The 56,281-nt window shown below is 60.2% G+C and carries 53 protein-coding genes and 1 pseudogene (2 of these 54 running past the window's edge); 20 read left to right on the forward strand and 34 right to left on the reverse strand.

The window, feature by feature from the left end:
- The 8 genes from ACOYXH_RS07890 to ACOYXH_RS07925 all read right to left on the reverse strand — a co-directional run.
- Positions 1-1,407, reverse strand: partial view of a type VI secretion system Vgr family protein gene (locus tag ACOYXH_RS07890; protein ID WP_460410482.1) — the 5' portion only. It extends 636 nt beyond the left edge of the window; 1,407 of the gene's 2,043 nt are visible here — the first part of the coding sequence; it begins with the start codon at positions 1,405-1,407; its stop codon lies off the left edge, out of view.
- A 130-nt stretch (positions 1,408-1,537) separates the two neighbouring features.
- A complete protein-coding gene (locus tag ACOYXH_RS07895) occupies positions 1,538-2,053 on the reverse strand; it encodes an Hcp family type VI secretion system effector (RefSeq protein WP_007919523.1) in 516 nt (171 codons plus the stop codon).
- Between the two features lie 431 nt (positions 2,054-2,484).
- Positions 2,485-3,864: a 2-oxoadipate dioxygenase/decarboxylase HglS gene (gene hglS / locus ACOYXH_RS07900; RefSeq protein ID WP_460064027.1), complete on the reverse strand. Its 1,380-nt coding sequence runs from the start codon at positions 3,862-3,864 to the stop codon at positions 2,485-2,487.
- An 88-nt stretch (positions 3,865-3,952) separates the two neighbouring features.
- Positions 3,953-5,173 (reverse strand): glycolate oxidase subunit GlcF, encoded by a 1,221-nt coding sequence (gene glcF / locus ACOYXH_RS07905; protein ID WP_258709591.1) that lies wholly within the window; start codon positions 5,171-5,173, stop codon positions 3,953-3,955.
- A gap of 2 nt (positions 5,174-5,175) precedes the next feature.
- The gene (gene glcE, locus ACOYXH_RS07910; RefSeq protein WP_460410483.1) at positions 5,176-6,225 is read right to left on the reverse strand and encodes a glycolate oxidase subunit GlcE; all 1,050 of its coding nucleotides are present in this window, start codon (positions 6,223-6,225) and stop codon (positions 5,176-5,178) included.
- Positions 6,225-7,724: a glycolate oxidase subunit GlcD gene (gene glcD, locus ACOYXH_RS07915; protein ID WP_460410484.1), complete on the reverse strand. Its 1,500-nt coding sequence runs from the start codon at positions 7,722-7,724 to the stop codon at positions 6,225-6,227. The genes glcE and glcD overlap by 1 nt, the downstream gene beginning before the upstream one ends.
- 136 nt (positions 7,725-7,860) lie before the next feature.
- Positions 7,861-8,787 carry an alpha/beta fold hydrolase gene (locus ACOYXH_RS07920; protein ID WP_095047522.1) on the reverse strand — a complete coding sequence of 309 codons (927 nt, stop codon included), beginning with the start codon at positions 8,785-8,787 and terminating at the stop codon, positions 7,861-7,863.
- A gap of 21 nt (positions 8,788-8,808) precedes the next feature.
- Positions 8,809-10,263, reverse strand: coding sequence for a flavin-containing monooxygenase (locus ACOYXH_RS07925; protein ID WP_258709594.1), 1,455 nt, complete (start codon positions 10,261-10,263; stop codon positions 8,809-8,811).
- A gap of 177 nt (positions 10,264-10,440) precedes the next feature.
- On the opposite strand from ACOYXH_RS07925, the gene ACOYXH_RS07930 reads away from it, so the two are divergent.
- The 3 genes from ACOYXH_RS07930 (at position 10,441) to ACOYXH_RS07940 (ending at position 13,499) form a co-directional block, all read left to right on the forward strand.
- The gene (locus ACOYXH_RS07930; protein ID WP_095047520.1) at positions 10,441-11,514 is read left to right on the forward strand and encodes a diguanylate cyclase; all 1,074 of its coding nucleotides are present in this window, start codon (positions 10,441-10,443) and stop codon (positions 11,512-11,514) included.
- A 212-nt stretch (positions 11,515-11,726) separates the two neighbouring features.
- On the forward strand, positions 11,727-12,965 hold the full coding sequence (locus tag ACOYXH_RS07935; protein WP_095124732.1) for a M20/M25/M40 family metallo-hydrolase: 1,239 nt from the start codon (positions 11,727-11,729) through the stop codon (positions 12,963-12,965).
- A 345-nt stretch (positions 12,966-13,310) separates the two neighbouring features.
- Positions 13,311-13,499, forward strand: coding sequence for a hypothetical protein (locus ACOYXH_RS07940; RefSeq protein ID WP_256587185.1), 189 nt, complete (start codon positions 13,311-13,313; stop codon positions 13,497-13,499).
- A gap of 132 nt (positions 13,500-13,631) precedes the next feature.
- Here ACOYXH_RS07940 and ACOYXH_RS07945 read toward each other — a convergent pair whose 3' ends face one another.
- From ACOYXH_RS07945 to ACOYXH_RS07980, 8 genes are all read right to left on the reverse strand, one after another.
- The gene (locus ACOYXH_RS07945) at positions 13,632-14,501 is read right to left on the reverse strand and encodes an isocitrate lyase/PEP mutase family protein (RefSeq protein WP_460064032.1); all 870 of its coding nucleotides are present in this window, start codon (positions 14,499-14,501) and stop codon (positions 13,632-13,634) included.
- 167 nt (positions 14,502-14,668) lie between these two features.
- The gene (gene astA / locus ACOYXH_RS07950) at positions 14,669-15,703 is read right to left on the reverse strand and encodes an arginine N-succinyltransferase (protein WP_095047516.1); all 1,035 of its coding nucleotides are present in this window, start codon (positions 15,701-15,703) and stop codon (positions 14,669-14,671) included.
- Between the two features lie 61 nt (positions 15,704-15,764).
- On the reverse strand, positions 15,765-16,781 hold the full coding sequence (locus ACOYXH_RS07955; protein WP_460410485.1) for an arginine N-succinyltransferase: 1,017 nt from the start codon (positions 16,779-16,781) through the stop codon (positions 15,765-15,767).
- A gap of 118 nt (positions 16,782-16,899) precedes the next feature.
- Positions 16,900-18,249, reverse strand: coding sequence for an APC family permease (locus tag ACOYXH_RS07960; protein ID WP_460410486.1), 1,350 nt, complete (start codon positions 18,247-18,249; stop codon positions 16,900-16,902).
- Positions 18,250-18,330: 81 nt separating this feature from the next.
- A complete protein-coding gene (locus ACOYXH_RS07965; protein WP_320414208.1) occupies positions 18,331-19,083 on the reverse strand; it encodes an N-formylglutamate amidohydrolase in 753 nt (250 codons plus the stop codon).
- Entirely contained in the window at positions 19,067-20,398 is a 1,332-nt protein-coding gene (locus tag ACOYXH_RS07970; protein WP_093439031.1) for a type I glutamate--ammonia ligase, read from the reverse strand. Before ACOYXH_RS07970 ends, ACOYXH_RS07965 begins: the two co-directional genes overlap by 17 nt.
- Positions 20,395-21,039, reverse strand: coding sequence for a cysteine hydrolase family protein (locus ACOYXH_RS07975; RefSeq protein WP_095047512.1), 645 nt, complete (start codon positions 21,037-21,039; stop codon positions 20,395-20,397). The genes ACOYXH_RS07970 and ACOYXH_RS07975 overlap by 4 nt, the downstream gene beginning before the upstream one ends.
- Before the next feature lie 2 nt (positions 21,040-21,041).
- Complete coding sequence (locus tag ACOYXH_RS07980) at positions 21,042-21,896, reverse strand: MurR/RpiR family transcriptional regulator (protein WP_093439023.1); 855 nt, start codon at positions 21,894-21,896, stop codon at positions 21,042-21,044.
- A 331-nt stretch (positions 21,897-22,227) separates the two neighbouring features.
- On the opposite strand from ACOYXH_RS07980, the gene ACOYXH_RS07985 reads away from it, so the two are divergent.
- Positions 22,228-22,782: a histidine phosphatase family protein gene (locus ACOYXH_RS07985; RefSeq protein WP_460410487.1), complete on the forward strand. Its 555-nt coding sequence runs from the start codon at positions 22,228-22,230 to the stop codon at positions 22,780-22,782.
- Positions 22,782-23,537: a precorrin-6A synthase (deacetylating) gene (gene cobF, locus ACOYXH_RS07990; protein WP_095124727.1), complete on the forward strand. Its 756-nt coding sequence runs from the start codon at positions 22,782-22,784 to the stop codon at positions 23,535-23,537. The genes ACOYXH_RS07985 and cobF overlap by 1 nt, the downstream gene beginning before the upstream one ends.
- A gap of 232 nt (positions 23,538-23,769) precedes the next feature.
- Here the strand turns inward: cobF and ACOYXH_RS07995 are convergent, their stop codons facing one another.
- Genes ACOYXH_RS07995 through ACOYXH_RS08005 form a run of 3 tightly spaced genes read right to left on the reverse strand, consistent with a single transcriptional unit; the run spans position 23,770 to position 26,351 of the window.
- A complete protein-coding gene (locus ACOYXH_RS07995; RefSeq protein ID WP_095047509.1) occupies positions 23,770-24,951 on the reverse strand; it encodes an acetyl-CoA C-acetyltransferase in 1,182 nt (393 codons plus the stop codon).
- Between the two features lie 11 nt (positions 24,952-24,962).
- The gene (locus tag ACOYXH_RS08000; RefSeq protein WP_093439005.1) at positions 24,963-25,628 is read right to left on the reverse strand and encodes a CoA transferase subunit B; all 666 of its coding nucleotides are present in this window, start codon (positions 25,626-25,628) and stop codon (positions 24,963-24,965) included.
- A gap of 24 nt (positions 25,629-25,652) precedes the next feature.
- The gene (locus ACOYXH_RS08005; RefSeq protein ID WP_016983257.1) at positions 25,653-26,351 is read right to left on the reverse strand and encodes a CoA transferase subunit A; all 699 of its coding nucleotides are present in this window, start codon (positions 26,349-26,351) and stop codon (positions 25,653-25,655) included.
- Between the two features lie 292 nt (positions 26,352-26,643).
- Between ACOYXH_RS08005 and ACOYXH_RS08010 the strand changes: the two genes are divergently transcribed.
- Complete coding sequence (locus ACOYXH_RS08010; RefSeq protein WP_095124726.1) at positions 26,644-27,531, forward strand: LysR family transcriptional regulator; 888 nt, start codon at positions 26,644-26,646, stop codon at positions 27,529-27,531.
- Between the two features lie 201 nt (positions 27,532-27,732).
- Here the strand turns inward: ACOYXH_RS08010 and ACOYXH_RS08015 are convergent, their stop codons facing one another.
- Complete coding sequence (locus ACOYXH_RS08015; RefSeq protein ID WP_095124725.1) at positions 27,733-28,575, reverse strand: NAD-dependent protein deacetylase; 843 nt, start codon at positions 28,573-28,575, stop codon at positions 27,733-27,735.
- 91 nt (positions 28,576-28,666) lie between these two features.
- Positions 28,667-29,713 carry a class I SAM-dependent methyltransferase gene (locus ACOYXH_RS08020; protein WP_460410863.1) on the reverse strand — a complete coding sequence of 349 codons (1,047 nt, stop codon included), beginning with the start codon at positions 29,711-29,713 and terminating at the stop codon, positions 28,667-28,669.
- A gap of 413 nt (positions 29,714-30,126) precedes the next feature.
- On the opposite strand from ACOYXH_RS08020, the gene ACOYXH_RS08025 reads away from it, so the two are divergent.
- Positions 30,127-30,966, forward strand: coding sequence for an HvfB family MNIO-type RiPP peptide maturase (locus tag ACOYXH_RS08025; RefSeq protein WP_095047506.1), 840 nt, complete (start codon positions 30,127-30,129; stop codon positions 30,964-30,966).
- On the forward strand, positions 30,959-31,711 hold the full coding sequence (locus ACOYXH_RS08030) for an HvfC family RiPP maturation protein (protein ID WP_220558567.1): 753 nt from the start codon (positions 30,959-30,961) through the stop codon (positions 31,709-31,711). Before ACOYXH_RS08025 ends, ACOYXH_RS08030 begins: the two co-directional genes overlap by 8 nt.
- A 1-nt stretch (position 31,712) precedes the next feature.
- Here ACOYXH_RS08030 and ACOYXH_RS08035 read toward each other — a convergent pair whose 3' ends face one another.
- From ACOYXH_RS08035 to ACOYXH_RS08050, 4 genes are all read right to left on the reverse strand, one after another.
- Positions 31,713-32,741 (reverse strand): NAD(P)/FAD-dependent oxidoreductase, encoded by a 1,029-nt coding sequence (locus ACOYXH_RS08035; RefSeq protein ID WP_095047504.1) that lies wholly within the window; start codon positions 32,739-32,741, stop codon positions 31,713-31,715.
- Positions 32,728-34,908, reverse strand: coding sequence for a hypothetical protein (locus ACOYXH_RS08040; RefSeq protein ID WP_460410488.1), 2,181 nt, complete (start codon positions 34,906-34,908; stop codon positions 32,728-32,730). Before ACOYXH_RS08040 ends, ACOYXH_RS08035 begins: the two co-directional genes overlap by 14 nt.
- 241 nt (positions 34,909-35,149) lie before the next feature.
- Positions 35,150-36,457 carry a sensor histidine kinase gene (locus tag ACOYXH_RS08045; RefSeq protein ID WP_460410489.1) on the reverse strand — a complete coding sequence of 436 codons (1,308 nt, stop codon included), beginning with the start codon at positions 36,455-36,457 and terminating at the stop codon, positions 35,150-35,152.
- A complete protein-coding gene (locus tag ACOYXH_RS08050; protein WP_007919579.1) occupies positions 36,454-37,194 on the reverse strand; it encodes a response regulator in 741 nt (246 codons plus the stop codon). Before ACOYXH_RS08050 ends, ACOYXH_RS08045 begins: the two co-directional genes overlap by 4 nt.
- A 297-nt stretch (positions 37,195-37,491) precedes the next feature.
- On the opposite strand from ACOYXH_RS08050, the gene ACOYXH_RS08055 reads away from it, so the two are divergent.
- Genes ACOYXH_RS08055 through ACOYXH_RS08065 form a run of 3 tightly spaced genes read left to right on the forward strand, consistent with a single transcriptional unit; the run spans position 37,492 to position 39,305 of the window.
- A complete protein-coding gene (locus ACOYXH_RS08055; protein WP_236431798.1) occupies positions 37,492-37,755 on the forward strand; it encodes a DUF2790 domain-containing protein in 264 nt (87 codons plus the stop codon).
- Between the two features lie 46 nt (positions 37,756-37,801).
- Entirely contained in the window at positions 37,802-38,056 is a 255-nt protein-coding gene (locus ACOYXH_RS08060) for a hypothetical protein (protein WP_095047500.1), read from the forward strand.
- 37 nt (positions 38,057-38,093) lie between these two features.
- Positions 38,094-39,305, forward strand: coding sequence for a cytochrome c biogenesis protein DipZ (locus ACOYXH_RS08065; protein ID WP_460410490.1), 1,212 nt, complete (start codon positions 38,094-38,096; stop codon positions 39,303-39,305).
- Positions 39,306-39,322: 17 nt separating this feature from the next.
- Here the strand turns inward: ACOYXH_RS08065 and ACOYXH_RS08070 are convergent, their stop codons facing one another.
- Positions 39,323-39,784, reverse strand: a complete 462-nt coding sequence (locus ACOYXH_RS08070) for a GNAT family N-acetyltransferase (protein ID WP_460410491.1) — start codon at positions 39,782-39,784, stop codon at positions 39,323-39,325.
- 225 nt (positions 39,785-40,009) lie between these two features.
- On the opposite strand from ACOYXH_RS08070, the gene ACOYXH_RS08075 reads away from it, so the two are divergent.
- Together ACOYXH_RS08075 and ACOYXH_RS08080 are read left to right on the forward strand one after the other, a co-directional pair.
- On the forward strand, positions 40,010-40,282 hold the full coding sequence (locus tag ACOYXH_RS08075) for a DUF4242 domain-containing protein (RefSeq protein WP_095047497.1): 273 nt from the start codon (positions 40,010-40,012) through the stop codon (positions 40,280-40,282).
- A gap of 33 nt (positions 40,283-40,315) precedes the next feature.
- Positions 40,316-41,128 (forward strand): class I SAM-dependent methyltransferase, encoded by an 813-nt coding sequence (locus ACOYXH_RS08080; RefSeq protein ID WP_095047496.1) that lies wholly within the window; start codon positions 40,316-40,318, stop codon positions 41,126-41,128.
- A gap of 148 nt (positions 41,129-41,276) precedes the next feature.
- Here ACOYXH_RS08080 and pcsA read toward each other — a convergent pair whose 3' ends face one another.
- Positions 41,277-41,999 (reverse strand): phosphatidylcholine synthase, encoded by a 723-nt coding sequence (pcsA, locus tag ACOYXH_RS08085; RefSeq protein ID WP_007919592.1) that lies wholly within the window; start codon positions 41,997-41,999, stop codon positions 41,277-41,279.
- 259 nt (positions 42,000-42,258) lie between these two features.
- On the opposite strand from pcsA, the gene ACOYXH_RS08090 reads away from it, so the two are divergent.
- The 4 genes from ACOYXH_RS08090 (at position 42,259) to ligD (ending at position 48,142) form a co-directional block, all read left to right on the forward strand.
- The gene (locus ACOYXH_RS08090; RefSeq protein ID WP_095047495.1) at positions 42,259-43,029 is read left to right on the forward strand and encodes a tellurite resistance TerB family protein; all 771 of its coding nucleotides are present in this window, start codon (positions 42,259-42,261) and stop codon (positions 43,027-43,029) included.
- Positions 43,030-43,191: 162 nt separating this feature from the next.
- A complete protein-coding gene (locus ACOYXH_RS08095) occupies positions 43,192-44,568 on the forward strand; it encodes an iron-containing redox enzyme family protein (RefSeq protein WP_095047494.1) in 1,377 nt (458 codons plus the stop codon).
- A gap of 11 nt (positions 44,569-44,579) precedes the next feature.
- Positions 44,580-45,533 carry a methyltransferase gene (locus ACOYXH_RS08100; protein ID WP_095047493.1) on the forward strand — a complete coding sequence of 318 codons (954 nt, stop codon included), beginning with the start codon at positions 44,580-44,582 and terminating at the stop codon, positions 45,531-45,533.
- 17 nt (positions 45,534-45,550) lie between these two features.
- A complete protein-coding gene (gene ligD, locus ACOYXH_RS08105) occupies positions 45,551-48,142 on the forward strand; it encodes a DNA ligase D (protein ID WP_460410492.1) in 2,592 nt (863 codons plus the stop codon).
- Here the strand turns inward: ligD and ACOYXH_RS08110 are convergent, their stop codons facing one another.
- From ACOYXH_RS08110 to sodC, 3 genes are all read right to left on the reverse strand, one after another.
- The gene (locus ACOYXH_RS08110) at positions 48,143-48,544 is read right to left on the reverse strand and encodes a hypothetical protein (RefSeq protein WP_175559657.1); all 402 of its coding nucleotides are present in this window, start codon (positions 48,542-48,544) and stop codon (positions 48,143-48,145) included.
- A gap of 80 nt (positions 48,545-48,624) precedes the next feature.
- A complete protein-coding gene (locus ACOYXH_RS08115) occupies positions 48,625-48,939 on the reverse strand; it encodes a DUF2388 domain-containing protein (RefSeq protein ID WP_095047491.1) in 315 nt (104 codons plus the stop codon).
- A gap of 160 nt (positions 48,940-49,099) precedes the next feature.
- Positions 49,100-49,621: a superoxide dismutase [Cu-Zn] SodC gene (gene sodC, locus ACOYXH_RS08120; RefSeq protein WP_258709611.1), complete on the reverse strand. Its 522-nt coding sequence runs from the start codon at positions 49,619-49,621 to the stop codon at positions 49,100-49,102.
- 226 nt (positions 49,622-49,847) lie between these two features.
- On the opposite strand from sodC, the pseudogene ACOYXH_RS08125 reads away from it, so the two are divergent.
- Together ACOYXH_RS08125 and ACOYXH_RS08130 are read left to right on the forward strand one after the other, a co-directional pair.
- Positions 49,848-50,621 (forward strand): annotated as a pseudogene (locus ACOYXH_RS08125) (MCP four helix bundle domain-containing protein); the annotation flags it as partial.
- A 132-nt stretch (positions 50,622-50,753) separates the two neighbouring features.
- Positions 50,754-51,479: a methyl-accepting chemotaxis protein gene (locus ACOYXH_RS08130; protein ID WP_371850956.1), complete on the forward strand. Its 726-nt coding sequence runs from the start codon at positions 50,754-50,756 to the stop codon at positions 51,477-51,479.
- 60 nt (positions 51,480-51,539) lie between these two features.
- On the opposite strand, the gene ACOYXH_RS08135 is transcribed toward ACOYXH_RS08130, so the two are convergent.
- From ACOYXH_RS08135 to ACOYXH_RS08145, 3 genes are all read right to left on the reverse strand, one after another.
- On the reverse strand, positions 51,540-52,037 hold the full coding sequence (locus tag ACOYXH_RS08135) for a hypothetical protein (RefSeq protein ID WP_095047488.1): 498 nt from the start codon (positions 52,035-52,037) through the stop codon (positions 51,540-51,542).
- A complete protein-coding gene (locus ACOYXH_RS08140) occupies positions 52,034-53,269 on the reverse strand; it encodes an AAA family ATPase (RefSeq protein ID WP_095047487.1) in 1,236 nt (411 codons plus the stop codon). The genes ACOYXH_RS08135 and ACOYXH_RS08140 overlap by 4 nt, the downstream gene beginning before the upstream one ends.
- A 159-nt stretch (positions 53,270-53,428) precedes the next feature.
- The gene (locus ACOYXH_RS08145; protein ID WP_038369331.1) at positions 53,429-53,860 is read right to left on the reverse strand and encodes a nuclear transport factor 2 family protein; all 432 of its coding nucleotides are present in this window, start codon (positions 53,858-53,860) and stop codon (positions 53,429-53,431) included.
- Between the two features lie 522 nt (positions 53,861-54,382).
- Here ACOYXH_RS08145 and mqo point away from each other — a divergent pair.
- Positions 54,383-56,029, forward strand: coding sequence for a malate dehydrogenase (quinone) (mqo, locus tag ACOYXH_RS08150; protein ID WP_095047486.1), 1,647 nt, complete (start codon positions 54,383-54,385; stop codon positions 56,027-56,029).
- Positions 56,030-56,187: 158 nt separating this feature from the next.
- Here mqo and ACOYXH_RS08155 read toward each other — a convergent pair whose 3' ends face one another.
- A protein-coding gene (locus tag ACOYXH_RS08155; protein WP_095047485.1) for a nuclear transport factor 2 family protein crosses the window boundary here: on the reverse strand, positions 56,188-56,281 show its 3' portion. The gene runs 338 nt beyond the window's last position; the window shows 94 of its 432 coding nt (coding positions 339-432); the start codon falls outside the window, past its right edge; the stop codon is at positions 56,188-56,190.

Genomic DNA, 56,281 nt, shown 5'->3' on the forward strand with positions numbered 1-56,281 from the left:
CTTGTTTGCCGGCAGTGGATAGGGGACGGTGTTTTCCTTGTGGTACAGGCAGCCGCTGATCAGCGGTTGATCGGGGTCGCCTTCAAGGAAGGTGACGAGCACTTCCATGCCGATGCGTGGGATGGCGATGCCGCCGTATTGCGCGCCAGCCCAGGCACTGGAGACGCGCAACCAGCAGCTGGTTTTGTCGTCGGCTTCGCCTTCGCGGTCCCAGTGGAACTGGACTTTGACGCGGCCGTATTCGTCGCAGTGGATCTCTTCACCTTTCGGGCCGGTGACCACAGCGCTCTGGCTGCCGAGGATGCGCGGTTTCGGGTGGCGCAGGGGCGGGCGGTTCGGCACGTCCCACGGGGTGGCCTGGAAGCGGTTGCGGTAGCCCTGGTGGAAATCGTCTTTCAGTGCGGTGGTGTCGCTGGTTACCGACTCTTCGAGGACTTGCGGTTGCTTGCCTTCGTGGTGGACTTCGGTGAGCAGCCAGAGGTCATTCCATTTGGCTTTCGGGTGCGCGGTGAGGGCGAGGAAGTGGCCGCTGACCAGCAATGGCTGATCGCTCTTGCCTTCAGCCAGTTTGAAATCGCTGCGATGGCGTTCGAGGGCGCGTTTGGCCAGGTGTTTGCCGCGCTCGCGGTCGATGAAACGACCTGGGTAATCGTAGTCTTCGAGGTCGGGCAGGGCGTCGCCACGGTTTTCGCTTTCGAGGGTAATACGCGGTTTTTCGAAATCGTAATCGCGGCGGGTGGTGCGGCTGGTGCGGGTTTCCAGGCGCAGGTCGAAGCGCTTGATCACCGGGTCACTGGCGACCATGCCGGAGTCTTGCTGATAGGCCACAGGCTTGAGTTTCGGGAACACCGTCTGGTCATCGCCGAACACCAGTTTGTGCGCCGTCGCCGTGTGCTCGAAGTGGTAGTGGATACCTTCTTCCTCGCACAGGCGCTGGATGAAATGCAGGTCCGATTCATCGTATTGCACGCAGTAGATGCGCTCGGGATAAATCGAACCGGTCTTGAATTCGTAGGCGTTGCTTTGAATACCGTGCTCTTCGAGGACCATGCCGATGATTTTCGGCACCGTGAGGTTCTGGAAGATGCGCTGGTTGACGCGATGCGCCAGGTAGGACAATTGCGGGCGCAGGGTCACCGAGTAACGGGTCAGGCGTTTGCCCGAATCACCTTGCGCGGCGCGGTAGATCTGGCCGTGGATGCCGCTGCCGTCGGGCGACAGTTGCAGGAAGGCCGGTTTGTGCAGCAGGGTTTCGAGGTCCATCGACGGCTGCTCACTGACCAGCTCCACCTCGAACACAAAAGGCTGGCTGATGGCTTCGCGGCCTTGCAGGGTGAATACCTGAAAGTCAGCAGAAAGACCTTCGATGGTCAGGGCAAAGTGGGTTTCATTGGCCGGCGCGAACATCCCTTGTTCCTCGTGCTGTACAGCGGCGTACGTCGACGACCGCAAAGCGGCTCAACTTACGCGAAATTCTGGAGGGCGAAAACAACATCGACCAGCAGAGCTGGCCGATGCTTGTAACGATCAGCCGTAATTAAACGACTGGAGCACGCCAGTCATCGGAACCCGAAGTACCGGATACTTCGTGGGTCCAGGTGATTTTGCGGTAGGTGAACTGCACTTCTTCCAGGTGGGTGAAGTGCGAATTGCCTGGATCCTGGCAGTTGTGCATTTTGTTGTTGATGGCGACGATGATCGCGTCTTCCAGTTTGGTGGTGTAGTAGTGCTCTTGGGTGCCTTGAGCAGAAGTACGGAACCACTGGATAACGATTTCGCTCATGCGCTCGCCGGAGGTCAGAGCGGCTTGCAACAGAGGCGAAGCCTTGTCGTAGACCTTGGTGATCACAACTGGCTTGTGAACGCGCTGACCGGTTGGCTGACCGGATTGTGGGTCACGCGGGATGATCACGTCGTGGCTGAAAGCCTGAACCATAACCTGGTCTTCGTGGCCTTCCTGGTAGGTGTTGCCTACGGAGTCAGCGGTGAAAGCGCCTGCAGTGATCAGGCCTTGTTTTTCGCCGGTAACCGACATGTACGCTGGTGTTGCCATGGGGTGCTCTCCTTGCGGAATAATTTAAGGTGCCCGGGAGGCGAAATCGCCCGGTGGGTGCCTGACTGTTATCAAGGAGCGTGCCAACAATTGTGGCGACCATGCGGGCCGGGGTGTTTGTCTGATTTTTCAGGCGCTTGTGCGAAATAAAGCGCTCGCTCAAGGCAAAAGTGCGCAAGAAGTTGCGCAGTACTGCGCAACTTCTTGCGCACTTGGCTGCAGGCCTTGTGCGACGTGGCTCTCAGCGGTTTTATCAGGATTTTTTGCAAAACAAGTGCGCAACTTCTTGCGCACAATGGCCAGGTGCCTTCATTTGGCTGGAGTGGCTGCTTCAAGACTTTCAGATCAAAAGATCGCAGCCTGCGGCAGCTCCTACCTTTGGCATGCATTTCCCCTGTAGGAGCTGCCGAAGGCTGCGATCTTTTGATTTTTCAACGCGCAAATCGGGACAGACACTCATCAATCGAACGCTGCTGCGTCGCCGCATACAACCCCAACTCATCAATGGTCGCGCGCTCCAGCGCCAGCTCAAAAGCCTGCCGATTGGAATGCTCGCCATAATGCGCCTGTGCCGCGTCGCCAAGGTTCGACTGAAAAATCCCCGCCGCACTCACCGGCAGGAAGTCTTCGTACACCAACGGTTCCGCTTTCACATAACCACCGCGCAACAAGTCCTCCAGAGACGACTGCCCAAGCCCTCCAGCAGCCTGCCCTTTTTCCGTGGCGAAATAACGAAAGTACGCCAACCCTTGTTCTCGCATACCCTCGACACTGTCAGGAAATTCGCCAAAGTGCTGAGCCATCAGCGCGTTGTAGCGTGCGGCATTGCCTTCGTTGGGGAAGTCACCGAGTTCATCGCGCGCGGCATTCAGCAAGCGGTCATACAGCTCCCGACCTTTGGGTGTGAGCGCCGCGCCGCGCTGTTCGATTTCGCCGAAACGCGCGCTGTGACTGCCACGGGTTTGGTTCTGATCGGTGAAGGCGATCGGCTCGTCCAGTGCCTTGAAACTGGTTTGGCGCAGCAGGATCGGGCACTGCCGGCGCGGTGGGCCTTCGATCACGGCTTTCGGGGTGATGCCATGGGCTGGCATCTGTTCTTGGACGCGGTCGATGTCCAGCGTGCGCGGCGTCAGGTGATTGATGTGCGGGCCTTTGAATGCGACCACATCGGCGATCAAGCGATGTTGGGCGCTCAAAGATTGATATTGCGCAGCGGTAACCGTGGCGCTGTGATGCCAGCGAAAGGTTTCCAATGCCTGTAGGACGAATGCCTCGGCCTCGCTTTCATTCAGTCCGCCCGCGTTTTCAGCTTGCGCGATCAGGCGCAACGCCTCCGAGGTAAAGATCGAACGCTTGGCCAGCACTGATTCGGCAAAGGCACGCAGTTGCGCATCCTCAATCAACTCGAGGCGCAACAGCGACGTAAACACGCGAAACGGGCTGACTTGCAGCGCCTCTTCATGCACCGCGCGAAACGCCGTGGAATGCACCGGCACGCCCGCTGGGGTCAGGTCGTAATAACCCACCGGCTGCATGCCCATCACCGCAAACAGGCGGGCGAGGGTGGCCAGTTCCGTCGCGGTGCCGACGCGAATGGCGCCATGGCGCTCCATGTCCAGCCGTTGGATTTCGCCGGTGCTGTCGAGCTGGCAGGCGATGTCCGGCTGACGTGCAAGCACCTCGCGGTTGGTTTGCTCGACCAATTGCATCAGCGCGCCGTACAGCGGCACTTCTTCGCGGTACATGTCGGACATCGCTTTGGAGAAGCGTTGACGGATCAGGTCGGGGCTGACGAACGGCTGCACGGTCATGAAAAAAATTCCTGCCACGGTCACGAAATGGATGAGGGAAAAGATCGCAGCCTTCTCGCACGCGGGCAAACGAAGAATCCTACGAACTTCATTCTGCCAACGACTGATCCACCAGTTCGATCCAGTGCATCACCCGCGTGCGTCCGGCGCTGGCCAGATGGCTCTGACAGCCGACGTTGGAGGTGACGATCAGCTCGGGGCGACCGCTTTCCAGCGCGTTAAGGCGGTTATCGCGCAGTTGCCGGGCCAGCACCGGTTGCGTTAACGAATACGTACCCGCCGAGCCGCAGCACAAATGGCCGTCAGGCACGGCGGTGAGATTGAAACCGAGGCGGGTCAGCACAGCTTCAACCGCGCCGCCCAGTTTCAACGCGTGCTGCAAGGTGCACGGGCAATGCACGGCAATCCGCCGTTCAGTGGCGGCGCAGATCTGCTCCAGCGGTTCTTGCGCGAGTATCTGCACCAGATCCAGCGTGTGCTCGCTGATTTCCCTGGCCTTGGCCGCATACACCGGATCGTCTTCCAGCAAATGCCCGTAATCCTTGATGAATGCGCCGCAACCGCTGGCGGTCTGCACAAGTGCTTCGGCACCGTTTTGCAGGTGTGGCCACCAGGCATCGATATTCTGCCGGGCGCGATCGAGGCCTTTGGCTTGCGCGTCGAGGTGATAGTCCAGCGCGCCGCAACACCCGGCCTCGGCCACCGGGGTGACACTGATGCCCAAACGATCCAGCACCCGCGCCGTGGCGTCATTGGTATTTGGCGACAACCCCGGTTGTACGCAGCCTTCAAGCAACAACACCCGCCGGGCATGCCGAGGGGCAGGGCGCGAGCCGTTAACCGGCAAGTGCTGCGGCAATTTGCTTTCAAGCAAGCGCGGCAACAGCGGCCGAAACGTCGTGCCCACCCGCAACAAGCCTTTGAACAATCCCGGATTAGGCGCCAATGCGCGCAAGCCCTCACGTAACAGGCGCTGCGCCGCCGGACGCGGCACCGCGTGATCGACCACCGCGCGGCCAATGTCGAGCAGGTTGTGATAGTCGACGCCGGACGGGCAGGTGGTTTCGCAGTTGCGGCACGACAGGCAGCGGTCCAGGTGCAGTTGCGTCTGCGCCGTCGCAGGTGCGCCTTCGAGCACTTGTTTGATCAGGTAGATGCGCCCGCGCGGGCCATCGAGTTCATCACCGAGCAACTGATAGGTCGGACAGGTCGCGTTGCAAAAGCCACAATGCACGCAGGTGCGGAGGATTTTTTCCGCTTCGGCGGCACGGGGCAGTTGCAGTGACTGTTCGCTGAGGGTGGTTTGCATGGCTAGAACTCCGCGTACATGCGCCCGGGGTTGAACAGCCCTTGCGGGTCGAGTTGCGCCTTGAGTTGTCGGTGATAGCGCAGCAGTGTCCAGGCCAGCGGCTGGAACGGCGAAGAGTTGGCACCGTGGGTAAAGCAGGTGGCATGGCCGCCGAGTTCCTGAGCAAGAATATGCATGTGCTCGACGTCGGATTTCAGCCAGCGTTGTGCACCGGCCCAGTCGATCAGTTGCTCGCCGGGCAGATCCAGTGGCCCGAGATTGTTCGGCAACGACAAGCGCCACAGCGGCAAACCTTCGTTGAAAAACGCAAGACGCTGCTCATTCAGATCCCGCCAGAACCCTGAATCCAACGGCTCACCACCGAGGCGTTGATGCGCCGCCGTCACCGAGCCTTCGCCGCCCTCAAGACGCAGATACAGGCTCTGGCCATCGTGGCACGCGGCACTGATCGGCAACGGTTGTTGACCCCATTCGGCGAGTTTCGTCAGCGCCAGCGCGCATTCCATATCGAGACGAATGCTCAGGCACTGGCGCGGTTTCGGCAGGACTTTCAGCGACACTTCGGTGAGCACGCCGAGGCAGCCGTAACTGCCGGCCATCAGCCGCGACAGGTCGTAACCGGCGACGTTTTTCATCACTTCGCCGCCAAAACGCAGGTGCTGCCCAAGGCCAGTGATCACCCGCGTGCCAAGGACGAAGTCGCGCACGGAGCCAGACCACGGTCGTCGTGGCCCGGACAACCCGGTGGCGATCATGCCGCCGACAGTCGCGCCTTCACTGAATGCCGGCGGTTCGCACGGCAGCATTTGTCCAGCAGCGTCCAGCGCCGCGAAGAGCTCGGACAACGGTGTGCCGGCGCGCGCCGTGACCACCAGTTCGGTCGGCTCGTAACGGACGATGCCGCAATGGGCGCGGGTGTCGAGCACTTCACCGGCGACCTCGCGGCCGAGGAACGCTTTGCTGTTGCCACCCTGAATTTTCAGCGGCGTGGCATTGGCCCGGGCCTCGTTGACCTGATCGAGCAGGGCGCTGGCGGCATCGACATCGGCCATCAGAAACGCTCCAGTTCGGGAAAGGGCAATTGCCCGGCGTGAATATGCATGGCGCCGAATTCGGCGCAGCGGTGCAGGGTCGGAATGTTCTTGCCGGGATTCAGCAGGCCTTGTGGGTCGAACGCGGCTTTTACTGCATGAAACAGGCTCAGTTCGTCACTGTTGAACTGCGCGCACATCTGGTTGATTTTCTCGCGGCCGACGCCGTGTTCGCCGGTGATGCTGCCGCCGACCTGCACGCACAGTTCGAGGATCTTGCCGCCCAAGGCTTCGGCGCGGTGCAGCTCGCCGGGTTGATTGGCGTCGAACAGAATCAGCGGGTGCATGTTGCCGTCGCCGGCATGGAATACGTTGGCCACGCGCAATCCGTATTCTTCGCTGAGGCGGGCGATGCCTTGCAAAACCCCGGGCAATTCGCGGCGCGGGATGGTGCCGTCCATGCAGTAATAGTCCGGCGACAAACGGCCGATGGCCGGGAAAGCATTTTTGCGCCCGGCCCAGAAGCGCACGCGCTCGGCTTCGTCGCGGGCCTGACGCACTTCGGTGGCGCCGGCCTCGGTCATGACCTCGCGCACCCGTTGGCAGTCGTCGTGGACATCGGCCTCGACGCCATCGAGTTCGCACAACAGAATCGCCTCGGCATCGACCGGGTAACCGGCGTGGATGAAATCTTCAGCGGCGCGAATGGCGAGGTTGTCCATCATCTCCAGGCCGCCGGGAATGATCCCCGCCGCGATGATTTCGGCGACCGCGCGGCCGGCCTTTTCCACGGAATCGAAACTGGCCAGCAGGACTTTGGCGACTTGCGGTTTGGGCAGCAGTTTGACCGTGACTTCGGTGATGATCCCCAGCAGGCCTTCGGAACCGGTGAACAACGCGAGCAGATCGAAACCCGCTGAATCGAGCGCGTCCGAACCGAGGGTCAGGCGTTCGCCTTCGATGGTCAGCACTTCGATTTTCAGCAGGTTGTGCACGGTCAAACCGTACTTGAGACAATGCACGCCGCCGGCATTTTCGGCGACGTTGCCGCCGATCGAACAGGCGATCTGCGAGGATGGATCTGGCGCGTAATACAGGCCGAAAGGCGCCGCTGCCTGGGAGATCGCCAGATTGCGCACCCCCGGTTGAACCCGCGCGGTGCGCGCGGCCGGGTCGATGTGCAGGATATTATTGAAGCGCGCCATCACCAGCAGCAGGCCCTGTTCCAGCGGCAAGGCGCCGCCGGACAACCCGGTGCCGGCACCACGGGCAACCACCGGGACGTTTTTCTCATGGCAGAGTTTGAGCAGGGTTTGCACTTGCTCAATTCGTCGGGGCAGGGCGACCAGCATCGGCGTGGTGCGGTAGGCGGAGAGACCGTCGCATTCGTAGGGTTTGAGTTCTTCCTCGCGCCACAAAATGTCGAGATCTGGCAGCGTTTGCTGCAATGACTTGAGGAATTCGGCCTTGTTCACCTGCGGCAACGGGCCGTCGAGGCGTTCGTCATAAAGAATGTTCATCTCAAGCCCTTACACTTGATCGTTCCCACGCTCTGCGTGGGAATGCAGCCCGTGACGCTCCGCGTCACTGGACGCGGAGCGTCCCTTGATGCATTACCACGCAGAGCGTGGGAACGATCAGGGGAAGAGTGCATTGTCATCTTTGGCTTCCCAGAAACTCGCGATACAGGCGCGCAGTATTCCCCGGCTGTTCAACCATCGGCATGTGCCCGACGTGATCCCAGACATCCACACGCAAATTGGCGATGCCCTTGCTCCACACCGGCACGCTGCTGACGTCGATCAGCCGATCCTTGCGCCCCCAGAGCAACAGCGCCGGGCACTTGATGTCGGCCAGTTTCGGCTCCATCGGCGGGCTGGCGCGAAAATCGCGGAAGATCTCTTCCAGTTCATCGCGTTGTTGTTCGTAGCGCTGGGCGATGGCGTCCAGCACCAATTTGGGTACCCATGGCGGCGTGGCCATGGTCATCGCGTAGAACTGCTGGAACTCTTCCCGCGAATTGATCAGAAACGGGTTATGCCCGCGCGCCAGATGCCGCTCCATGTCGCTGGCCTCAGGCGCGGTGACGCCCGCCGGGTCGATCAATGCCACCGAGGCGATCCGGTCGGGATACGTCGCCGCCAGCCACGCGGCGATGTAGCCGCCCATCGAGTTGCCGATTACGTGGACTTTCTCCACGCCGCAAACGTCGAGCAACTGGATCATGCGCTTGGCCTGCAACGGAATGTCGTAGCCGCCGCCCGCCTTGAAGCCGGTTTCACCATGGCCGGCGAGGTCCGGGATGATCACCCGATACTGGCGCACGAAGTGCCGGGAAAAGCGCAGCCACAGGTTCTTGTCGGCGCTGTAGCCATGCAGCATCAGAATCGCGCTGGCCGCTTCATACGGCCCGCCCTGCCAAGTCGAGACGGTCATCTCGGCAATCGGCACTTCGATCTTGTGCAATTTGTACAACTTGGCCTCGATGGCCATGTTCAGGTCGTACAGCCAATGACCAACCGCCGGATAACTCAACCAGCTCCAGGCCACGAAAACCGCGAGGGCGACAAACAGCAAAAGCATCGACGTCTTCCTTTTACGTGTTCAGGACAGAATGTGGTCGGCCGGTTTCAGCGCTCGGGTCAAGCGGTGGTAGCTGAAACTGAAGCCGGGAAACATCGCGATCACATGACCGCTCTTGCTTTGATACCAACTGTGGCAGCCGCCGGACTTCCAGACCGTGCGCTCCATTTCCCGATGAATCATCTCAGTGTAGGTACGTTCCGCTTCGGGGCGCACTTCGATGCTGCGCAGACCCTTCGCCTGCACGGTGCGGATGCAGTCGAGGATGTAGTTCATCTGCGACTCGATGATGAACAGCGCCGAGGTGTGGCCGATGCCGGTGTTGGGGCCGGTGACGATAAACAGGTTGGGAAAGTCCGGCAGACTGGTGCCCAGATAGGCGCGCGGGTATTGCGCCCAGACATCTCTGAGTTGCACGGCGTTTTTTCCGCTGACCGGGTAGGAAATCACCCCGTCGGTGGCGTCGTACCCGGTCGACCAGATAATCAGATCAACATCGATGTGCTGGCCGTCCTCGGTGTTGATCCCGGTTTCGTCGATGGACGCAATGCCTTGCTCGCGCGTATGCAAGGCGACGTTGGAACGGTTCAGCGCCGGGTAATAGGTGCTGGACACCAGCACCCGTTTGCAGCCAATGGTGAAGTCCGGGGTGAGTTTTTCTCGCAGCACTGGGTCTGGCACTTGGCGTTTGAGAAAGCGCAGGGCGTGCTGCTGGACCATGTGAATCGCCGCTTTCGAGTATTTGAACGCGATGACGCGGGTTTCGAATTGCCAGTAAATCAGCCAGCGCAACAGTTTGTAGGCGGGTTTGCGGCCAAGCAGCCAGCGTTGCAGCGGTCCGAACTGACGATCGGCGCGGGGCAGCACCCAGTGTGGCGTGCGCTGAAACACGTGCAATTGCTCGACCTGCGGCGCAATGGTCGGAATCACTTGCACCGCACTCGCGCCGCTGCCGACGATGGCCACGCGTTTAGCGCGGTAGTCGTAGCTGTGATCCCAGTTGTTCGTATGAAACGTCTTGCCTTGAAAGCGATCCTGGCCGGGAAAGTGTGGGATGACCGGTTGGCTCAATGGTCCGGTGGCATTGATCAGGAACTGCGCATAAAAGGTGCCTTTGCTGGCGGTGTGCACAGCCCAGCGTTTTTCCGTGTCGTCCCATTCGACGCGCTCGACATTGGCCTCCAGCTCAACGCGGTCACGCAAACCGAACTGCTCGATGACATGCTCGGTGTAACGCTGCAACTCGGCTTGTCCGGCGAACATCTGCGACCAGCGGTACGGCGCGAACGACAGCGAATACAGCGGCGACGGCACGTCCACCGCCGCGCCGGGGTAGGTGTTCTGGCACCAGGTGCCGCCAAAGAAGTCCCGTCGCTCCAGCAGGCGAAAATCGTCGATCCCGGCCTTGAGCAGGTTGACCGCAGCACATTGACCGCCAAAACCGCTGCCGATGATCAACACGTGATAGGTGTGCATGGGTCTCCTTCTTATAGTTTTTTTTCCATTTTGCTCCTTTCATGTATAGCCAAATATTTGCACTGTGCGCGGCCCTGATGTCGCGCTATTCAGCCCGCTGGCCGGTGATGGCTATTTAACGTCGCCCTGTTAGACTTCCAGCACATCCGTCCTGCGGTGTGCGTGATCGAGGTCCTTATGGGAAATACCGGAGGAAAGGGACTTTCATTGGCCAGGAGGCTTTATACATCGCGCATCCTCGGGTTGATTCTGGGGCTTGTGTGCGTGAGCGTGGCGATGTATTCGCTCGATCCGCCGCTCTGGGTCTGGGCGTTGATGTTCTTCAATGGCTTGGTCTGGCCGCATCTGGCGTTTCAATGGGCGCGCCGCGCCCGGGTTCCTTACCACGCTGAACACCGCAATCTGTTGATCGACGCCTTTTTCGGCGGCTTTTGGCTTGCCGCCATGCATTTCAATCCGCTGCCCACTGCCACGACCATTTCGATGATGGCGATGAACAACGTCGCTATTGGTGGTTCACGCTTTCTATTGGCAGGCTCTGCGGCGCAGTTGCTCGGGGTCGGCGTCGGGCTGGTGGTGTTTGCTCCGGCATTCATTCCGCAAACCACACCTGCACAAATGTATGCCTGTTTCCCGCTTCTGCTGCTATACCCCTTGGCGCTGGGCTGGATCTGCTTTCGTCAGGCCTACACGCTTGGCTTGCATAAACGCGAATTGCTCGCCTTGAGCCGCACCGACAGCCTGACCGGGTTGCTCAATCATGGCGCCTGGAAGGATCAACTGGAGATCGCTTTTCAGCGCTGCAAGCGGCAGAAGCAGGGTGCGGCGATTGCGCTGATCGACATCGATCACTTCAAGGCGATCAACGACACCTACGGCCATGTCGCGGGCGACATCGTGTTGCGCCAGTTGAGCAAGTTACTTAAACAAAACCTGCGGGCGACTGACGTTGCCGGGCGTTACGGCGGTGATGAGTTCTGCGTGATTTTGCCGGATCTGCCGCTGTTCAACGCCGCGCAGGCGATGGAAGCGTTGCGTGAGCGCTTCGCGATTCTGGGTTATGAGCAGAATCCGGCGTTGAAGGTCAGCTTGAGCATCGGCCTGGCGGCGTACGATCCGGCGCATGCCGACGCAACACGCTGGCTCAATGATGCCGATCAGGCGTTGTACGAGGCCAAGGCCAGCGGGCGTAACCGGGTGATCTGCAATTGCGATGACAAGTCCCGGCAGACGTTACTGGATTCGGTTTGACCGCTATACCCCACATCCCCTGTAGGAGCTGCCGAAGGCTGCGATCTTTTGACTTTGGTCTTTCTAAATCAAAAGCAAGATCAAAAGATCGCAGCCTTCGGCAGCTCCTACACGTGTTCGGTGGTGGTCAGGGAGAGGTCGCATTCGGTGTAGAGCCTCGCGCCGATGTCGGGTACGGTTAAATCCCCCCGACGCGAAACAAGGATCGCTTCATGACGTGCTCATTTTCTCGCTCCCTGCTGGCCGCTAGCCTCGGCCTGTCTCTCACTTTCTCCGCTGCCCACGCCTTTGCCGAACCGCACAAACAAGTGCTCGCTGATGCCGAGCAATATCAACCCGAAGCGCTGAAATTGCTGGAACGGCTGGTCAATATCGACTCCGGTTCCGGCTATGAACCGGGCCTCAAGCAAGTCAGCGACATCGCCATCGATGAGTTGAAAAAACTCGGCGCCACCATCGAACTGGTGCCCAATACGCCGGAAAAATCCAACCATGTACTCGCAACGCTCAAGGGCACCGGCAAGGCGAAAATCCTCCTGATGGCGCATATGGACACGGTGTTCAAGGAAGGTTCGGCAGCCGAGCGGCCGTTCCACATCAAGGACGGCCGCGCTTACGGGCCGGGGGTGATGGATGACAAGGGCGGCATCGTCGCCGGGATCTATGCGCTGAAAGTCCTGAAAAACCTCGACTTCAAGGACTACGCGCAAATCACTTTCCTGCTCGACGCCAGCGAAGAAACCGGTTCGGACGTCGCCACCGATCTGATCAAGAAAACCGCCAAACAGCACGACGTGACCCTCAACCTTGAGCCGGGACGCCCGGCTGATGGCCTGGTGGTGTGGCGCAAGGGCAGCGCGACGGCGCTGGTCGAGGTCAAGGGTAAAGCCGCACACGCCGGCGTCGCCCCGGAACTGGGGCGCAACGCCGCGATGGAAGCGGCGCACCAGATTCTGCAACTGGGCAAACTCGGCGATGAAGCGAAGAAGACCACCATCAACTTCACCGTGCTCAAGGCCGGCGACCGCACCAACGTGATTCCCGATCAAGCCACGGCCAAGGCCGACGTGCGCGCGGCGGTGCCGGAGGAGTTTGACCGGATCGAGAAGGATCTGGCACGGGTGTCGCAGGACAAATTGATTGCTGAGACGGAAGTGAAGACTTCATTACAACGCGGCTTGCCACCGATGCCGCAAACGCCTGAGTCGGATCGCCTGATGGCCATGGCCCAGGGGATTTATGGCGAGATTGGCCGCAAGCTGACCGAGGAGGGCAGTGGTGGCGCGGCGGATGCGAGTTTGTCGGCCGGGGTCGGCACGCCGACGCTGGATGGTTTCGGGATTGTCGGCGGCAATATTCACACGCCGGAGGAGTACGCCGAAGTGGCGAGCGTGGCGCCGCGGATTTATTTGTTGTCGCGGATGATTATGGAGTTGGCCAAGCCGCGGTGAGGTAGTGATCGTTCCCACGCGGAGCGTGGGAACGATCATTAAGCCGCGGTGAGGTGGTTTGCGGTGTGATGAGGTCGGCGGGGTGCCAGATAAATCGGCCCCTCACCCTAACCCTCTCCCAGAGGGAGAGGGGACTGACCGTGTTGTTTGTGGTCCATGTGACAACCAGCAGATCAAGTTGAATGCAAATTCGCATTCAACGGGTCTCTCACGTCGGCGTAGATCCAGAGCATCCCCCAATCAGTCCCCTCTCCCTCTGGGAGAGGGCTAGGGTGAGGGGCTTTTGTGGGAAAAGTGGAAGTCGCGAACGGCGTACAAAAACTACCGAAAAGTCCGACAGAAGCTCTGGTTGCGGTGGATGTGCGCGATCTGGCCGACACCTTTGCCAGCCTCAACCTCAAAGGCATTTCCGATTGTGATCTGACGCGGGTGACCAGCGCGGTGCATCTGTTGATGCGCGAGGGCTGTGCGATTCTGAATGTGATTCAGGCGCGGGCGGTGCAGCGGGAAGAGGCTTACAAGACGCCGGTTTAGCGGTGTAGCGGCAGGCCTCATCGCTGGCAAGCCAGCTCCCACAGGGTTTGGTGCTGAACCATCAATTGATGTCGAACCGCATAACCTGTGGGAGCCTGGCTTGCCAGCGATGGCGTCAGCCCGGTCAACCCATCACTCCTTGACGCTCATGTATTCCTTGGCCCAAAGAATGTATTCCTCTGGCTGGGTATAGGTGTGCGTCAACTCGGTCGCGCTCAGGTCGGAGGCCTGGGTAAAGATCTGCCGCTGTTCACGCAAGCTGTCATACGTCGCTTTGATCGCCGCAAAGTAAGCACCATGGCCATCAATGGTCACGCGTACACCGAGTTCGGCCAGACGTTTGTCGTCGCGCAGCGCCGGGTTGCCGTAGGTCACCAGCATCAGCGGTACGGTCAGGTGTTCGGCGATTTGCTCAAGCTGATCGAAATCCTGAATGCCGACCATGCAGATGCCGTCAGCCCCGGCAGCCTGGTACTGGTGAGTGCGGCTGATGATTTCCTGGTTCGGCAAAATACCGGCGTTGGTACGGGCGATGATCGCCATTTCCGTATCAACCCGGGCTTCCAGCGCCGCGCGGATCTTGCCGACGCCTTCGGCAACGGTGATCAGGTCGGTGGATTTTCGGCCGAATTGTGCCGGCAGCAAGGTGTCTTCGATGGTCAGGGCGGCGACGCCGGCGCGTTCCAGTTCGACGATGGTGCGCATCACGTTGAGGGCGTTGCCGTAGCCGTGGTCGGCGTCGGCGATCACCGGTAATTGGGCGACGCGGCCGATGCGGGTGGCCTGTTCGGCGAACTCGCTGAGGGTGATCAGGGCAAAGTCCGGGGCACCGAGCACCTGCAACGAGGCCACGGAACCACCGAGGATGCCCACTTCAAAACCCAGGTCAGCAGCGATGCGCGCGGACATCGGATCGAACACCGACGCGGTGTGGTAGCAGGTGTCGGAGGCCAGCAGTTGACGGAAGTTACGGCGCAAATCTTGATGGGAAAGCCGGGTCATACGAGTTCCACCAATACAAAGGAATGGAAAGGCTTGAACAAAGGTGTCAACGCCGAAGAATGAAAAGGCTATCACGCGAATGGGTCAAGGATCATGACGAATTTGCAAGGGACAGGTTGTCGCTGACCCTTTTGCTGAAAGGATTTACCTTTTTGCGGTGGTGACCGTCAGGCCGCCACCGCCTGTTGCTGTTGATTGGGCAGCATCACCGCGCGTACCGAGTTGCCCGGTTGCAGTTGCAGGCGCTTGGCGGTGAGGCGGTCGATCACCAGGCTGCTGCCGACCCGGCGGGCGCGAGCGACGGTGATGCGGCAGTTCTCCAGACGCCGGTTGTGAATCAGCCACAGTGGCGCCTGTTCGTCCGGGCTGCCGAGGCTCAGGGCCAGCTCGACGCTCTCGCGCACGGTGCGGATATTGCGCACCGGCGCTTCGATCACCGGGCCGCCGTCGAAGATGTCGATGTAGCCTTTGTGGGTAAACCCTTCGGCCTGGAGGATCTTCAGCGCCGGTTCGGTATTCGGGTGTGCCTGGCCGATCGCTGCCTGGGCCTGTTCGGTGAGCAGGCAGGTGTACAGCGGCTGGCGCGGCATCAGTTCGGCGATGAACGATTTGTTGCCCAGCCCGGACAAGTGGTCGGCATGGCTGAAGTCCATTTGAAAGAAATGCCGACCCAGGCTGTCCCAGAACGGCGAACAACCGTGTTCATCGGCACTGCCGCGCAGTTCGGCAATCATCTTCTCGCCGAACAAGTGCGGGAACTCGGCAACGAACAGCAATCGCCCCAGTGACAACAAGCGGCCATTGCTGCCGTGGCGCTGGTCATGGCCGAGAAACAGCGAGCACAGCTCAGATTGGCCGGTGAGTTCGTTGTTGAGAAACAGTGTCGGGATCTGCCGTTGAATGCCCAGATCCGGCGCCGAACTCACCGTCAATCCGACCCGATAGTTGTACCACGGCTCACGCAGGCCGACCGCCCCGGCCAGAGCGCTGACGCCGACCACGCGCATGTCGTCGTCTTCGAGCACAAACAGATAGTCTGCGTCGGCTCGTTCCACTTGTTCGGCGAACGCCCGTTGCGCCCAACGGACCCGGTGGGACAGGCGATCTTCGTTGGCCGGCAGGGTGGTGAACCCCGGGCCGGCCTGTTGCACCAGCGCCATCAAGGCTGGCAGGTCGCTGACTTTGACCGGGCGGACAATCATGCTGTAACTCCTTCTGCGCGCCTGTTCGGGCACTGTCGTTGTCTGCGCAACCGCACGGGTTTCACAGGGCAATCAGCCGGATCGGGCTGCCATCGGTCACGTTCAGCGCCGCACACATTGCAGGGGTGAGGGACAGCGGTTGATCGGTCTGGTAATCGAGTTCGGCCATGATCGACCGGAAGCCGTGCAGCGCGTCGTTGCTCAGCAGATAACGACCGCGGGCATCGATTTGGGGTTTTTGCTGAACTGTTGCCGTCTGGCTGCGGGCGATCGAACGAATGTTGCTGGTGCGCGCATACAGGGTCGGGCCGGCGTCGAACAGGTCGATGTAGCTGTTGGTTTCGAAACCCTCACGCTCAAGGATGTCGAACGCTTCCTGACCGTCCGGGTGAATACGACCGATACAGTCCTGCGCCGCTTGCGGCAGCATCGGCACGTAAATCGGGTATTGCGGCATCAGTTCGGCGAGAAACGTGCGGCTCTGCAGCCCGCACAGGCGTTCAGCTTCCGCGTAGGGCAGGTCGAAGAAGTGTTTGCCCAGCGAATCCCAGAACGGCGAATGACCTTGCTCGTCGCTGTAGCCGACCAGTTCAGTAATCACCGCTTCGGCAAAGCGCCGCGTGTGAGCGGCGATGAACAACAGGCGCGCACGGGACAACAATTCGGAGAACGGCGTACGCACCAGTTCGGCATTGATGTGAAAACCACGCAGCAATGTGTGGCCGCTGAGGTCATGGCACAGCGACAGCGCCGGCACGCCATGTTCAATGTTCAGTTCGCGGGATGCACTGGTGAAATGGCGGTTGCGCAGGCTGTAGAACGGCTCGTCGAAGCCCGCCGTCGCGAGAATCTCCGAGCAGCCGACCAGCCGTTGGCGGTCCAGGTCTTCCAGCACGAAGAAGTAGTTCTCCGGGCCTTGGGATGCCGCTTCGCTGTCAAACGAGGCGCAGGAGCCGGCGATTTTCTCGCGCAGGCGTTCGCTGTCGTCCGGCAGGGAAGTTACGCCCACCAGACTGTCGCGGGCCAATTGTTGTAGCTGGGGCAGGTCAGTCTGTTCGACTGGGCGTAAGACCAGCATGGATGTACTCCTGTATCAAAAGGTTCGGCGATGTCGCCAAACCTGACTATCACTGTCGGTGTCCACGCGATAAATCGGCGGTCGCCTGATTTGTTGTCAGACGCCGCTCTTTTTCTTGTCAGCCGTTGCTCGGGTCAGGCAGCGCGGTACTGGCGCCGAGTTTATTCAGGAAGAACAGATACACCAGGCCCAGGGCAATCCAGATCAGGCCGAGCTTCTGCGCATCGACGCCCATGTTGTACATGATGGCCGCGACGATGATGAAGCCGATGACCGGGCAGATCAGGTGACGCACCACTTGGCCGGACTTCTGCCGACGCCAGTAGTAGTTGATCACTGTCAGGTGCAGCAGCATGAAGCCGCTGAGCGCGCCGAAGTTGACCAGCGAGGTCAGGGTGTCGACCGAGTTGATGAACAGGTAGCAGATCACCAGCGACAGCACCGCCACCAGATAAATGCTCAGGTACGGCGTGTTGTGTTTCGGATGCACCTTGGCCAGCACTTTCGGCAGCTTGCCGTCGCGGGCCATGCCGAACAGCAGACGCGAGACTGCGGCTTGCGAAGTGATCGCCACGGCCACGCCCCAAGCCAATGCCGTCGCGACAGCGGTCAGGGTCGCCAGCCAACTGCCGGCGGCGATTTCGGCGATTTCATAGAACGCGGTGTCGGCGGATTTGAAACCCATGCCGGCCGCCAGATCGGTGGCAATCCAGGTTTGCGCAACGAAAATCACGCCCATGACCACCAGGGTGATCAGCGCGGCTTTGCCGACGCTCTTGCGCGGATCGCCTTTGATTTCTTCAGCGAGTGTCGAGATCGCATCGAAGCCAAGGAACGACAGCACCGCAATCGACACCGCCTGCATCAGCAGGGCGAAGTTGAAGGTTTCCGCGTGATACAGCGGCGCCAGGGTCAGCTCGCCGTTACCGCCACCGTTGTGCAGGGCATTCCAGGCGTAGAACAGGAAAATCCCCAGCACCACCAGTTGCGCGAGCAGGAAGATGATGTTCATCCGTGCCGTGAAGGTGATGCCGCGCAGGTTGACGAAGGTCGCGCTGACCAGGAACGCCAGAATAAAGCCGACTTTCGGGATGTCCGGGTACAAGTGGTTGAGGGCCATCGCCGCGTAAACGTAAAGCAGCGGCGGGATCAGCAGGTAATCGAGCAGCATCAGCCAACCGGCGATGAAGCCGACGTGCTGATTGAGGCCGCGTTGCGCGTAGGAATAGACCGAACCGGCAATCGGAAAAGCCTTGGCCATGCTGCCGTAACTCAGCGCGGTGAACAGCATCGCCACCATGCCAATAATGTACGCCAACGGCACCATCCCCGGTGCCTCGGCGTTGACGTAGCCATACACACCGAACGGGGCGATGGGGATCATGAAGATCATCCCGTATACCACCAGATCGGTCAGCGTCAGGCTACGTTTCAACTCTTGCTTGTAGCCGAATTCTTCAATTTCCATGAAGCGCAACTCCTTGTCAGCCAGTCGGTCGTTTTAGTTGTTATCGATCCATCGTTTACAGCGTCAGCAGTCTTTCATTCATTACAGCAACGGCGCGAGGTATCCGGCCCAGCGCGATACGGCTTCGGGGCTGCGCAGCAAATCGTTGCGCACCTCGATCAGCACCGAGTCGAGGCCACGGGCATCGCCGTGCACCGGCACGGTCATGTCACCCAGCGGATCGATCTTGTAGGGCTGATTGCCGGCCACTTTCAGCGGATGCTCGCCGAGACCGTCGAGCAGGCGTTGCGCGTAGGCCTTGGCCTGACCGAACAGCACGCCGGCCTCCAGGGGTCGTGGCTGGCCGTAATACACCGGGGTGAAGCTGTGAATACCCACTACACGCACCGCTTGACCTTGGGCAACACGTTCGTCGATCAACGTTTGCAAACGTGCGTGAAACGGTTTGAACAAGGTTCGGCGGCGGTACTCGCGGGTGGCTTCATCCAGCTCGCTGTTACCCGGCACCTGATAGATTTCGCTCTGCGCCGGAATACTGTCCGGGGCGTGGCGGGGCCGGTTCAGATCGATCAGCAGGCGTGAGTAATTGGCGCTCAACAGGGTTGCGCCGAGCCTTTCCGATAACTGTTCGGCGAGTTGCAGCGCACCAATGTCCCAGGCGATGTGTTCAGCGGCGGCAGCCTCGTCCAGGCCCAAATTGTTCAGGGCCTCGGGGATGTAGCGGTTGGCGTGTTCGCACACCAGAATCACAGGGTGCGTCGAGTCGGCGCGGCTCAGGTTGTAGGCCGGTCGGGTGTACAACCCCAGCTCGGCGGATTCAGTACAGGCGTGCATAGTGCTCACACAAGTCAGCGGGCGAGAGCTGTTCCGTCAGCGCCAGTTCCTCGGTTTTCAGGGCGTAGTAAGTGTCGAGCAGCGGCTTGGGCAGCCATGCAGTGAAGGTGCCACTGTTGCGCAGGCAATCCAGCGCCTGGGCCAGCGAGGCGGGCAGGGCGATGATGCCCCGGGCCTTGCGTTGCTCGTCATTGAGTGAATCGGGAATTTCGTTAGTGATGGCGTTCAGCGCCAGACGCTGTTCGATGCCCAGACGTCCGGCGATCAGCAGCGCGGCCATGGCCAGATGCGGCGAGGCGGTGGCGTCCATGGCGCGGAACTCAAGGTTGAACTGCTGGGCCACGGATTTGCCGCCGAGGCTCACGGTCGGGCAGATGCGCAGCGCCGCCTCGCGGTTCTGTTGACCCAGACAAGCGTAAGAGGCGCTCCAGTGATGCGGCTGCAAGCGCTCGTACGATACCGGCGTCGGCGCGGTGAAGGCACAGAGGGCCGGCAAGTAATGCAGGATCCCCGCCGCCCAATGCTGGCCAAGACTCGACAGACCGTTGCTGGTACCGGGGTCATAGAGCATTGGCTGGCCGGCCAGATCGAGCAGGCTGACGTGTAGATGCACGCCGTTGCACACCGCATCCGCCGCAGTTTTCGGCGCGAAGCTCAGGTCGAGGCCCATTTGCCGGGCGATCTCGCGGGTGATCTCGCGCACGTTGACGGCACGATCGGCCGCCGCTACGCCGAGCGTCGGGCGGCAGGTGATTTCGTATTGATGCTTGCCGTATTCCGGCAGAAACATTTCCGGCTCGACACCGCCGGCGCGCAGGGCGCTGAGCAGCCAGCCACCGAACTCGGCACCTTGGCGCTGGGCTTCGAGGGAGAACGCCAGATGCTCGGCAAAACCGGCGTGTAGGTTGAATTCATGTTCGAACGCGGCGTTGACCTGCAAGCCCAGTTCATCGCGATAACGCTCGATTTCATCACGCAACAACGTGCGCGGGCAGGCGCCCCACGGGCGGCCATCGGTTTCGCGGATATCGCCGTGGATGAAATCCAGCGCCGGTGCGTCGACGTCCGGGCCGTTGCCGACAGTGACGCGGCTGCTCAGGTCGGGAATCAGCCGCAAATCGCCATAGGCGCCCCACGGATTGGTCGAAGCAATGATGTCCTGCGGCGTCAATGCGCTGTTGGCCGGCACCCAGCCGCAGCCGGCGGCTTGATAATGCTCCAGCTCATCAGTGGGAAACGAGCGGCCGCGGGTGATGCCGATCAGGTCTGTGGTGACCAGCGTGGTCATCGGCAGCGGCGTCAGGCGCGTGCTCATGGCTGCATCTCCTGCAGGCGGGCGAGCACGGTGTCGGTGTCGGTGATCCAGCAGTAACCCTTGATCGCATTCAGGCAGGCGTGATGGCGTTCGGCGCTGTAGGTGGCGCAGGCATCTTCCACCAGGGTGACCAGATAGCCACGATCGGCGGCGTCGCGCACGGCCATGTCGACGCACTGATCGGTGACGATGCCAGCGATGATCAAGTGACGGGTTTGCAGGTTGCGCAGCACGTAATCGATGTTGGTCGAGTTGAACACTCCGGACGAGGTCTTTGGCAGGACGATTTCGTTTTCCACCGGGCTCAGGTCTTCAATGATCCGCGCCTGCACGCTGCCTTTGGGCAGGTGCATGTCCGAGAGTTTGTGGTCGAGCGAGCGGTCACGGCCATCAGCCGTAAGGCTTTCGATAATGGTGTGCAGCACGTTCTGCCGCGCCTCGCGAAAGGCACTGAGCAAACGACGTTGGTTGGGCACCACCTGCATGTGTGCACGGGTCAGGAAATACTCGGCGTCAGGCCCGTTGAGGTGCGCGTCGAACTGCGGTTCGAGCCAGGCACGCTGCATGTCCACCAGCAACAGTGCGGTGTGATCGGTGACAAACGGCAAGTCTCGCGGCGAGCGGTGGGGAAGGCTGAACATCCTTATTTATCCTCCAGCAGGTGGGTGTTGAAGTCATTGCGCAGGGCATCGATGCCTTCCAGGCGATCGGCGAGGTTTTCGGTGCGCAAGGTCAGGCAGGCGATCAGTGCTTCGACCTGAGCCAGCGCTGGCACCATGGTGTCGAACGGCGAAGCCGATTCCACCGGCGCGCTGATGATCAGGTCGGCCAGTTCGCGCAGCGGCGAGGCATAGATGTCGGTGAACAACACCACGCGCGCGTTGTTGTTTTTTGCCGCGCTGGCGACTCGCAAGGCCTGGGTCTGGTAGCGGCGATAGTCGAACAGCAACACCACATCCTGGCGTTGCAGATCAAACAAGCGATCAGGCAGTTGCGCGTTGTCTTCCAGAGCGAAGCAACCGGGGCGCAGCAGGCGCAGGTGATTGAGCAGGTAGGTGGCCATCAGGCTGCTGAAGCGCCCGCCGAAGCAATACACCTGATGCCGGGCATCGAGCAGCCAGTCGGTGAGAATGCGCACGTCTTCGGGTTGGGTCAGCGATTGGGTTTCGACCAGCAGGCGATGGCTGTCGCCCAGATAGTGGCTCCAGGCGTCGTCCCGGTGTTGATGGGCGCGCGGTTGCAACAGCGTGCGCGGCGAGCGCAGGCGGTGATCCATGTCACTGAGCAGGGCATCCTGGAATTCGGCGTAACCACCGAAACCGAGTTTTTTCACCAGCCGCACGATGGTCGGATCGCTGACGCCGGCATGTTCGGCCAGACGCGCCATCGGCCCCAGACCGTTGCGTGGGTACTGATCAAGCAAGGCGCGAACGACTTTGCGCTCCGACGGCGTAAGATCCAGGCCGGGATCGGTGATCAGGTCTCTGAGAGGGGGCATCCGGGCTCCTGCTGGATGGGGGGGTGTCGAATTCGCTTCATAATCCGTTAAAACAGTATTTATGTAACTGGCGTTACATGTCTAGTGAATTTTTCCGCGTGTTGAAAAGGCCCCAAAATGGGGCGAGACGCCTGTGTAACAAGGGCCACACGGACTTCGACAGGGCTTGTAGTCCATCGCCCACGTTAGTGTCAGAGATTGCCGTATTTTTGCTTTTGTCCGCACATGCCGGGGCGATCCAACAACCCTGCAACCCTCGGTTTACGGCACAATTGCCGACACAACGGCTTTGCGCCGCTGATTTTCATGAAGGCCCACCGGAGCGATCCCTGTGCAGACCACTCGTTTGACATTGATTTGCCATGCGCGAACCGTCGCACAGAAATTGGCGTGTTTTCCTACGAATGAACCTGTTGAAAATAGCCGGCTGACACCGGGCGAATTGGCCCAGCGTTTCGACGCCGCGCGACGCTTGATTTGCGCGCCGGAGTTGCGCACGCGCCAGACAGCGGCATGGTTTGGCTCGGATGCGCAGATTGATGAGGCGCTGCGCGATTGTGACTGGGGACGCTGGCATGGCCAGTCGATCAAAGCCCTGCAAGCCTCGGAAGACGCCGCGCTGCAGGCCTGGCTGGACGATCCCCACGCCACTCCGCATGACGGTGAGTCAGTGGCGCAGTTATGCCAGCGCGTGGCGATTTGGCTAGCTAACCTGCAAGGCACTTCGGGACATGTCGTGGCGGTGACGCATCCGTTTGTCATCCGCGCTGCACTGATCCATGTGCTGCGCGGTTCGGCGTTGCATGACATCGATGTCGAACCGTTGTCGCTGCTCGAACTGCGCTTCACCGGGCGCTGGCGCCTGTGTCTTAAAGGAGCTTTGTGATGAAACAACTGCTGGTGATCGGCATCGGTGCCGGCAATCCCGACTACATCACGATGCAGGCGGTGAAGGCGTTGAATCGGGTCGACGTGTTCTTTCTGATGGACAAAGGCCAGAGCAAGGACAAGCTGATCGACCTGCGTCGCGAGATTTGTGAGCGCTATATCGACAATCCTGACTACCGCTTCGTCGAGGCCCACAGTCCGGAGCGCGAACGCGGCGGTGTCGACTACGCCGCCAGTGTCGATGAGCTGAACCGCGCCAAGCAGCAGACCTTCGAACGCCTGATCAATGACCAATTGTCTGACGGTCAGTGTGGCGGGTTCCTGGTGTGGGGTGACCCGGCGCTGTACGACAGCACCGTGCGTATCCTCCAGACGATTCTGGCCTCGGGCGCGTGTGCCTTCGAGTTTGAGGTGATCCCCGGGATCACCAGCGTTCAGGCGTTGGCGGCGCAGCACAAGGTGCCGTTGAACACCATCGGTCGTTCCATCGAAATCACCACCGGGCGGCGTTTGGCGGCAGGGCAGGTGAGTGATGCGGACAGTCTGGTGGTGATGCTCGATGCTGAAGATTCGTATCACCGAGTGGCCGATCAGGATACCGAGATTTACTGGGGCGCCTACTTGGGCACACCGGACGAGATTTTGATCAGCGGCAGGCTGGCGGATGTTGCGGATGAGATCGAGCGGGTGCGCAAGGCGGCGCGGGCCGAGCATGGGTGGATCATGGATACGTATTTGTTGCGCAAGCCTTAGATTTTCGCTGGCCGGGCGGGCCTCTTCGCGAGCAGGTCGAATCGTCGCACCGTCGCTCCCACATTCTGAAATGCATTCCCTGTGGGAGCGAGCCTGCTCGCGAAGGCGCCGGAACACTCAACGCACATTTCCAACAGGCAAAAAAACACCCGGTGCAACGCAAGTCGCACCGGGTTTTTGTTGCCAGCAAGCGGCGGATGTCGTGGATCCGCCATTCACTGTTGAACTCTGGTTATGCGCGTTCCAGCGCCAGCGCCACACCCTGACCGCCACCGATGCACAGGGTCGCCAGACCCTTTTTCGCATCACGCTTGATCATTTCATGCAGCAGGGTCACCAGCACGCGGCAACCCGATGCACCGATCGGATGGCCCAACGCGATGGCGCCGCCGTTGACGTTGACCTTGTCCAGATCCCATTGCAGATCCTTGGCCACCGCCAGCGATTGCGCAGCGAAGGCTTCGTTGGCCTCAATGAGATCGAGCTGGCCGATGTTCCAGCCGGCCTTGTCGAGGCAGCGGCGGGTGGCCGAAACCGGGCCGATGCCCATGATTGCAGGATCAACACCTGCGTTGGCGTAGGCAGCGATTTTCGCCAGAACCGGCAGACCGAGGGCTTTGGCTTTCTCGGCGCTCATCAGGATGACCGCAGCGGCGCCGTCATTCAGCGACGAAGCGTTGCCGGCCGTGACGCTGCCGTCCTTTTTAAATGCCGGGCGCAGTTTCGCCAGGGATTCGGCAGTGGTGTCGCCACGCGGCTGTTCATCAACCTTGAAGGCAACCGGATCGCCTTTGCGCTGCGGGATCAGGATCGGCGTGATCTCATCGACAAAACGACCGGCCTCAATCGCGGCGGCGGCTTTCTGCTGCGAGGCTGCGGCGAAGGCGTCCTGCTGTTCGCGGCTGATCTCGTATTTGTCGACGAGGTTCTCGGCAGTGATGCCCATGTGGTAATCGTTGAACGCATCCCACAGGCCATCGCTGATCATGGTGTCGACGATTTGCGCGTGGCCCATACGCAGACCGGTGCGTGCGCCCGGCATGACGTAGTTGGACAGGCTCATGTTTTCCTGGCCGCCGGCGATGATCACGTCAGCGTCGCCGCAACGGATCGCTTGCGCACCCAGATGCAGGGCTTTGAGGCCCGAACCGCAAACCTTGTTCAGGGTCATTGCTGGCACGGCATGGGGCAAGCCGGCCTTGATCGCGGCCTGACGCGCCGGGTTCTGGCCTGCGCCGGCGGTCAGTACCTGGCCCATGATCACTTCATCGACCTGCGCACCGTCCAGACCGGTTTGTTCGAGCAACTGGCGGATCACCGCCGCGCCCAGATCAACCGCGGACACGCTGGCCAGGGAGCCCTGGAAACTGCCGATCGCGGTGCGCGTGGCGGCAACAATTACGACGTCTTGCATTTTCGAGTTCCTCACTGGGCAGCGAACTGCATTTCCGGTACGTGATCCGGGACGATCAGTTTACCAGCGGTTTTGGCGACGATTTCCTCGACGCTGACGCCAGGTGCGCGTTCCTTGAGGACAAAAGCGCCATTTTCGATTTCCAGATAGGCGAGGTCGGTCAACACGCGCTTGATGCAACCGGCGCCGGTCAGCGGCAGGCTGCACTTGGATAGCAGTTTCGACTCACCATCCTTGGAGGCGTGGGTCATGATCACGATGATATTGTCGGCGCCGGCCACCAGATCCATCGCACCGCCCATGCCCTTGACCAGTTTGCCGGGGATCATCCACGAGGCGATGTTGCCTTCGACGTCCACTTCGAACGCGCCGAGCACGGTCAGGTCGACATGACCGCCACGGATCATCGCGAACGATTCGGCGGAGTTGAAGATCGACGCGCCGATACGCGCAGTCACCGTTTGTTTGCCGGCGTTGATCATGTCGGCATCGATAGTGTCTTCGGTCGGGAACGGACCCATGCCGAGCAGGCCGTTTTCCGATTGCAGCATGACTTCCATGCCTTCGGGAATGTAGTTGGCGACCAGGGTCGGAATGCCGATGCCGAGGTTCACATAAAAGCCGTCCTGCATTTCGCGGGCGACGCGCTGAGCCATTTGTTCGCGGGTAAGTGCCATGGTTTTATTCTCCGTCAGCCTGAATTATTTGCGGATGGTGCGCTGTTCGATGCGTTTTTCGAACGTGCCGCAAATGACCCGATCGACGTAGATGCCCGGGGTGTGGATCTGCGAGGGGTCGAGTTCGCCGGGTTCGACGATTTCTTCGACTTCAACCACGGTGATCTTGCCGGCGGTAGCCGCCAGCGGGTTGAAGTTCTGCGCGGTGTGACGGTAGATGACGTTACCGAAATGGTCGGCTTTCCAGCCTTTGACAATGGCGAAGTCGCCGGTGATGGATTCTTCCATCAGGTACTTACGACCTTTGAATTCGCGTACTTCCTTGCCTTCGGCGACCGGGGTGCCGACGCCGGTGGCGGTGAAGAAGGCCGGAATGCCGGCGCCGCCTGCGCGCATCTTCTCGGCGAGGGTGCCTTGCGGGGTCAGGATGACTTCGATGTCGCCTTTGAGCAGTTGTTCTTCGAACAGCTTGTTTTCGCCGACGTAGGAGGCGATGACTTTGCTGATCTGACGATCGGTGAGCAGCACACCGAGGCCAAAACCGTCGACGCCGCAGTTGTTGGAAACGACGGTGAGGTCGCGGGTGCCTTTGCGTTTGATCTCGGCGATCAGGTTTTCCGGAATGCCGCACAGACCGAAGCCGCCGGCGATAACGGTCATGCCGTCCTCAAGCCCGGCCAGGGCTTCCTCGTAGGAACTCACGCGCTTGTCGAAACCTGCCATATGCACCTCTTTTATTATTTGCGGGCGGCTGGCTAGCCGAATGGTTGGAGTGTCTCGCTGGAGGATATATTTGTTAAGTTGATTTTTAAGGTTGATTAATAGATAAAACTCAATAATCGCGTTATGGCGTGCTGCTTTGATCGTTCCCACGCTCCGCGTGGTAATGCCTCTAGGGACGCTCCGCGTCCAGTGACGCGGAGCGTCACGGGCTGCGTTCCCACGCAGGAGCGTGGGAACGATCATCATGGCTCGCCGCTTAACGCTTGTAGCTTACAACTGGAGCGAAGCGAGTATGACCATCAAACAGATCCGCGCCTTCCTCGCTGTGGCACAGAGCCTGAGCTTCGCCGTGGCCTGCGAGCGTCTGCACCTGTCGCAATCAGCCTTGAGCCTGACCATCAAAGCGCTGGAAGAGGGCCTGGGCGGTCGCCTGTTCAGCCGTAACACACGCAATGTCGCGCTGACTGCGGAAGGTGAATCCTTGCTGCCGCTGGCGCGGCGGCTGATCGCCGACTGGGATAACGCCGAAGACGAAATGCGCCAACGCTTCAGCTTGCAGCGCGGGCGGGTGACGCTGGCGGCGATGCCGTCGTTTGCCGGCAACCTGCTGCCGCCGATCCTCAAGACGTTTCGTGCGCGCTACCCGAACGTCAACGTCACGGTCAATGACGTGATCAATGAGCAAGTGCTGGAAATGGTCCGTGACCGTCAGGTGGAACTGGGCGTGGCGTTCGAGCCGATGCAAAACACTTCGATGACGTTTACGCCGTTGTACGTGGATCGCTTCGTCGCGGTGGTGTCGAAGGATTCGCCACTGGCGCAGCGCGGCGAGATCGATTGGCAGACGTTATTGCAGGAGCCGTTCATCACCTTGCAGCGGCCTTCGACGGTGCGAGTGATGCTCGAAGAGCACCTGCAGGCGCGAGGCATGAAGTTGCCGGTGGAATTTGAAAGCCATCAACTGGCCACGGTCGGGCGGATGGTCGCCAGTGGTCTGGGCGTCAGTGCTGTGCCGGCGTTGTGCGCCGAGCAGATGCAGGAACTCGGCGCCCACTGCCTGACCCTGGATGACTCGGTGGAGCGGGCTATCGGCGTGCTGACTGAGCCGGGCAATGAACTGTCGGCGGCGGCGCAGGCGTTGTTCGATATTCTCAAGGCCGAAGATCTGGGGCGACTGTGAGATCTACCCCCTCACCCCAACCCTCTCCCCCAGAGGGGGCGAGGGGGAAGGGAGCTGATCGGGGGCATTTCAAAAAATGGGTTCGGCTCGAAATTTTCAGGTCGCAGTATTAAGTCCTGACAACTCGGTCAGTTCCCTCTCCCTTGGGAGAGGGCTAGGGTGAGGGGCTTGGGTCCGGAGTCGAGCACAAAGTGCAGCAACTCACCGATCCAGCACTTCAACCAACAACGGCAAAAGCTGTTCACACGACGCTTCAATCTTCAAATCCAGCAAGTCATCCGCGCGGGTCTTGCCCAGATTGATCGCAATCAACGGCTTGCCACGATCGGCAATCACCCGGCACAGGCGAAACGCCGAGTACGCCATCAACGAAGACCCCACCACCAACATCCCCGCTGCATTCTCTGCCGCCGCCATCGCCCTTGCCGCCGTGGGCTGCGCGACGTTCTCGCCGAAAAACACCACGTCCGGTTTCATCCGCTCGCCAGCGCAATGCGGGCAGCGCGGCACCTGAAAGCGCGCTTCGAAGGCCGGGTCGAGCAGGGTGTCGCCATCCGGCGCCTGGACTGCATCGACCCCGGCCAGATACGGGTTGTGCATTTCCATTAATTGTTGAATCGAATCGCGCTCACTGCGCTGGCCGCAGTCCAGGCAGAGGACGCGATGCAGGCTGCCGTGCAGTTCGATCACATCGTGACTGCCGGCTTGATCGTGCAGGGTATCGACGTTCTGGGTGATCAAGGCGTGGATCAGCCCATGGCGCTGCAATCCGGCCAACGCTTGGTGCGCTGCATTCGGCTGCGCCTGACGCACCCTCGGCCAACCCAGCATGGCCCGCGCCCAGTAGCGGCGGCGCGACTCGGGGGCGGCGAGGAACTCCTGGTACATCATCGGCTGCCGGCCACGGCGCACACCGTCGCTGTCGCGGTAATCCGGAATGCCCGACGGCGTGCTGATGCCGGCTCCGGTCAGCACGAGGAAATCGCCATCAGCCATCACCTCTTGCAGCGTATCGAGGTGTTCGCGGGTCGGGTTGTCGAGCATGGTCAGCGCTCCGAAGTGGGCAGTGCGCGCAGGTTAGCACCAACCTTGGTGGCGAGGGCGCAAGCTCCCACGCCACAGTTTTAAAAGCGGATTATTTACGTGCCTCCAGAATCAGGTTGAACGGCGTTTGTGTGGCTCGGCGGAACTGCTTGAAACCGGCCTCGGCGAATACTTTGCGCAGACGCACTTCCCCGGCCTGCGCCCCCAGGCCCAGGCCGACTTCCTGCGACAGCGAGTTGGGGGTGCAGATAAACGTCGAGGCTGCGTAGAACAGCCGTCCAACCGGGGTGATGTTGTCGTCCAGTGTGTCGTTGGCGAACGGCTCGACCAGCAACACCGTGCCATCGTCTTTCAGCGAGTTATAGGCGTGACGGGCGGCACCGACCGGATCGCCCATGTCGTGCAGGCAGTCGAAATAGCAGATCAGGTCGTAGTCGTCGCCGGGGTAGCTTTTCGCCGAACCCTGAAAGAACTTCGCCCGGCTGCTGACGCCACCTTCCTCGGCGCGCTGGGTGGCGACGGTGATCGAGGGCGCGTGATAGTCATAGCCGACGAAACGCGAGTTGGGAAACGCCTGGGCCATGATCACGGTCGAGGCGCCGTGACCGCAGCCGATATCGGCGACGTTCGCGCCGTGCTCAAGCTTGGCCACCACGCCGTCCAGTGCCGGCAGCCATTCGGCAATCAGGTGACCTTTGTAGCCGGGCCGGAAGAACCGCTCGGTACCGGTGAACATACACGGGTGGTGATCGCCCCAGGACAAAGCGCCGTTGCCGCGCATGGCTTTGACCAGCTTGTCCTTGTCGTGAAAAAACGACGCCACCACCCCGAGGCCGCCAGCGACGTAGACCGGCGAGTCTTCGACGGCCAGGGCCAGCGCTTGCTCTTCGGGTAAACGGAACTGGCCGTCGTGGTGTTCCATGTAGCCGGACGCCACGTGGGCGCTGAGCCATTCACGAACCAGACGCGGGTTGCAGGTAGTTTTGGCGGCGAGGGCATCGGCACTGATCGCCTGACTGTCGGCCATTGCCCGGTACAGCCCGAGCTCTTCGCCGACGATGACATTGGCCAGCATCGCCGCGCCGCCCATGTCGTTGACCAGTTTGCCCATGAATTCGTTGAGCTTCGCCTCATCCATCATGTGTGCTCCTGAAACAGGATCACGGTCCGGCGGCGTCGAGGGTCGAGGCGTGCGCCACCGGGCGGTGGTCACGGAGTTGGGCAGGGCACGGCTGACGTCCTGCGTCCCCCTCGACTGGGTAATAAAGGAGTCTAGCCCCGGTCCGGGAGCGGCGCTGTATTTGTGAGCAACGAAAACCTGTGGGAGCGAGCCTGCTCGCGAAGGCGGCATTTCAGGCAATTCTGGTATTGGCAGTGCTGACGCTTTCGCGAGCAGGCTCGCTCCCACAATATTGATCGGCAGAGAATCTGTATCACTGTGTATCGCCGTGATGGTGGGACACACAGGGCTGCAAATGCCCGGTCATCTGCACACAACCGCAATACATCCGGCGGCTCAAATGTGGCAAACCCACTGCTGAGGTACATCCCATGCATACGCCGCCCTCATCAATGCCACCCAGTGTTGGCCTCGGCCTGCGCCGTGGTCTGCTGAAAGACCTGCAGGCTGCCCGTGGCGGCGCCTTCGACTTTCTCGAAGTCGCCCCGGAAAACTGGATCGGAGTAGGCGGCGCGCACGGTGCGGCGTTACGTGAACTGGCCGAGCGCTATCCGTTGTCCTGTCACGGCTTGTCGCTGTCGCTGGGCGGGTCGGCGCCGCTGGATGTCGGATTCTTGCAGGAGGTCCGGGTGTTTCTCGACCATTACAACGTGCCGCTGTACAGCGAGCACCTGAGTTACTGCAGCGATGACGGGCATCTGTATGACTTGCTGCCGTTGCCGTTCACCGAAGAAGCGGTGCAGCACGTTGCCGCGCGGATCAGTCAGGCTCAGGACATTCTCGGCCGGCGCCTGGCCGTGGAAAACGTCTCCTACTATGCCGCCCCGCGCCAGGACATGGACGAGGTGAGCTTCACCAATGCCGTACTGCGCGAGGCCGATTGCGACCTGCTGCTGGACGTCAACAATGTCTATGTCAACGCGATCAACCACGGCTTCGATCCGCAAACCTTCCTCGCCGGTATCGAGCCGGACAGGGTGGTCGGGATGCATGTGGCGGGTCATTTCGATGAGTCCGATACGCTGAAAATCGACACCCATGGTGCCTCAGTCAAACCGGTCGTGTGGTCTCTGCTGGCGGAGGCTTACAGGCGGTTTGGCGCGCAGCCAACGCTGCTTGAGCGGGATTTCAATTTCCCGGCATTTTCCGAACTGGTCGCTGAGTTGCATACCATTCGCCAACTGCAAGCCGGAGGTCGCCCTCATGGATAACCTGATACTGCAACAACAGGCGCTGACCCGGTATTTGCGCGATCCTGAACATCAATCGCCACCGGCCGACATGAACGTGGCGCGGGTCAACGTTTATCGCGATCTGGTGTTCAACAACGTTTCGCAATTGTTGAGCGGCACGTTTCCGGTGTTGATCCGGATCATCGGGGAACAACGCTGGGGCCTGCTGGTACGAGGCTTTTTGCGCGAGTGGCGGGCGCAGACCCCAAAGTTTGGAGAGATTGCCGAAACGTTTCTCGACTATCTCGCGTCGCCACCGCAGGTGTTGCGCGATGGCGAGTGGCCGGCGTTTCTGCTGGAGCTGGCGCATTACGAATGGGTCGAGATGATCTTGCAGCAGTCCGATGCTCAGGCGCTGCCGCCAAGCGATCCGGCGCTGTTGCTGGAGCGTCCGCTGCAGATCTCGGCACTGGCCTGGCCATTGGCGTATGTGTGGCCGGTGCATGCACTTGATCCGAACCATCAGCCCGCCACACCGCCGGCGCATCCGACGCTGTTGCTGGTGCGGCGCACGGCAGACTGGAATGTGCAGTTTTCCGAGCTGAGCCCGCTGGCCTGGCGCCTGTTACAGCGCATTGAAGCGTTTCCTGACCTTGATGGCCGCCAGCAATTGCAAGATCTGGCAGTAGAAGCAGGGGTGGCCGACACCGAAACGTTCATGGACAGCGGATCGGCGTTGTTGCGGCAGTTTCACCAAGAGGGCGTGCTCGCCAGCGTCCTGTAAGTCATGCCGCAGGCAGCCACGACGGCGGGCAGGGATGCAGACGATAGAAGTCGCGCAGGTGCGCCACATCGCGTGCAAATCCTGCGTTCAGCCATTGGCGATATTGCGCCTGCGCCGCTGTTTGCAAGGCCGGTTGGAGCAAACAATCCGCTACGGCTTGCGCGGCTTGCATACCGCTCATCAACGCTTTGAGCACGCCGTGGGAGGACGCCGGGTCGAGCCGGTTGGCGGCATCGCCCACCAGAAAATAGCCAGCACCGGTGACGGCCGGGATGATGCGCCAGGTTACATCGGCGCCGCGTATCCGCCCTACGGCTGGCAAAGCTTGCAGGGCCTCGGGAAGCCTCGTCGAGCGCCTGTTGTTCTCGAACGTCAGGTGCGTCCAGTGCAGCAACTGCGGCTCAACCTGGGCGATCCAGGTCCATCCGTCAGGATCGGCCAGCAAGTGCGCGGTTGTTGCATAGGTTGCGCTGTGACCTTGCAAATAGCCGTAACGCGCCACCAGCGGCGGTGAACAGTGGCGAACCGGCAGACCGAGTTGGCGAGCGAGCCAGTCGCAAGCGCCACTGGCATCGATCAGGCAGGTCGCGTAAAGGCGTGCGCTGTCGGTCTCCACGCCGATCACCCGACTGGCCTGAGTCAGCACTCGCCGTGCCCGGCAGGGCTGACTGATCTCCACCCCCAACGTCGCCGCTTGCGCCAGTAACGTCGCGTCCAGTTGCGCCCGCTCCAAATGAAAGCCCTGCCAGGCGCCGCGATCATCGGCGCCAAAGGCATTGAAGCGCGGCACACCGTTCCAGTGCACCCAGTGGCCGTCAAAGCGCCGTGCCGCGCGGCCACATAGCTGCTCGGCGACCCCCAGTTGTCGTAGCAGCGGTTCGATGCCCGGATGCAGGCTTTCGCCGGGGCGAAACCGGGGGAACGCCTGCCGTTCGATCAAGGCCACGCGCAGCCCGTGACGGGCGCAACTGATTGCCGTTGCGCAGCCCGCAGGGCCGGCGCCGACGACCACAACATCAAAATGTTTCATGGGCGACCCGCCATGGCAGGGTGTCGCGTTTGATCAGGATTGCATCGGCGCTGAGCAGCAAGATCACCAGCTCTTCGACTTCGACGTGGCGCAACCTGAAATCACTTGCAGGGATCTGCACGGCGCCGCGCTTGTACAGCAAAAAGCGCTGCACCCAGCCGTCGAGGAGTTGCCCGGCTTGCGCCTGCGCGCTGTCCAGTTCCGCGTTCGGCCGCTGCACGTCAACGAACGACAACAGTGGCCAGGCATTGCGCATGGGTTTATCGCTGGCGGCGCCGAGCGCACGGTACACGCGATACATCGAGCGCACGCGCTGCTGATACACGGTTTGCGCAGTGTGGCCGGTCGTGCTCAGGGAGAACTGGCCATCGAGGGCCACCTGTGTGTAATCGGCATGGGCGTACGCGTGGTACTGGACGATCAGCCGATCGTCTTGAGTGATGAGTTGAGGGCCGCGCTGATTATCCCAGGCCAGGCCGCCCATGCCGATTTCTTCATCGGTCAGGGGAATGATGCTGTGCAGCGTCGAGCGCGGCTCAAATACCCGTGCCGAATCCGGTGCCACGCCGGGCCAGAAAGAACCTAGCGCTGCGCAGATCTTCGCATCCTCGGGAAACGGGCTGGCCATCTGATAGCCGGCGAGGACGTTGGTCCACTCGTCGTCTGCCGTGCGCTGGCGAACCCAGCCGACCTCCCAGCCAGGCCCGAACACCCCGGCGGCGCCGTCGGGCAGCGAGGTCGGCCGCGATGACGGTGGTAGCGGGGCAGTGGATTGCACCGTGTCGGTTTGATCGGCGAGGGCAACGATGGCGCTCACCCCTCGGTCAGTCGGGGAGAACAGTCGATCCTGCAGATCGAGGTTGGCGCAGTAGCGTACGTTGGAGAGCGCTTCAAGTCGGGCGTGCCAGAGACCGGCACTTGGTAACGCTGGTTCGTCGCTGACCCAGTGCAACAGCTTGCGTTGACTGCATAACGGATAGAAGTCCGGGGGGCCGATCAGCGAATAGGCCGCGATGGCCGGCAAATGGTTTTCCAGCATCGGGCAGCGTGGCAACACCCAGCCATCGGCAGTGCCGTCCTGATAATGCAAGGCGCGATAACCGCCCTGACGCACCAACGCCTCTACACCTTCATGCTCGTTCAGGTCTTCGATGCTGCCATCCGCTTCGACCCGATGACGTCCGTGCACCATGCCGCCGGTATTGGCCGGCAGCATAAAGGACAAGGGCTGCCCCTGATATTCGACGGGCGCCACCAGCCGGGCTCTGGCTTCAGGCACCAGCAGACCGGGGCCGAGATCTACACTCGAGGCCCAATGCGCAAGATTTTCCGTGACGACGAAGGGTGGCTGGCTGATCTGCGGTTCCTGCCAACCGGTGCCGCTGTGGCGCAAATGGACATGCCGCAGTTTTTCGTTGATCTGGTGGTTGCCCAGCGTCACCGTCAGGTTCAGACCCTCCAGGCACTGCGAACCATTGAACAGCTTGTGCACGGGCACCCAGAAATCCAGTCCGGGGTCGAGGTCCATCTGAAAATCCATCGGCCCGAAGCGCTCGGCATCGCCCTTGAGTTGCACGGCAATGTAGGCGCTGTAGCGCACTGGCATCACCCGGATGCCGTGCGGATCATCGTCGACGAAGGGCAGGAAACTGCGCAGCGTTGCGTCATAGCACGGGGGGGCGGTGCCGACGCGGGCGATTCCGGTACGCGAGAAGCACAGGTCGGCATGCCGGCCATGCACGGTGTCGGCGGCGCAGCGATATTCACTGGCAAACGCGACCACCGCCAACGGCGCGCCCCGGGCTTTGTGGCGCAGGCTGTCGAGCGTGGGCGGACTGACGCTGTAGACATAGTCGAGCACGGTCTCGATCTCGGCGGCAGTGGGGAACAGCTGTAATGTCTGGCCGTTTTTATCGCTGAGCACGTTTGGCGAGGCCAGCGCGTGATACAGCAGGCTGTGCGCCGGTGCGCCTGCCTCGATCGCCCGCCTGCCGGTCGTTGCGAAATCAGTAAATCCGGGTATTGACCGGTCGATTTTCAGGGGCTTGTGCAGTTCCGCCGCCAGCGGTTCAGCCAGCAAGTCCAGGCCGTGGGCGAGCATCAGTGAATGCCAGCCGCCAGGCGCCAGGCGCGTACACACGTGGGTAACGGATTCGAGCAGAGTCATGTTGCGCCTCGACAGGTTGGGCCAATTGTCATGGAACCGTAGCCCGGCGCTGACTTGCTACTGTCAGATCTGACAGTGGCGACCAATGGTGAACAGTGCGAAACGGGCAACACAACCATAAGCGCATCAGCCAAGGCGCACAGTCAGTGGATTCTGATGAAGTTGTAGGCATTGGCGCGGCGGTGTGCAGGCTACCGACCGGTATTGGTGCGTAGCGTTTAAACAGGCGCCGTTAAAGCGTTTATGGATGCAGCGGCAGCTTCAGTTCAGCGCACAGCCCGCCACCCTCGCGATTGCTCAACGTCAGCGAACCACCGAGCGCCATGGCCAGTTGCTGGGCGATCGCCAGTCCCAGCCCGGTGCCGCCGGTATCGCGATTGCGCGAGTTTTCCACGCGGTAGAACGGTTGCAGCACCTGCGCCAGTTCGGCGTCGGCGATGCCCGGGCCGCGGTCCATGACGGTGATCGCCAGGTTGCCTTTGTTGGCTTCGACCCAGACTTCGGCGGCGCCGGCGAATTTCAGTGCGTTGTCGGTCAGGTTCACCAGCACCCGGCGCAACGCATGAGGACGGGTGTCGATGACCGCCGCACTCTTGCCGACCAGTTGCACCTGCTTGCCCATGTCCTGATAGTCGAACACCAGGCTTTCGAGGAAGGAATCCATGTTGGTGCGGCGGCTTTCTTCGGTCGAACCATGGATGCTGCGCGCATACGCCACGCCTTCGCGCACCAGGTGTTCCATCTCGCTGAGGTCATTCCACAGTTTGTCTTTCTCGGTGCAATCGTCCATGAGTTCGGCGCGCAGTTTCATCCGCGTGATCGGGGTTTGCAGGTCATGGGAAATCGCCGCCAGCAGTTGCATGCGTTCCTTGAGATAAGCGGCAATGCGCGCCTGCATCGTGTTGAACGCCCGTGCTGCGTAGACCACTTCGTTCGGGCCGCTTTCGTCGAGGTTGATCGGGTGGGCGTTGGGGTCGAGTGTTTCCACCGCGTTAGCCAGCCGGGTCAGGGGGCGAACCGCAATGCGCACCGCCAGCCAGGTGCAGACGAGCATCAGCGCCAATTGGCCGAGCAGTACTACCGGCAACCAGGGTGACAACGGGACCATGGCGGGGTGCACGTCGATGGTCACCGGGCTGCCGTCGCTCAGGCGCAGATGACCCTGAAAGTGTTTCTTCGGCCCGGGAATATCGGTGAAGGTCAGCGGATAGCGTTCACCAATGGCTTCGGTGATCGAGGTGACCGCCACCGGCACATCACTGGCCTCGATCGGTGTGCCCGGTTCGCCTTCGCTCAACAGGTAGCCATAATTTTTTCGCGCCAGACGCTCGAGCCAGGCAGGGCGCTCTTCGGCAGGCAAGCGATCAAGGATCGCAATCGAGGTCGAGACGTCGGTTTCCAGATTGCCGAGCATGGTGTTCTTGGCGCTTTGGTAACGCTCGTAATACTGCGCACCGAACGACAGCGCCTGAGCGAGCAACAGGCCGATCAGGAAAATCAGCGACAGGCGCGAGGCGAGGGTGCGCGGCCAGTGCAGATTGACGCTCATGCCGGGGCCCCGAGAATCTCGACCGGCAGTGAGAACACGTAACCTTCGCTGCGCACGGTCTTTATGTAGGCCGGCTCGCGCGCATCATCCAGCAGGCGCTGACGCAAACGGCTAACCAGCAAGTCGATCGAGCGGTCAAACAGATCGGCATCACGACCCTGGGTCAGATTGAGCAGTTGGTCGCGGCTGAGCACCCGTTGTGGGTGATCGAGAAACACCCGCAGCAATCGATATTCGGCGCCGCTGAGGGCGACCATGGTGCCGTCCTTGTCGAGCAGGTGACGGGCCGAGGTGTCCAGTTGCCAACGACCGAAGGCCAGCAACCGACCGGCCTCGGTGACCACCAGATTCGGCGGCAGCATGCGCGTGCGGCGCAGCACGGCGTTGATCCGCGCGAGCAATTCGCGGGCGGCGAATGGTTTGGTCAGGTAGTCGTCGGCGCCCATTTCGAGGCCGATGATGCGGTCGGTTTCATCGTTGCGCGCGGTCAGCATCAATACTGGCGTGGCCTTGTGTTTGCCCACCCGCAATTCGCGGCACAGCTGCAGGCCATCGTCGCCGGGCATCATGATGTCGAGCACGATCAGGTCGACGGTGTTGGCCTCGAGAAAGCTGCGCATCTGCCGGCCATCGGCGACCACCGTGGTGCGCAGGCCGTTTTTCTTCAGGTAGTTGCCCACCAGTTCACGGATCTCGCGGTCGTCGTCGACGATGAGAATGTGATCGACATGATCCATCGGTGCAAACCTCTATCAAAAGGGACTGCCGTGCAGTGTATCGAGCCTGCGGTGGCCCGCCTGCCTGCCTTTGTATTGCAGTGTATCTGCCGTATCGGCGGATACACGGGAACGCAAAAACGCGATTTTTCCAGGGTTTTGTATCGCTGTGTATCCCCCGATGGCAAGGATACACAGCGATTGAAACGCGCCAGTTCCTGACACAGACGCGATACCTCGCGAGCCTCAAATAGGCTCCATCGAGGCCCACACAGATCGCCTCGGCTCAAACCCCACTGAAGCCTTGAGGAACACGCCATGAACAACAAATCCGTAATCGCCGCCTGCCTGTTTGCCGCCCTGAACATCTGCACGCTCTCGGCCCGGGCCGAAGCCGCTGTTACCGCGCAAACCTACACCTACGGCACCCACCTGGATATCCAGAAAGTGATCTCGCTGAAACAGGACAACTCGGTGTCCTGCGGCATCGTCGAGGCGCGCATGACCTACCTCGATTCTGCAGGCAAAACCCGCGTACTCGATTACAGCAAATTTGCCGACGGCTGCAACAACGACAACTGAGTCATCAACGGCAACCAAGCCAACTCTTTATAGAAGGAACAACACCATGAACAACGTCGCGCGCTTTTTCACCGCCATCGCTTTCTCCCTGGCCGGCGTCGCCGCCCATGCCAACGCTGCGGTTGAACAGCATAGCTGCCACAGCAGCACCTGCTTCCAACTGACGCCGGGGGCCCAGCAGGGCAGCGACGGCCTGATTGCAGCGGACGGCTCCAGCCGCACGCCACAAGGGCAGATGTTCGCCGAGAACGGCGCCAGCCGTACGCCGCAGAGCCAATGGCTGGAAAGCCAGAGCGTCTGAACGGCTCGCCACAATCATTGATCAAGGGTGACTCACTATGTACCTCATCGCATTTCTCGGTGGTCTGCTGACCGTGCTCAGCCCCTGCATCCTGCCGGTGGTGCCGTTTCTGTTTGCCGGCGCCCAACGCAGTCGCGCTTCGATACTGTTGACCCTCGGCGGCATGGCCCTGACTTTCGCGCTGATCTCCAGCCTCGCCGTGGTCAGCAGCGAATGGGTGATCCAGGCCAGCAACAGTGGCCGTTACGTCGCGCTGATCGTGATGAGCGTGTTCGCCCTGTCGCTGACCTCGGCGCGCATCGGCGGCTGGCTGACACGCCCCTTCGTGATGCTCGGCAATCGTCTGGACCCGGACACCCGGAAAAAGGCCGGGCCGATGGGTTCGGTCATGCTCGGCGTGGCCACTGGACTGCTTTGGGCACCGTGCGCGGGACCGATTCTCGGGGTGATTCTCACCGGTGCCATGCTGCAAGGCGCCAACGCGCAGACCAGCCTGTTGCTGCTGGCCTACGGCGCCGGCAGTGCATTGTCGCTGGGCACGTTGATCTTCACCGGGCGCGGGTTGGTCAACCGTTTGAAACCGTCGATCCCGTTCACCGGTTGGTTGCGTCGTGGTGCCGGGGTTGCGGTACTGGCGACGACAGCGGTGATTGCCACCGGCTTCGATAAAACCTTGTTGGCCAACACCTCCTCCGAAGGCGTCGCCAGTGTCGAAAAACGCGTGTTGGAAAACGTGCCGAAAGTGGTCGACTACTTTGTCAGCAAAGTCCGCGCGGACTCGCCGATGGAGGAGGGCAAAGGCGCGATGCCGTCACTCGCTGGCGCCGTGCAATGGTTGAATTCACCAGAACTGAACGCAGACGCCCTGCGCGGCAAAGTGGTGCTTGTGGACTTTTGGACCTACGACTGCATCAACTGCCAGCACACCCTGCCGTACGTCAAGGACTGGGCGAAGAAGTACGAGAAGGACGGCCTCGTGGTGATCGGCGTGCACACCCCGGAATACGGCTACGAGCGGATCATCGAGAACGTCAAGGATCAGGTGAAAAAGCTCGGCATCACCTACCCGGTGGCCATCGACAACAACTACGCGATCTGGCGCAACTTCGACAACCAGTACTGGCCGGCGCATTACCTGATCGACGCCAAGGGGCAGGTGCGTTACAGCCACTTCGGCGAAGGTCGCTACGAGGCGCAGGAGCAGATGATCCAGCATTTGCTGGAGGAGGCTAAGGCGCCTGCGATTTGATCAGCAAAACCAATGGCTCAGAGGTCGCGGACCATGAGCCATTGCTCGTTGTCCCAGGCGCAAAAACGCTCCAGGACCTGCCAGCCGCGCTTGGCGTAGTAGTCCTGCTTGCTCTGCGTATGCAGATACAAACGCGCAAAGCCGCAGTCTTTTGCCTCCTGACAAATCCCTGCAATCAAGCGTTCCGCCAACCCTTGCCCGCGTGCTTCAGGGCTGACGAACACGCAGGCTAGCCAAGGTCCGAGATTGGGGCGCAAGGCGAGGTCATCGCGTGCTAGCGCCGCGCCGCCGACCAGATGTTCACCGTCCATGGCGATCAGGCAAGACCAGTCGCCATTGCCTTGGCCCTCGGCAAATTCACGCTGCCATTCAGCCAGCGGTTGGTCGATGTATTCGTAGGGGAATTGCTGGTGGATCCATTGAGCATAACGGTCGCTGTGGTGCATGTGATGCGCGAGCCAATCGAGTTTCAGTGACATCGGTAGAGTCCGTTCCAGAAGCGAGCGGGCATCAGAAACCAATCCTCGAACGTTGGCAATCTTCAAGGTGTTCCAGACGCTTTACAGATTTCCACCGCTCATCGGCAAACCCCCGGTTTTACAGGGTTGCCAGACGATTGGCAGGGACGCCGAGCGGTCTCGGCGCGATAGTGCTTGAGCAGGGTCACTGCCGGCCTTGCCCCATAACAAGAGCGCGAGGTTGCCATGCCGAAATTCGTGATTGAACGCGAGATTCCAGGGGCCGGGAAGCTGTCGGAAGCAGAACTCAAAGCTGTGTCGAAAACGTCCTGTGATGTCTTGCGCGAACTCGGTCCGCAAGTGCAGTGGCTGCAGAGTTATGTCACCGCTGACAAGATCTATTGCGTGTACATCGCGCCTGACGAAGAGCAGGTACGCGAACACGCCAGGCTTGGAGGATTTCCTGCCAACAGTGTGGCGCGAGTGATGACGGTCATCGATCCGACGACGGCCGAATGATCACCGACCCCACCCGCAGCGGAGTTCACTCTTATGAGTACCCCGATTGATCTGACTGCCTTGAAAGAACGCCAGAAAGTCGCCTGGGCCAGTGGCGACTACGCCGTGATTGGTACGACGTTACAAATCGTCGGCGAAAACCTTGCCGAAGCCTGTGACCTGCGTTGCGATGAAGAGGTGCTGGATGTCGCTGCCGGCAACGGTAATGCGACGCTGGCGGCGGCGCGCCGTGGCTGCCAGGTCACCTCGACCGACTACGTTGCGGCTTTGTTGGAGCGCGGCCAGGATCGGGCCCGAGCAGAGCATCTGGACGTGACGTTTCAGGTTGCCGATGCTGAGGCACTGCCGTTCGCCGATGAGAGTTACGACGCGGTGCTGTCGACCTTTGGTGTGATGTTCGCGCCGGATCAGGACACGGCTGCGGCCGAGCTGGGGCGGGTTTGTCGCCGTGGTGGGCGGATAGGTCTGGCCAACTGGACGCCGGAAGGTTTTGTTGGGCAGATGTTCAAGACGCTCAGCCGTCATCTGCCGCCGCCTGCCGGCGCCCAGCCGCCCTCGAATTGGGGCTCCGATGCCTGGCTGCACAAACATTTCGATGACCGTGATTTTCTGCTGCGTGTGACACGGCGCGATTTCAATTTTCGCTATCGCTCGGCCGCGCATTTTATTGATATTTTCCGCCATTGGTATGGGCCGGTGCATAAGGCCTTTGCGGCATTACCGCCGGAGAGCGGGCAGGCGCTGGAGAGTGATCTGGCGGATTTGCTAAATCGGTTGAATCGGGCGGGAGAGGGTTCGCTGGTGGTGCCGAGCGAGTATCTGGAGGTGGTGATCACCAAGCGCTGATTCACCCCCGACTTTCGAATCTATTGCGACCCCTGTAGGAGTGAGCCTGCTCGCGAAAGCGCTGTGTCATTCAACAAAAATGTTGTCTGACACTCCGTCTTCGCGAGCAGGCTCGCTCCCACAGGGGTAGGTATTTTGGTAGTTGAGCCTATTTCACCTGCGGCCGATCAAACCACTCCAGCGCCGTGCGCCAGATGCAGATCCCCAGAAAGTACGCCGACATCAGCAACCACAACCCCATCACCAACGGGTTGATCACCGGATGGTTGAGCACCAGCGACAGACTGCATAGCAGCCAGATCGCCGTCACTGCAATGTTGATCGGCATGAACCGGCGTACCCGAAACGGGTGCAGGAACTTCATCCGCGTCACGGTCAACAGCGCCAAACCGATAACCGTCAGAAAAGTGATCCACGGTCCCGGTCCGATGATGTACAGGCACAGGGCGACCACATTCCACGCCGCCGGAAACCCGACAAAGTAGTTGTCCTTGCTCTTCATATTGACGTTGCAGAAGCAGAACAACGAGGACACCAGAATCAGCGACACGGTCAGCAGCAGGGTGTAATCCGGCAGCGGAATGTAGCGATAGATGAACAGCGCCGGAATGAACACATACGTCAGGTAATCGATCACCAGATCAAGGATCGAGCCATCGAAGCTTGGCAGCACCGACTGCACGTTGACCTTGCGCGCCAGTGCGCCGTCGAGGCCGTCGACAATCAGCGCCACGCCCAGCCACATCAGGCAATGGGTCGGCTGGTTTTCCAGCAGGGCGAGGGTGGCCAGGAAGGCTGTGACCACGCCAGTCGCGGTAAAACCATGGGCGCCCCATGCTTTGAGCCTGGCGATGTGTACGGTCGATATCACGGGGGCGTTCTCCAGAAAGTGAAGCAAGCCGGGTATCACCCTTGAGTAGCAGGGCGCCGGCAAACCGGGTCGGGGTTGCAGCTATCGACCGGTCTGGCCGGGATAAGGTTCACCACTGATCAATCTTAGCTGGCCGGCGAAAAAATACGCGGGCGAAATCCGTCAGGGCTTCGAGCGTCAGCCAAACGGTGCTGGCGCTATGGCTTAAGGGGTCTATCGTTGCCAGACGCAGTCACTGCCAATGCCTGAGGATAACGTCATGAACACCAGCGATTTGCTCGAAAAACTGCTGCGAGGCCAGGCCTCGACCGGCCAACAATCTTCAGCGTCTGCCGGCGATGGTTTGGGTGGTTTGGGTGGGTTGCTGGGTGGACTGCTCGGTGGCGGCTCGGGCGCGGCCAGCGGCGGCGGATCTGCCGGTGGACTTGGCGGCTTGGGCGGCTTGCTCGGTGGTTTGCTCGGCGGCGGTGCCGGTGGTGGTCTTGGCGGCGCTTTGGGTGGGGCGCTGGGCGGCGCGGGCAGTACGCAAAGTCGTTCCGGCGGGACCAATTATGCGGCGCTGGCGTCGCTGGGCATGATGGCGTTCCAGGCGTATCAGGCGTGGCAACGCAGCCAGGCGAGTTCGGCACCGCAACAAATCCCGCAGACGGCCAATCTGCTTGCCGGCCCGGAAGTCGAGGAGCACAGCCACGCTGTGTTGCGCGCTTTGATTGCGGCGGCCAAGGCTGACGGTGAGATCGACGCCCGGGAACAACAGATGATCAGTGGGGAAATCAGCAAACACACCGACGACTCACAATTGCAGCAATGGTTTGAGGACGAAGTCTCGAAACCGCTGGACGCCAACGAAGTCGCGCAGGCGGCCAAAGGCGATCCGGCCATGGCCGCTGAAATGTATCTGGTCAGCGTGATCCTCGTGGATGACCAGCAGGACGCCGAGCGCAGCTATCTGGATGAACTGGCAGCAGCCTTGCGGATCGACCCGGATTTGCAGGTGCATCTGGAGCAGCAGGCCAAAGGCCAGGCCTGATGTAACGGCAAAAAATCATAACCACCCGCAGCTCCGTCAAGGAGCTGCTTCGCCGTCCGTCCGGGCAATTTTCACGTCGATTGAATTTTTCGCAGGCGCCGCCTCTCTGCTGCTGTAGAGGCGTGTGGAACAGCGCCCTGCCAACCGACCGAGAATTTTGCCATGACTGTCCTGACACCTCTGCAAGCCGCGCCTGCCCAACCGCACCTGATGAACGCCGCTGGGAACATGCGGCAGGTCTATGAAGCGTTGTTGCGCAATGACGATTCCCAGGACCTTGCGCAGGCGTTTTTGCAGGAGCAACTGCAACACGCCGCGCAACTTACCGATTCGTTGCCTGAAGACCCGGCAACGTGGCACGCCTGGGTGGCCGAACATTGCGCCGATGTCGCCCGGCAATACGCCGACTATCTCCAGCAGCGCAAGGCCGGCGGGCCTCGGCAATTCTTCCGTGGCAAGGCGCAGGCGCTGTATTTCCTGCAAGCGGTGGCACCGACCAAACTGGTCGACGGCGCTTGGCTCTATGGTCTATTGCCGCGCTGGCAAGACCCGCGTTTCCAAGGGCTGCTGCGAACCTTTCTGGAAGAGCTGGGCGAAGGCAATCCGGCGCAGAACCACGTGGTGATTTACCAGAAATTGCTCGCCGAGCACGATCTGCAGGACAGCAGCGCCATCGACGATGAACGCTACCTGCAAGGCGCGATACAACTGGCCCTCGGTGTCTGTGGTGCTGACTATCTGCCCGAGGTGATCGGCTACAACCTCGGCTATGAACAACTGCCCTTGCACCTGTTGATCAGCAGTTACGAACTCAGTGAACTGGGGATCGATCCGTACTATTTCACCCTCCATGTGACCATCGACAACGCCAGCACCGGCCATGCGCAAAAAGCCGTGCAGGCGGCGCTTGACCTGCTGCCGCTTGAGGCCGATCGCGCTGAGTTTCTGCGCCGGGTAGCGCTGGGCTATCGGCTCAACGATCTGGGGCAGGGCAGCCGCGCAATCATTGAAGGCTTCGACCTTGAGCAGCAATTGCTGGCGATGCTCGAGCGCAAGTGCCCATTCGCCCAACACATGCATTCCGATTACTGCCGTTTCGAAGGACAGACCGTCAATCAGTGGCTGGCCGCACCGGAGCAATTGCCCGGATTTCTTCAAGCGTTGCAGAACAAGGGCTGGATCAAACGCCACGAAGACCCGCAGGCCAGCCGTTTTTGGCAACTGATCGCAGGCGACGGTGCGGCGATGTTCGGCGTGTTCAATGCCTACGAAAAACAACTGGTGCACGACTGGATCGCCGGCGATTGGACGCCGTCGGATAAAGCGAAACCCGTTCGGCGGCACAGTCAGACCGCAGCGCCCATCGAAGGGCTTGAACAGGACCCCGACGTACAGGCGCTCAACACCGCGCTGCAAGGTCAGGATGCCTCGGCGCAAATGGCGATTTTGCTCCCCTGGCTCGCCCCGGCCCGCCATGCACATCCGGCCGGGCTGCTCGCCACCCGGCGTTTTATCGAACTCAAATCCCGCTTGCCTTAAGGACACCGCCGATGACTCAGGAAGAACAACTCTGCCCCAACGACCTCGTGCTGCTGCAATTGGGCCGGCGCTTGTTGGCAGACGGATATCGGTTCACCACGCCGACGCCGTTGACCCATCAACGGGTCAACCAGCGTGACGAAGGCCAGATGGCCGACTCTTTGCGTGATGTGTTCGGCTGGTCGCGTCCGTTCGCGCCGGGATTGTTGTCCGCCGATGAACAGCGACAACTGCAAGACGCACAGATCATTGATACCTACGAAGGTGAGCTGAAGAGTCGGGTGCGCTGGTCGAGCCTGGATGATTTGCTGTTCGTCCATTCGGCATTTCCCACCGAGGCCGCTGACGCGGTGTTTTTCGGCCCCGACACCTACCGCTTTGCGCAACTGATCCACGCCCACCTGCAGCAGAACTTCGCGCCGATTCATCGCGCGGTGGACATCGGCTGTGGCGCTGGCGTCGGTGCGATTCTGATCGGCCGCGCCCGTCGCGAGGCAGAGGTGCTGGCGCTGGACATCAACCCTGCGGCGTTGCGTCTGACTGCGATCAATGCGGCACTGGCGGAAGTCGCCAACGTTGAAGTGCGCGCCAGTGATCTGTTGCAGGGCGTCGACGGCGAGTTCGACCTGATCGTCGCCAACCCGCCGTACATGGCCGACCCGGCGGAACGCGCCTATCGCCACGGTGGCGGGACGCTGGGGGCAGGACTGTCACTGCGCATCGTCGAACAGGCCTTGAATCGATTGGCGCCTGGTGGCTCGCTGCTTCTCTACACCGGTGTGGCGATGGTCGATGGTCGTGATCCGTTTCTCGACACCGTGCTGCCGCGCCTCGATGAAAAACGCTTCGGCTGGACGTACCGCGAACTCGACCCGGATGTTTTTGGCGAAGAACTGCTCAACCCCGGCTATCAACGGGTCGACCGCATCGCAGTGGTGGCGCTGACCGTGACCCGAATGGGCTGAAACAAGGCAGGTGCACGATGAACAGGAACCTCGACGACTACAACCGCATGCGCGATTTTTCGGCGACCTCGGAACCGGCTGCCGTCAAGCGCTCGGGACGTAAAACCGCTGCCGAGCATGCTTTGCAGTTCTGCATCCAGAAGCACGACGCTTCACACCTGCATTACGACTTTCGCCTGGAACTCGATGGCGCCTTGAAAAGCTGGGCGGTGCCGAAAGGGCCGTCACTCGACCCCAAGGTCAAGCGGCTGGCGGTGCATGTCGAGGATCATCCGCTGGATTACGCAACGTTCGAGGGCAACATTCCGCAAGGGCACTACGGCGCCGGTGATGTGATCGTCTGGGATCGTGGCGTGTGGATTCCGCTGGAAGATCCGCACAAGGCCTACGCCAAGGGCAAGCTCAAGTTCGAACTGCAAGGCGAGAAGCTCGGCGGTGTCTGGAACCTGGTGCGCACGCACATGCCCGGCAAAAAAGAACAGTGGTTTCTCATCAAGCATCAGGACAGCGCCGCACGGCCGCAGGATGACTACGACGTACTGGCCGCTGAACCCGACAGCGTGTTGAGCGAACGCACGCTTGTTACCCAGCCGAAACTGGCCGCCGAGCACAGCAAACCGCTGAAAAAGCCCCCGGCCAAGATGCGCAAAGCCGCGACCGGCAAGCTCACGGGGGCGCACAAGGCCAAATTACCGGCACAACTGAAACCGGAACTGGCCACGTTGGTCGACAGTGCGCCAGAAGGGCAGTGGAGTTACGAGATCAAATTCGATGGCTACCGGATCATGGCGCGGATTGATCATGACCAGGTGCAACTGTTCACCCGCAACGGTCACGACTGGACGCACAAGTTGCCGCAACAGGCCGCAGCCTTGGCCGCGCTGGGATTGGAATCGGCGTGGCTCGACGGCGAAATGGTTGTCGCCAACGAAAACGGCGTACCGGACTTTCAGGCCCTGCAAAATGCTTTTGAAGCTGGAAGCAGCGGCAACATTCTCTACTACCTGTTCGATCTGCCGTATCTCAACGGTGTCGACCTGCGTGAAGTGCCGGTCGAGGAACGTCGCGCCGCGCTGGCCACGGTGCTCGGCAGTCATGAGCAACCGTTGTTGCGCTTCTCCGAGGCCTTCGACGAAACCCCGGACGCCCTGCTCAACAGCGCCTGCCAGATGCAGATGGAAGGCCTGATCGGCAAACGCCTTGGTTCGCCCTATGTGTCGCGGCGCAGCGGCGACTGGATCAAGCTCAAGTGCAAACACCGCCAGGAATTCGTGGTCGTCGGTTACACCGATCCGAAAGGTTCGCGCAGTGCCTTCGGCGCGTTGTTGCTGGGGCTGCATGACCGCGACAGCGGTGAATTGCGCTATGCCGGCAAGGTCGGCACCGGTTTCAACGAATCGACGTTGAAAAGCATTCTGGCCCAACTCAAGCCCTTGCAGGTGAAGAAGGCGGCGGTGGTCAATCCACCCAGCGGCTTCGAGGTCAAAGGCGTGCACTGGCTCAAGCCGAAACTGCTGGCGGAAGTCGCATTCGCCGAAATGACCCAGGACGGTTCGGTACGCCACGCCGTGTTCCATGGCTTGCGCGACGACAAACCGGCCAAGGGCATCACAGAGGAGCGAGCGAAACCGGTGAAGACTGCAGCGAAGAAACCAGCCACGAAAAAACCGCCGGAAAAAGCCCCGGCGAGCAATCCGGATACCGCGCCGTCACAGCTCGGACTGGCCAACGGCAAGGTGCGCATCACGCACCCGGATCGGGTGATAGACGCGGTCAGCGGCACCACCAAGATGCAGCTGGCCGAGTATTACGCCAGCGTCGCCGAATGGATCCTGCCGCAGCTCAAGGATCGCCCGGTGGCTCTTGTGCGCGCTCCAGACGGTATTGCCGGCGAGTTGTTCTTCCAGAAAAACGCCGAGCGCCTGGCAATACCCGGCATCACCACGCTGGACAAAGATCTCACCGGGCAACCGGTGATGCTGATCAATAACGCCGAAGCGCTGATCGGCGCGGTGCAGATGAGCACGGTCGAACTGCACACCTGGAACGCCACCACGGTCGATCTGGACAAGCCCGATCGCTTCGTCCTCGACCTTGACCCGGATCCGGCGCTGCCGTGGAAAAGCATGGTCGAAGCGACGGCGCTGACATTGACCGTGCTTGATGAATTGGGGTTGAAAGCATTCCTGAAAACCAGTGGCGGCAAGGGGATTCATCTGGTGGTGCCGCTGACCCGCAAACTTGGCTGGGACGAGGTCAAGGACTTTAGCCACGCCATCGTCAGTCATATCGCCAAGCTGTTGCCGGAGCGCTTTTCTGCGGTGTCCGGGCCGAAAAACCGCGTCGGGCGGATCTTTATCGATTACCTGCGCAACGGTCTGGGCGCCACCACTATCTGCGCTTACGCCGCGCGCACCCGCGAAGGCTTGCCGGTGTCGGTGCCGCTGTTTCGCGAGGAAGTCGCCGAGATCAAGGGCGGCAATCAGTGGAATGTGCATAACGTTCACCAGCGACTGGTTGAAGTCGGTGACGAACCGTGGGCCGACATGAAGAAAACCCGCCAGAGCATCACCGCCGAAATGCGCAAACGCCTGGGGCTGAAAAAGTGATCAGGTGTCGCGCAGCAAGTCGTGAGCGTTGAGCAATTCGAAGGCGATTTCCGGGTGGTTTTCCAGTCCGCGGCGAATGGCGGCCGGGATCGCTGCACGTGTCTTGCGGCACAGGCCCGGTAACTCGTCGATTTGAATAGCGATCCCGCGCATGGTGCGCACTTCGTTGAAACCGGGAGCGACGTCGACGCGAATCCCCAATTGCTCGAACATGCGCTGTTGCAGATGTTTGAGGTCATTCAGGTCTTTGAGCATTTCGAGGCGAGCGAGCAGGCGTTTTTCTTCCTCTCGGGTCAGGCGCAGGATGCGCAAATCCGCGCCGGGCGTCTCCAGCAACGGATCGCGCCCGCAAATGCAGGCGCCGGGCGGGCAGGGTGAGCGCAAGGGCACAGAAGTCGTCATGGCCTCCATCATAGAGGCCGTCGGACAGTTTTGCCTATGCGCCGTCAGCGGCCATCCATCGGCTGCTTTATCCGTGACGGCTACTGATTCAAGCCTTCGTAATGCACCAGAATCGCGTTGGCCAGATCTTCATCACTGGCATTGAGGCCAGGATTTTCCTGGCGAGCCTGTTGCAGCACCGATTCAAGATAAACCCCACGAATGGCCCCGCCACTGGCGACAAATGCAGACAAGTCGTCACGGGCCGGAATCACCATTTTGTGATCCTTGAAGGTCGAGTACAGCGACGCGGAGACACCGGCCGAAGTGGCGACATCTCCGGCATCGACTTTGGCCAGAGCGGAACCAACGGGCAGGCATAGGAGTAAAGAAGAAACGAGCACTAACTTGCGCATGACGGTGTTCCTCCACAAGCGCGAAGCAAAAAGGGAAGGATTACATAATGTGAGAGGGGCGCGCGCGGCGGGAGTTCCGTGGCGCAGCAAAGTCTGCGTTATTGCAAAACAGACGCGGGCAACGCCATGGCGGGTTGCCCGTCTTTCACGCTGGAATGAGTCAGATCACCCCGCAGGCCATACGATCACCGCCACCGCCCAGTGGTTTGGGCATATCGGCGTGGTTGTCGCCGCCGGCGTGGATCATCAGGGCGTGGCCCTTGATCTCGGAGATCTTTTTCAGGCGCGGCGCCAATACCGGGTAGTTGGCGATGCCGTCCGCCGTCACGTAAACCGCCGGAAGATCACCCAAATGGCCGTCGGCGTAAGGGCCGAGGTGCTTGGCGGTTTTTTGCGGATCGAAATGCCCGCCCGCCGCCAGTGCGGCGCCTTTCACGCCATCCTTCATGCCGGCCTCGCAGCTGGCGTTTTCATGCACGTGGAAACCGTGCACGCCGGCCGGCAGAGATTTCAAGTCAGGCGTGAACAACAGGCCATACGCCGTTTCACTGATGGTGACCGAGCCGATCGCCTGCGGCGCGCCGTCAGCGCTGACCAGATTGATCGCGACTTTTTCCGTCGCCGCGTGTGCGGTACCGATGGCGAACGTGCCGAGCAAACCCAACCACAATGCGCGTTTCATAGCGTTTCCTTTTGCTGCATGAGAATTCAGAACGACGGACTCAATAGCCTGCCGGCATTAACCGGTGATGAAGGCGTTGGCCGTGCGCGTTGAAAAGTGAGACTTGCCGCGCAATCCGAAAGTTTTGCTGCCTTTGGCCAGCACGCCGACACCTGCTGACACGCTCTGGCGCGGCAGACCTGCGCAAATAGGCTTAACTGAAGGCTGACAAGCGTTTACGGGCGTGATGAGTGAGGAAAATCCGGTGTCGATCAAACTGCGTTTAGTGTTGCTGATTGTGACAAGTCTGCTGACAGCCTTGATCGTGAGTCTGGTCAGTTATGTCGGCAATCAGCGGATGGCCTCGGCGGTCAGCGATAACGCGGTCAGCATGAGCGCGCTGCGCAACCACATGGAAGCCGACATGATGCACGACGCCCTGCGCGCCGATGTCTACTCGGCAATGCTTGTGGGACTGAGCAAAAGCACCAGCACGGCGGCTGAGGTGCGGGATTCGATCAACGAGCATGCCGGGCATTTTCGTGAGGTGCTCGAGGAGAACCTCAAGCTGCCGATCAACCCGGCATTGCGCACGGCGCTGGAGCAGATTAAACCGAGCCTCGATACCTACATCAACGCGGGTGAACGGATTGTCGGGCTGGCGCTGGAAAACCCTGATACGGCTCAACAGGAACTGGGCACCTTCAACACGGCGTTCGGCCAGTTGGAAGAGCAAATGGCCGCGTTGAGCGAGTTGATCGAGTCCAATACGCTGCAGACCAGCGCAGCAACCGAATCAGCGATCCGCAGCGCCAACGTCGCGCTCGGCGTGGTGTTGATCGCCAGTCTTGTGCTGCTCTTGATCCAGGGGCGCTGGGTCATTCTGAGCATCATGGCGCCGTTGAAGACTGCCAGCCGCATCGCCGAAAGCATCGCCCACGGCAACCTCAGCGAGCCGATCGCCGAGCCATCCGGCAAGGACGAAGCCAGTACTCTGATACGCACACTGGCAACCATGCAGCGCGACTTGCGCAACATGATCGATGTGGTGCGGCGCAATGCTCACGGCGTCAGTGGCATGAGCGAACAACTCAGCCACGGCTGCCATCAGGTCGCCGACAGCAGTCAGCAACAAAGCGTCGCTGCCGGCACCATGGCCGCTGCCGCCAGCCAGATGACCGCGAGCATCGAGGAAATCACCCGCCACGCCGAACGAGCCCTGAGCATGGCCAGTCAGGCCGAAACCCTGGCCAAGGAGGGCGGCGGTGTCATTCATCAAGTGGTCAGCGACATGGACGATATCGCCCGATCAGCACAACAGTCGGCGCAGGTGATCCGCACGCTGGATCAGGAATCCGAAGCCATTTTCAACATCATTCAGGTGATCAAGAGCATTGCCGACCAGACCAATCTGCTGGCGCTCAATGCCGCCATTGAAGCGGCCCGTGCCGGTGAGCAGGGTCGGGGTTTTGCGGTGGTCGCGGACGAAGTGCGCAGTCTGGCGGCGCGCACCAGCGCCTCAACCCAGGAAATCGCCGCGATGGTCGCGCGCATTCAACACAGCACCCGCGAGGCGGTCAGCAGCATGGAGGCGGGTGTCGCGCAGGTCGACAAGGGCATGGCGGTGACGGCGGATGTCGAGCGGGCCATCCGCGAAATCCTCGAGGCGACGTTGAGCACGACGCAACTGGTCAACGACATCACTCGCACGATTGGCGAGCAAAGCCAGGCCAGTAACGAGATCGCCCATCAGGTGGAAATGATTGCCGGGATGTCCGAAGGCAACAGCCGGGTGATCGGGCAAACGGCGAATACCACCGATGAGTTGTCGAGCCTGGCGGGGCAGTTGGCGCAGTCGGTGGATCGGTTTCGGTTGTGAAAGCGGGGGAATGACCCGAACCTGAGTTGAATGTCAGGCAAATAGGTAACAGGAATGCTTTCAGACGATAAGTACCGTCGTTTGTATGTCCAGTTTGAATTTATATGTTCTGAAGAAATGTTGTTTTTTATCTGTTTCAATGGTGACAAAGGGCTTTTTCTTGCGATTGCAAACGAACGCTTTTTTAGGACTGAAGTTATCCAGATACTCCTCACCATGCGTTGTCTGCAGAAATTGAATTGTCGACTCGAGCTGCTCAATCGCATGATTTTTCCATGCGCTACCGCCTCTTTCTTTCAACTCGACCAAGTAAAGCTGCTTATTTGTGGTCAGCATGCAGTCACATCGACCTCGCCCCGGTTCTTCAGTGTCACCAATCACGCATTTGTCGATGGCTGTGAAAAGGACCGCTTTACTATCCGGGTTTTTGACTGTGGCGATCCAGGTCTCTTCTGACTCTGGATCGGCGTAGGCGACAGGACGCGATGTGTTGTCGCACAGGCCAAACCGTTCTTGGTGGTAAGGGCCACTTTGACATTGAGCATTGAGGAAATTCACGCCTCCAATGCCTCCTCGATATCGAGAAGTTGATCGAACAAATCATTACCTTCACGAAGTGATTCGTTGAGGTAGTTATGGTCCGACGGAATGCCTCCCGACATGGGCAATTTTTCGATGCTTCCAGTTGTTTCATCGGCTTGATAAATCGCCAGTTCATTAGCGTCTACCAACGCGTGCAGGGGAATTACTTTGGCGAGGCTGGTTAGCAGGGCCTCTGCGCGCTTCTCCAATATACTGTCGTGCAGATGTTTGCCCTGCACAGCGATCGTCAGATAACTCACCACATAAGGGCTATGAGTTGTCAGTACCAGACGGTTGTTTTGCCCTTGGTTATTGAACTGAAGAAGGCTTTGCAGAACGCTCCATTGTGATCGTGGGTAAAGGTTCTGTTCGGGTTCTTCAACAATGTTTATAAAAGCAGTTTTGTTAAACCTGGCTGACAATGCAGAGAGAGCAATACGGCGTTGTTCCTCTGTCAGTGAGTCGATGGAAAAAATCTCCACAACCTCCTTTCTGAAACGCTCCAGCTCTTCGGTACTCATGGTTTCCTGCCGCTCTTCACTTCGCTCTTGAACGGTGTTGGCTAAGTAGTGGCTCACGAGATGTAGCGGTACAGCTGATTGAAAACCACTGGACGCATCAGCCAATCTCAGTTTGTAGTCTGATTCGCGGATGTTGAGTATGTCATTCAGTTTGTCGTATTCGAGTTCCGCCTGATTGATCGGTAGGCGTAGTGCCCCCTTCATATTGGCTTTCGCCGCGTCGAACTCAGTCAAAAACTCTTTCAGCGAATCAGAAGAAAGCTTCAATTCCCGGGGGTGCCGGACGTAGGCGATGAAATTGCGTTCTGCAGGCACATACATAATTTGAGGCAGGTGATATTTTCTGCCTTTCAATTCACTGACATGCAGCTGTCCGCGCAAATAATGGATTACGTAGGCTTCACCTTCGTATTCGATCTCAGTATCCGCAGAAAGATAATTTTCGAGCCTGTGATACATGAGGTAGGGCTTGATGAATTTATTTTTTCGTTCAAACCATTTTGCGTCGTAGTCGCCGCGCACCAGTGCCTTTTCAATCCACGAGAAGGTTGAATACAGTTTGGCCAATGTGCTCTTCCCTGAGCCCTGATTGCCCACAAATACGGTCACACGTTTGAACTCTATCCAGCCATTGTTCTTCACACCGTTACGGATAGGGCCAAAATGCTTGACGCGTAGTCGGGTCATTGATTACTCCATAGAGACGAGCTGATGCGGTATAGCGGTGCAGCATATCAGGGCGGGATGGAAACAGGAGTGGGAAATGCGACGACTCAGGTATAGCGCCAGTTTTTTGTGGGAAAGGACTCTGCCTCTACTCATTTCAGGCGGAGTCCTTTTTATCAATCAGAACTTGAACGCCTGCCGCCCCACCAACAACCACTTGCCGTCCTGCTTCTGCCAGATCTGAAAGTTTTCGATCTCGGTCGGCACCACCTCGGTTCCCTTCAACGCCTGCGCGGAAAAGTGGTGGCGGACCAGCGCGGTGTCGCCGGACAGGGTGATGGTCTGGTTCTGCATTTCCAGGGTCTTGAACGCGCTCTTGCCGGTTTCGATGTCGGCGATGAACTCCTTCTTGTCCTGGATCTTGCCGCTGGAATGGCCATAAGTCAGGTTGGGCGCGGTGAGCGCGTTCAGTTCGGCGATGTCCTTGTGCAGCATCGCCTGGGTCAGATGGTCCACCGCTTGGGCAACGTCTTTTTCCGCCGGGGCAGAGGCGGCCATCGCGTAACCGTTGAAGGCACAGAGAAAGCCGATCAGGAGTCGGGTCTTGGTCATTGAGGTTGTTTCCTTGTTGTTATGGGGTTGACGACTAATTTGTCAGTCGTCGTACAACGTAGCAGATAATGCTTGAGCAAGGCACTGCCCAAAAGTGCTCAATCTCTGGGCAATTACACTTGAATGCAGGATGGTTTGCGTCGACGCACTCATCAGAGGGTCATGTTCAGCGACTGGCGGCCGATAAGTCCCTGAGTGGAAAAAGACTCTCAAGTCGGGAACAGACGCGCGGGTTTGCCCTGACGTGATATTCTTCGCGCCAACTTGGTTTGACCTTATTCGGTTTGCCTGCCTTCGGGCGGGCCGACGGAATCCCTGTCGCTCAAGTAGCTGAGCCAATAATGATAAGAAGTCAGTTCAGAAGGGACATTAACTGAGGTCGATGCAGCATGTCGGCCTTGTGTGCCCACCCGTCAAAATTGAAGTGTGCCGGAATCTGCGACGCTAGCCTGAGCGTCATCAAAGCGGATCGCATACAGATAACAGCGGCGGGCGGAAGGCGTTTTATCATAGGTGCAACAGATGTTTAAGAAAGTGAACACAGCCCTGCTGGGTCTGGCTTTGGCGATGGGGATGACATCCGCCAATGCTGACGAAGCAAAGAAAGTCGACGTCCTGCTGATCGGCGGCGGCATCATGAGCACCACCCTCGGTGTGTGGATCAATGAGCTGGAGCCAAGCTGGTCGATGGAAATGGTCGAGCGCCTCGACGGCGTCGCCCTGGAAAGCTCCAACGGCTGGAACAACGCCGGTACCGGTCACTCGGCGCTCGCTGAGCTGAACTACACCCCGGAAGACGACAAAGGCAACGTGACGATCCCGAAAGCCGTCGAGATCAACGAAGCGTTCCAGGTCTCCCGTCAGTTCTGGGCCTGGCAGGTTCAGCAAGGCGTTCTGAAGAACCCTCGCTCGTTCATCAACACCACGCCGCACATGAGCTTCGTGTGGGGCGATGACAACATCAAGTTCCTGAAAAAGCGCTACGAAGCCCTGCAAGCGAGCCCGCTGTTCGCCGGCATGCAGTACTCCGAAGACCCGGCTGTGATCAAGAAGTGGGTCCCGCTGATGATGGAAGGGCGTGACCCGAACCAGAAAATCGCGGCCACCTGGAGCCCGCTGGGTACCGACATGAACTTCGGCGAAATCACCCGCCAGTTCGCGACGTACCTGCAGACCAAGCCTAACTTCGATCTGAAACTGTCGAGCGAAGTCCAGGACATCACCAAGAATGCCGACGGCACTTGGCGCGTCAGCTACAAAAACCTGAAAGACGGCACCAAAACCGAAACCGACGCCAAGTTCGTCTTCATCGGCGCGGGCGGCGGTGCACTGCACCTGCTGCAGAAGTCGGGTATTCCTGAAGCCAAGGAATACGCTGGCTTCCCGGTTGGTGGTTCGTTCCTGGTGACCGATAACCCGGCCATCGCTGAACAGCACTTGGCCAAGGCCTACGGTAAAGCATCGGTTGGCGCACCACCGATGTCCGTTCCGCACCTGGACACCCGTGTCCTGGACGGCAAGCGCGTCATCCTGTTTGGCCCGTTCGCGACCTTCAGCACCAAGTTCCTGAAGGAAGGCTCGTACCTGGACCTGCTGACCAGCACCACCACCCACAACATCTGGCCTATGACCAAGGTCGGCATCAAGGAATACCCGCTGGTCGAGTACCTGGCTGGCCAACTGATGCTGTCGGATGAAGACCGTCTGAACGCGCTGAAGGAATACTTCCCGAACGCCAAAGCCGAAGACTGGCGCCTGTGGCAAGCCGGCCAACGCGTGCAAATCATCAAGCGTGATGAAGCCGCTGGTGGCGTGCTGAAACTGGGCACCGAAATCGTTGCTGCACAAGACGGCTCCATCGCCGGCCTGTTGGGCGCATCGCCAGGCGCGTCGACCGCTGCACCGATCATGCTGAGCGTGCTGCAGAAAGTCTTCAAAGACAAAGTCGCGACCCCAGAGTGGCAAACCAAGCTGCACCAGATCGTTCCAAGCTACGGCACTCAGCTGAACAACGATCCAGCCAAAGTGGCTGCAGAGTGGGCTTACACCGCCAAGATCCTCGAACTGCCGACACCTCCAGTGATCGGTCAGGCTGCTGCCCCGGCCGCACCTGCAGCTGAAAAAGCTGAAGCTCCGAAGGAAAACGCTGCACGTGACATGGCGCTGTAACTAGACGCCAGACGCACAAAGCCCACTGAACCGGCGACGGTCAGTGGGCTTTTTTGTGGCAAAGCGTTTTGTAGGAGCTGTCGAGTGAAACGAGGCTGCGATCTTTTGATCTTGCTTTTGAAAGATCAAGATCAACAGATCGCAGCCTGCGGCAGCTCCTACATGGCTTTGGCGGACGCCAGATAAGCGCCGAGTCGCCGCCCCATCTCTTCGCCCAAGGCCTGCAATCCACTAAGTGGCCGCACCATCACT

Source organism: Pseudomonas sp. Mb7, assembly GCF_054790525.1.

Bases quoted from the DNA above. Each gene is read 5' to 3' on its own strand.
- ACOYXH_RS07895 (WP_007919523.1), bottom strand. From the start codon at position 2,053: ATGGCAACACCAGCGTACATGTCGGTTACCGGCGAAAAACAAGGCCTG.
- hglS (WP_460064027.1), bottom strand. From the start codon at position 3,864: ATGACCGTGCAGCCGTTCGTCAGCCCCGACCTGATCCGTCAACGCTTC.
- glcF (WP_258709591.1), bottom strand. From the start codon at position 5,173: ATGCAAACCACCCTCAGCGAACAGTCACTGCAACTGCCCCGTGCCGCC.
- glcE (WP_460410483.1), bottom strand. From the start codon at position 6,225: ATGGCCGATGTCGATGCCGCCAGCGCCCTGCTCGATCAGGTCAACGAG.
- glcD (WP_460410484.1), bottom strand. From the start codon at position 7,724: ATGAACATTCTTTATGACGAACGCCTCGACGGCCCGTTGCCGCAGGTG.
- ACOYXH_RS07920 (WP_095047522.1), bottom strand. From the start codon at position 8,787: ATGCTTTTGCTGTTTGTCGCCCTCGCGGTTTTCGTGGCCTGGAGCTGG.
- ACOYXH_RS07925 (WP_258709594.1), bottom strand. From the start codon at position 10,263: ATGCACACCTATCACGTGTTGATCATCGGCAGCGGTTTTGGCGGTCAA.
- ACOYXH_RS07930 (WP_095047520.1), top strand. From the start codon at position 10,441: ATGGGAAATACCGGAGGAAAGGGACTTTCATTGGCCAGGAGGCTTTAT.
- ACOYXH_RS07935 (WP_095124732.1), top strand. From the start codon at position 11,727: ATGACGTGCTCATTTTCTCGCTCCCTGCTGGCCGCTAGCCTCGGCCTG.
- ACOYXH_RS07945 (WP_460064032.1), bottom strand. From the start codon at position 14,501: ATGACCCGGCTTTCCCATCAAGATTTGCGCCGTAACTTCCGTCAACTG.
- astA (WP_095047516.1), bottom strand. From the start codon at position 15,703: ATGATTGTCCGCCCGGTCAAAGTCAGCGACCTGCCAGCCTTGATGGCG.
- ACOYXH_RS07955 (WP_460410485.1), bottom strand. From the start codon at position 16,781: ATGCTGGTCTTACGCCCAGTCGAACAGACTGACCTGCCCCAGCTACAA.
- ACOYXH_RS07960 (WP_460410486.1), bottom strand. From the start codon at position 18,249: ATGGAAATTGAAGAATTCGGCTACAAGCAAGAGTTGAAACGTAGCCTG.
- ACOYXH_RS07965 (WP_320414208.1), bottom strand. From the start codon at position 19,083: ATGCACGCCTGTACTGAATCCGCCGAGCTGGGGTTGTACACCCGACCG.
- ACOYXH_RS07970 (WP_093439031.1), bottom strand. From the start codon at position 20,398: ATGAGCACGCGCCTGACGCCGCTGCCGATGACCACGCTGGTCACCACA.
- ACOYXH_RS07975 (WP_095047512.1), bottom strand. From the start codon at position 21,039: ATGTTCAGCCTTCCCCACCGCTCGCCGCGAGACTTGCCGTTTGTCACC.
- ACOYXH_RS07980 (WP_093439023.1), bottom strand. From the start codon at position 21,896: ATGCCCCCTCTCAGAGACCTGATCACCGATCCCGGCCTGGATCTTACG.
- cobF (WP_095124727.1), top strand. From the start codon at position 22,782: ATGAAACAACTGCTGGTGATCGGCATCGGTGCCGGCAATCCCGACTAC.
- ACOYXH_RS07995 (WP_095047509.1), bottom strand. From the start codon at position 24,951: ATGCAAGACGTCGTAATTGTTGCCGCCACGCGCACCGCGATCGGCAGT.
- ACOYXH_RS08000 (WP_093439005.1), bottom strand. From the start codon at position 25,628: ATGGCACTTACCCGCGAACAAATGGCTCAGCGCGTCGCCCGCGAAATG.
- ACOYXH_RS08005 (WP_016983257.1), bottom strand. From the start codon at position 26,351: ATGGCAGGTTTCGACAAGCGCGTGAGTTCCTACGAGGAAGCCCTGGCC.
- ACOYXH_RS08010 (WP_095124726.1), top strand. From the start codon at position 26,644: ATGACCATCAAACAGATCCGCGCCTTCCTCGCTGTGGCACAGAGCCTG.
- ACOYXH_RS08015 (WP_095124725.1), bottom strand. From the start codon at position 28,575: ATGCTCGACAACCCGACCCGCGAACACCTCGATACGCTGCAAGAGGTG.
- ACOYXH_RS08020 (WP_460410863.1), bottom strand. From the start codon at position 29,713: ATGGATGAGGCGAAGCTCAACGAATTCATGGGCAAACTGGTCAACGAC.
- ACOYXH_RS08025 (WP_095047506.1), top strand. From the start codon at position 30,127: ATGCATACGCCGCCCTCATCAATGCCACCCAGTGTTGGCCTCGGCCTG.
- ACOYXH_RS08030 (WP_220558567.1), top strand. From the start codon at position 30,959: ATGGATAACCTGATACTGCAACAACAGGCGCTGACCCGGTATTTGCGC.
- ACOYXH_RS08035 (WP_095047504.1), bottom strand. From the start codon at position 32,741: ATGAAACATTTTGATGTTGTGGTCGTCGGCGCCGGCCCTGCGGGCTGC.
- ACOYXH_RS08040 (WP_460410488.1), bottom strand. From the start codon at position 34,908: ATGACTCTGCTCGAATCCGTTACCCACGTGTGTACGCGCCTGGCGCCT.
- ACOYXH_RS08045 (WP_460410489.1), bottom strand. From the start codon at position 36,457: ATGAGCGTCAATCTGCACTGGCCGCGCACCCTCGCCTCGCGCCTGTCG.
- ACOYXH_RS08050 (WP_007919579.1), bottom strand. From the start codon at position 37,194: ATGGATCATGTCGATCACATTCTCATCGTCGACGACGACCGCGAGATC.
- ACOYXH_RS08055 (WP_236431798.1), top strand. From the start codon at position 37,492: ATGAACAACAAATCCGTAATCGCCGCCTGCCTGTTTGCCGCCCTGAAC.
- ACOYXH_RS08060 (WP_095047500.1), top strand. From the start codon at position 37,802: ATGAACAACGTCGCGCGCTTTTTCACCGCCATCGCTTTCTCCCTGGCC.
- ACOYXH_RS08065 (WP_460410490.1), top strand. From the start codon at position 38,094: ATGTACCTCATCGCATTTCTCGGTGGTCTGCTGACCGTGCTCAGCCCC.
- ACOYXH_RS08070 (WP_460410491.1), bottom strand. From the start codon at position 39,784: ATGTCACTGAAACTCGATTGGCTCGCGCATCACATGCACCACAGCGAC.
- ACOYXH_RS08075 (WP_095047497.1), top strand. From the start codon at position 40,010: ATGCCGAAATTCGTGATTGAACGCGAGATTCCAGGGGCCGGGAAGCTG.
- ACOYXH_RS08080 (WP_095047496.1), top strand. From the start codon at position 40,316: ATGAGTACCCCGATTGATCTGACTGCCTTGAAAGAACGCCAGAAAGTC.
- ACOYXH_RS08090 (WP_095047495.1), top strand. From the start codon at position 42,259: ATGAACACCAGCGATTTGCTCGAAAAACTGCTGCGAGGCCAGGCCTCG.
- ACOYXH_RS08095 (WP_095047494.1), top strand. From the start codon at position 43,192: ATGACTGTCCTGACACCTCTGCAAGCCGCGCCTGCCCAACCGCACCTG.
- ACOYXH_RS08100 (WP_095047493.1), top strand. From the start codon at position 44,580: ATGACTCAGGAAGAACAACTCTGCCCCAACGACCTCGTGCTGCTGCAA.
- ligD (WP_460410492.1), top strand. From the start codon at position 45,551: ATGAACAGGAACCTCGACGACTACAACCGCATGCGCGATTTTTCGGCG.
- ACOYXH_RS08110 (WP_175559657.1), bottom strand. From the start codon at position 48,544: ATGACGACTTCTGTGCCCTTGCGCTCACCCTGCCCGCCCGGCGCCTGC.
- ACOYXH_RS08115 (WP_095047491.1), bottom strand. From the start codon at position 48,939: ATGCGCAAGTTAGTGCTCGTTTCTTCTTTACTCCTATGCCTGCCCGTT.
- sodC (WP_258709611.1), bottom strand. From the start codon at position 49,621: ATGAAACGCGCATTGTGGTTGGGTTTGCTCGGCACGTTCGCCATCGGT.
- ACOYXH_RS08130 (WP_371850956.1), top strand. From the start codon at position 50,754: ATGGCCGCTGCCGCCAGCCAGATGACCGCGAGCATCGAGGAAATCACC.
- ACOYXH_RS08140 (WP_095047487.1), bottom strand. From the start codon at position 53,269: ATGACCCGACTACGCGTCAAGCATTTTGGCCCTATCCGTAACGGTGTG.
- ACOYXH_RS08145 (WP_038369331.1), bottom strand. From the start codon at position 53,860: ATGACCAAGACCCGACTCCTGATCGGCTTTCTCTGTGCCTTCAACGGT.
- mqo (WP_095047486.1), top strand. From the start codon at position 54,383: ATGTTTAAGAAAGTGAACACAGCCCTGCTGGGTCTGGCTTTGGCGATG.